This window comes from Novosphingobium jiangmenense (assembly GCF_015694345.1).
Taxonomy (GTDB): domain Bacteria; phylum Pseudomonadota; class Alphaproteobacteria; order Sphingomonadales; family Sphingomonadaceae; genus Novosphingobium; species Novosphingobium jiangmenense.
The window spans coordinates 169608-226596 of sequence record NZ_JADQDC010000006.1 but is presented as its reverse complement, the minus strand read 5'-3'; the positions used below and the strand labels follow the sequence as shown (position 1 = coordinate 226596).

At 62.9% G+C, this 56989-nt stretch carries 52 protein-coding genes (2 of these 52 only partly in view); 37 read left to right on the top strand and 15 right to left on the bottom strand.

Features of this window, described 5'->3' with window-relative positions; genetic code table 11:
- The 3 genes from glgB to I2488_RS11105 all read right to left on the bottom strand — a co-directional run.
- Window positions 1-665, bottom strand: the start of a protein-coding gene (glgB, locus tag I2488_RS11115) for a 1,4-alpha-glucan branching protein GlgB (protein WP_196275864.1). It extends 1501 nt beyond the left edge of the window; 665 of the gene's 2166 nt are visible here — the first part of the coding sequence; it begins with the start codon at window positions 663-665; its stop codon lies off the left edge, out of view.
- An 8-nt stretch (window positions 666-673) separates the two neighbouring features.
- Window positions 674-3085, bottom strand: a complete 2412-nt coding sequence (locus I2488_RS11110) for a glycogen/starch/alpha-glucan phosphorylase (RefSeq protein ID WP_196275863.1) — start codon at window positions 3083-3085, stop codon at window positions 674-676.
- 320 nt (window positions 3086-3405) lie between these two features.
- Window positions 3406-3945 (bottom strand): cytochrome b, encoded by a 540-nt coding sequence (locus I2488_RS11105; RefSeq protein WP_196275862.1) that lies wholly within the window; start codon window positions 3943-3945, stop codon window positions 3406-3408.
- 199 nt (window positions 3946-4144) lie between these two features.
- Here I2488_RS11105 and I2488_RS11100 point away from each other — a divergent pair, with 199 nt between their 5' ends.
- The 3 genes from I2488_RS11100 to I2488_RS11090 all read left to right on the top strand — a co-directional run bounded on the left by I2488_RS11100 (window position 4145) and on the right by I2488_RS11090 (window position 6884).
- Window positions 4145-4348 (top strand): hypothetical protein, encoded by a 204-nt coding sequence (locus I2488_RS11100; protein ID WP_196275861.1) that lies wholly within the window; start codon window positions 4145-4147, stop codon window positions 4346-4348.
- Window positions 4349-4579: 231 nt separating this feature from the next.
- Complete coding sequence (locus I2488_RS11095; protein WP_246465615.1) at window positions 4580-5980, top strand: ATP-binding response regulator; 1401 nt, start codon at window positions 4580-4582, stop codon at window positions 5978-5980.
- Complete coding sequence (locus I2488_RS11090; RefSeq protein ID WP_196275859.1) at window positions 5967-6884, top strand: response regulator transcription factor; 918 nt, start codon at window positions 5967-5969, stop codon at window positions 6882-6884. Before I2488_RS11095 ends, I2488_RS11090 begins: the two co-directional genes overlap by 14 nt.
- An 83-nt stretch (window positions 6885-6967) precedes the next feature.
- Here I2488_RS11090 and I2488_RS11085 read toward each other — a convergent pair whose 3' ends face one another.
- The gene (locus I2488_RS11085; RefSeq protein WP_196275858.1) at window positions 6968-7282 is read right to left on the bottom strand and encodes a UrcA family protein; all 315 of its coding nucleotides are present in this window, start codon (window positions 7280-7282) and stop codon (window positions 6968-6970) included.
- 462 nt (window positions 7283-7744) lie between these two features.
- On the opposite strand from I2488_RS11085, the gene I2488_RS11080 reads away from it, so the two are divergent.
- The 4 genes from I2488_RS11080 (at window position 7745) to I2488_RS11065 (ending at window position 12911) form a co-directional block, all read left to right on the top strand.
- Window positions 7745-8728 (top strand): NADPH:quinone oxidoreductase family protein, encoded by a 984-nt coding sequence (locus I2488_RS11080; protein WP_214652348.1) that lies wholly within the window; start codon window positions 7745-7747, stop codon window positions 8726-8728.
- A gap of 371 nt (window positions 8729-9099) precedes the next feature.
- Entirely contained in the window at window positions 9100-10500 is a 1401-nt protein-coding gene (locus I2488_RS11075) for an aldehyde dehydrogenase (RefSeq protein WP_196275856.1), read from the top strand.
- A 27-nt stretch (window positions 10501-10527) separates the two neighbouring features.
- Window positions 10528-11382: a p-hydroxycinnamoyl CoA hydratase/lyase gene (locus I2488_RS11070; protein ID WP_196275855.1), complete on the top strand. Its 855-nt coding sequence runs from the start codon at window positions 10528-10530 to the stop codon at window positions 11380-11382.
- Window positions 11383-11513: 131 nt separating this feature from the next.
- Window positions 11514-12911: a M20/M25/M40 family metallo-hydrolase gene (locus tag I2488_RS11065; protein WP_196275854.1), complete on the top strand. Its 1398-nt coding sequence runs from the start codon at window positions 11514-11516 to the stop codon at window positions 12909-12911.
- Here the strand turns inward: I2488_RS11065 and I2488_RS11060 are convergent.
- On the bottom strand, window positions 12892-13506 hold the full coding sequence (locus I2488_RS11060) for a TetR family transcriptional regulator C-terminal domain-containing protein (protein WP_196275853.1): 615 nt from the start codon (window positions 13504-13506) through the stop codon (window positions 12892-12894). The two genes, I2488_RS11065 and I2488_RS11060, sit on opposite strands and share 20 nt — an antisense overlap.
- Before the next feature lie 61 nt (window positions 13507-13567).
- On the opposite strand from I2488_RS11060, the gene I2488_RS11055 reads away from it, so the two are divergent.
- Together I2488_RS11055 and I2488_RS11050 are read left to right on the top strand one after the other, a co-directional pair.
- On the top strand, window positions 13568-14749 hold the full coding sequence (locus I2488_RS11055; protein WP_196275852.1) for an aromatic ring-hydroxylating oxygenase subunit alpha: 1182 nt from the start codon (window positions 13568-13570) through the stop codon (window positions 14747-14749).
- Between the two features lie 25 nt (window positions 14750-14774).
- The gene (locus I2488_RS11050; RefSeq protein ID WP_196275851.1) at window positions 14775-16376 is read left to right on the top strand and encodes a phytoene desaturase family protein; all 1602 of its coding nucleotides are present in this window, start codon (window positions 14775-14777) and stop codon (window positions 16374-16376) included.
- Here I2488_RS11050 and I2488_RS11045 read toward each other — a convergent pair.
- Window positions 16330-17631, bottom strand: coding sequence for an amino acid permease (locus I2488_RS11045; RefSeq protein ID WP_246465614.1), 1302 nt, complete (start codon window positions 17629-17631; stop codon window positions 16330-16332). The genes I2488_RS11050 and I2488_RS11045 overlap by 47 nt on opposite strands.
- Before the next feature lie 82 nt (window positions 17632-17713).
- Here I2488_RS11045 and I2488_RS11040 point away from each other — a divergent pair, with 82 nt between their 5' ends.
- Window positions 17714-19324: a tetratricopeptide repeat-containing sulfotransferase family protein gene (locus I2488_RS11040; protein WP_246465613.1), complete on the top strand. Its 1611-nt coding sequence runs from the start codon at window positions 17714-17716 to the stop codon at window positions 19322-19324.
- 128 nt (window positions 19325-19452) lie between these two features.
- The gene (locus I2488_RS11035) at window positions 19453-22011 is read left to right on the top strand and encodes a TonB-dependent receptor (RefSeq protein WP_196275849.1); all 2559 of its coding nucleotides are present in this window, start codon (window positions 19453-19455) and stop codon (window positions 22009-22011) included.
- A gap of 21 nt (window positions 22012-22032) precedes the next feature.
- Here the strand turns inward: I2488_RS11035 and I2488_RS11030 are convergent, their stop codons facing one another.
- Both I2488_RS11030 and I2488_RS11025 read right to left on the bottom strand, forming a co-directional pair.
- The gene (locus I2488_RS11030) at window positions 22033-22950 is read right to left on the bottom strand and encodes a ketopantoate reductase family protein (protein ID WP_343071050.1); all 918 of its coding nucleotides are present in this window, start codon (window positions 22948-22950) and stop codon (window positions 22033-22035) included.
- A 59-nt stretch (window positions 22951-23009) separates the two neighbouring features.
- Window positions 23010-23909: a LysR family transcriptional regulator gene (locus I2488_RS11025; RefSeq protein ID WP_196275848.1), complete on the bottom strand. Its 900-nt coding sequence runs from the start codon at window positions 23907-23909 to the stop codon at window positions 23010-23012.
- Window positions 23910-23998: 89 nt separating this feature from the next.
- Between I2488_RS11025 and mdlC the strand changes: the two genes are divergently transcribed.
- The 3 genes from mdlC to I2488_RS11010 are packed head-to-tail and all read left to right on the top strand — an operon-like array spanning window position 23999 to window position 27386.
- A complete protein-coding gene (mdlC, locus tag I2488_RS11020; protein ID WP_196275847.1) occupies window positions 23999-25555 on the top strand; it encodes a benzoylformate decarboxylase in 1557 nt (518 codons plus the stop codon).
- Window positions 25552-26889, top strand: a complete 1338-nt coding sequence (locus tag I2488_RS11015; protein WP_196275846.1) for an SRPBCC family protein — start codon at window positions 25552-25554, stop codon at window positions 26887-26889. The genes mdlC and I2488_RS11015 overlap by 4 nt, the downstream gene beginning before the upstream one ends.
- Window positions 26886-27386, top strand: coding sequence for an aromatic-ring-hydroxylating dioxygenase subunit beta (locus tag I2488_RS11010; protein WP_196275845.1), 501 nt, complete (start codon window positions 26886-26888; stop codon window positions 27384-27386). Before I2488_RS11015 ends, I2488_RS11010 begins: the two co-directional genes overlap by 4 nt.
- Here I2488_RS11010 and ald read toward each other — a convergent pair whose 3' ends face one another.
- On the bottom strand, window positions 27387-28502 hold the full coding sequence (gene ald / locus I2488_RS11005; RefSeq protein ID WP_196275844.1) for an alanine dehydrogenase: 1116 nt from the start codon (window positions 28500-28502) through the stop codon (window positions 27387-27389).
- 144 nt (window positions 28503-28646) lie between these two features.
- Here ald and I2488_RS11000 point away from each other — a divergent pair, with 144 nt between their 5' ends.
- Entirely contained in the window at window positions 28647-29117 is a 471-nt protein-coding gene (locus I2488_RS11000; protein WP_196275843.1) for an Lrp/AsnC ligand binding domain-containing protein, read from the top strand.
- Here the strand turns inward: I2488_RS11000 and I2488_RS10995 are convergent.
- Window positions 29095-29778 (bottom strand): TetR/AcrR family transcriptional regulator, encoded by a 684-nt coding sequence (locus I2488_RS10995; protein WP_196275842.1) that lies wholly within the window; start codon window positions 29776-29778, stop codon window positions 29095-29097. The genes I2488_RS11000 and I2488_RS10995 overlap by 23 nt on opposite strands.
- Before the next feature lie 162 nt (window positions 29779-29940).
- Between I2488_RS10995 and I2488_RS10990 the strand changes: the two genes are divergently transcribed.
- From I2488_RS10990 to I2488_RS10900, 19 genes are all read left to right on the top strand, one after another.
- Entirely contained in the window at window positions 29941-31125 is a 1185-nt protein-coding gene (locus tag I2488_RS10990; RefSeq protein ID WP_196275841.1) for an amine dehydrogenase large subunit, read from the top strand.
- Window position 31126: 1 nt separating this feature from the next.
- Window positions 31127-31612, top strand: coding sequence for a MauE/DoxX family redox-associated membrane protein (locus tag I2488_RS10985; RefSeq protein WP_196275840.1), 486 nt, complete (start codon window positions 31127-31129; stop codon window positions 31610-31612).
- Window positions 31612-32199 carry a thioredoxin fold domain-containing protein gene (locus I2488_RS10980; protein WP_196275839.1) on the top strand — a complete coding sequence of 196 codons (588 nt, stop codon included), beginning with the start codon at window positions 31612-31614 and terminating at the stop codon, window positions 32197-32199. The genes I2488_RS10985 and I2488_RS10980 overlap by 1 nt, the downstream gene beginning before the upstream one ends.
- Window positions 32200-32202: 3 nt before the next feature.
- Window positions 32203-32760, top strand: a complete 558-nt coding sequence (locus tag I2488_RS10975; protein WP_196275838.1) for a methylamine dehydrogenase light chain — start codon at window positions 32203-32205, stop codon at window positions 32758-32760.
- Entirely contained in the window at window positions 32757-33215 is a 459-nt protein-coding gene (locus I2488_RS10970; RefSeq protein WP_196275837.1) for a c-type cytochrome, read from the top strand. Before I2488_RS10975 ends, I2488_RS10970 begins: the two co-directional genes overlap by 4 nt.
- A complete protein-coding gene (locus tag I2488_RS10965; RefSeq protein WP_196275836.1) occupies window positions 33212-33685 on the top strand; it encodes a cytochrome c family protein in 474 nt (157 codons plus the stop codon). The genes I2488_RS10970 and I2488_RS10965 overlap by 4 nt, the downstream gene beginning before the upstream one ends.
- A gap of 16 nt (window positions 33686-33701) precedes the next feature.
- Window positions 33702-35909, top strand: a complete 2208-nt coding sequence (locus I2488_RS10960) for a TonB-dependent receptor (protein ID WP_196275835.1) — start codon at window positions 33702-33704, stop codon at window positions 35907-35909.
- Window positions 35910-35952: 43 nt separating this feature from the next.
- Complete coding sequence (locus I2488_RS10955) at window positions 35953-37356, top strand: aldehyde dehydrogenase family protein (RefSeq protein WP_196275834.1); 1404 nt, start codon at window positions 35953-35955, stop codon at window positions 37354-37356.
- Window positions 37353-38984 (top strand): AMP-binding protein, encoded by a 1632-nt coding sequence (locus I2488_RS10950; protein WP_196275833.1) that lies wholly within the window; start codon window positions 37353-37355, stop codon window positions 38982-38984. The genes I2488_RS10955 and I2488_RS10950 overlap by 4 nt, the downstream gene beginning before the upstream one ends.
- 588 nt (window positions 38985-39572) lie before the next feature.
- The gene (locus I2488_RS10945) at window positions 39573-40130 is read left to right on the top strand and encodes a hypothetical protein (protein WP_196275832.1); all 558 of its coding nucleotides are present in this window, start codon (window positions 39573-39575) and stop codon (window positions 40128-40130) included.
- Window positions 40131-40204: 74 nt separating this feature from the next.
- On the top strand, window positions 40205-40822 hold the full coding sequence (locus tag I2488_RS10940; protein ID WP_196275831.1) for a hypothetical protein: 618 nt from the start codon (window positions 40205-40207) through the stop codon (window positions 40820-40822).
- A gap of 28 nt (window positions 40823-40850) precedes the next feature.
- On the top strand, window positions 40851-41372 hold the full coding sequence (locus tag I2488_RS10935) for a hypothetical protein (protein ID WP_196275830.1): 522 nt from the start codon (window positions 40851-40853) through the stop codon (window positions 41370-41372).
- 39 nt (window positions 41373-41411) lie between these two features.
- The gene (locus tag I2488_RS10930) at window positions 41412-42002 is read left to right on the top strand and encodes a hypothetical protein (protein WP_196275829.1); all 591 of its coding nucleotides are present in this window, start codon (window positions 41412-41414) and stop codon (window positions 42000-42002) included.
- 3 nt (window positions 42003-42005) lie between these two features.
- A complete protein-coding gene (locus I2488_RS10925) occupies window positions 42006-42569 on the top strand; it encodes a hypothetical protein (RefSeq protein ID WP_196275828.1) in 564 nt (187 codons plus the stop codon).
- A 3-nt stretch (window positions 42570-42572) separates the two neighbouring features.
- Complete coding sequence (locus I2488_RS10920; RefSeq protein ID WP_214652334.1) at window positions 42573-43181, top strand: hypothetical protein; 609 nt, start codon at window positions 42573-42575, stop codon at window positions 43179-43181.
- On the top strand, window positions 43181-43750 hold the full coding sequence (locus I2488_RS10915; RefSeq protein ID WP_196275826.1) for a hypothetical protein: 570 nt from the start codon (window positions 43181-43183) through the stop codon (window positions 43748-43750). Before I2488_RS10920 ends, I2488_RS10915 begins: the two co-directional genes overlap by 1 nt.
- A gap of 30 nt (window positions 43751-43780) precedes the next feature.
- Window positions 43781-44530, top strand: a complete 750-nt coding sequence (locus I2488_RS10910; protein WP_343071048.1) for a fimbria/pilus periplasmic chaperone — start codon at window positions 43781-43783, stop codon at window positions 44528-44530.
- A gap of 25 nt (window positions 44531-44555) precedes the next feature.
- Window positions 44556-47099, top strand: coding sequence for a fimbria/pilus outer membrane usher protein (locus tag I2488_RS10905; RefSeq protein ID WP_196275825.1), 2544 nt, complete (start codon window positions 44556-44558; stop codon window positions 47097-47099).
- On the top strand, window positions 47096-48169 hold the full coding sequence (locus I2488_RS10900) for a hypothetical protein (RefSeq protein ID WP_196275824.1): 1074 nt from the start codon (window positions 47096-47098) through the stop codon (window positions 48167-48169). The genes I2488_RS10905 and I2488_RS10900 overlap by 4 nt, the downstream gene beginning before the upstream one ends.
- A gap of 3 nt (window positions 48170-48172) precedes the next feature.
- Here I2488_RS10900 and I2488_RS10895 read toward each other — a convergent pair whose 3' ends face one another.
- The gene (locus I2488_RS10895; RefSeq protein WP_196275823.1) at window positions 48173-48586 is read right to left on the bottom strand and encodes a hypothetical protein; all 414 of its coding nucleotides are present in this window, start codon (window positions 48584-48586) and stop codon (window positions 48173-48175) included.
- Between the two features lie 273 nt (window positions 48587-48859).
- On the opposite strand from I2488_RS10895, the gene ku reads away from it, so the two are divergent.
- Both ku and ligD read left to right on the top strand, forming a co-directional pair.
- Window positions 48860-49714, top strand: a complete 855-nt coding sequence (gene ku, locus I2488_RS10890; protein WP_196275822.1) for a non-homologous end joining protein Ku — start codon at window positions 48860-48862, stop codon at window positions 49712-49714.
- A 3-nt stretch (window positions 49715-49717) separates the two neighbouring features.
- Entirely contained in the window at window positions 49718-52255 is a 2538-nt protein-coding gene (ligD, locus tag I2488_RS10885) for a DNA ligase D (protein WP_196275821.1), read from the top strand.
- 71 nt (window positions 52256-52326) lie between these two features.
- Here the strand turns inward: ligD and fumC are convergent, their stop codons facing one another.
- Genes fumC through I2488_RS10870 form a run of 3 tightly spaced genes read right to left on the bottom strand, consistent with a single transcriptional unit; the run spans window position 52327 to window position 54320 of the window.
- Window positions 52327-53703 carry a class II fumarate hydratase gene (gene fumC / locus I2488_RS10880; RefSeq protein ID WP_196275820.1) on the bottom strand — a complete coding sequence of 459 codons (1377 nt, stop codon included), beginning with the start codon at window positions 53701-53703 and terminating at the stop codon, window positions 52327-52329.
- 12 nt (window positions 53704-53715) lie between these two features.
- Entirely contained in the window at window positions 53716-54126 is a 411-nt protein-coding gene (locus I2488_RS10875; RefSeq protein ID WP_196275819.1) for a low affinity iron permease family protein, read from the bottom strand.
- A 5-nt stretch (window positions 54127-54131) separates the two neighbouring features.
- Window positions 54132-54320 carry a DUF3008 family protein gene (locus I2488_RS10870; protein WP_196275818.1) on the bottom strand — a complete coding sequence of 63 codons (189 nt, stop codon included), beginning with the start codon at window positions 54318-54320 and terminating at the stop codon, window positions 54132-54134.
- A gap of 123 nt (window positions 54321-54443) precedes the next feature.
- Between I2488_RS10870 and I2488_RS10865 the strand changes: the two genes are divergently transcribed.
- Entirely contained in the window at window positions 54444-56006 is a 1563-nt protein-coding gene (locus tag I2488_RS10865; protein ID WP_196275817.1) for a tetratricopeptide repeat-containing sulfotransferase family protein, read from the top strand.
- Window positions 56007-56181: 175 nt separating this feature from the next.
- Here the strand turns inward: I2488_RS10865 and I2488_RS10860 are convergent, their stop codons facing one another.
- On the bottom strand, window positions 56182-56989 hold the end of the coding sequence (locus I2488_RS10860; protein ID WP_196275816.1) for a TonB-dependent receptor. Its footprint extends 1646 nt past the window's final position; only the last 808 of its 2454 coding nucleotides appear in the window; its start codon lies off the right edge, out of view; its stop codon occupies window positions 56182-56184.

The following is a 56989-nucleotide window of genomic DNA, read 5'->3' as shown; positions in this document are numbered from 1 at the left end:
ATCTTGACCGGGTGAGCGGTGATCGAGGCCGTGCTGGGGCGGAATTCCGCCGCTTGCGCGAAGGGATCTGCCTTGAGCGGCAAGACGGTGCCATCGGCGCTGACTACGCGGTACTTGTAGGTGCGGTGTTCGCCGATGTCGGGGATGAAGACCTCCCACACGCCGATGTCCGCGCGGCGGCGCATCGGGTGGCGGCGATGGTCCCAATCGTTGAAATCGCCGACCACGCTCACGACTTGCGCGTTGGGCGCCCAGACCGCGAAGTGGACGCCGGAAACGCCCTCGTGCTCGATCAGGTGCGCGCCCAGCTTGTCGAACAGGCGGTGGTGGGTGCCCTCGGCAATCAAGAAATCGTCAAGCGGGCCGAGCACCGGGCCGAACGAGTAAGGATCGGTCACCAGCCATTCGTGAGTGCCTGCCTTGCAGGCATAGCGCACCGGTTGGCGCGGCCCCTTGACCTTGCCTTCGAACAGGCCGCGTCCGTCAACCCGGGTAAGTTTGCCGAGCTTCTTGCCCGAAAGCGACCAAGCCACCGCTTCCTCGGCACCGGGAAGGACTGCGCGCGCGAAAGCGCCTTCGGGTCCTTCGTGGATGCCGAGAAGCGAGAAGGGGTCGGCGTGCGTCCCGTCAAGCAGGGCATCGATGGCGCTCGCCGGTGGCTTCATGCTGGCTTTCAGACCCCCCAGATATCGCGGGCATATTCGCCGATCGTGCGATCGGACGAGAACCAGCCTACGTTGGCTATGTTGCGGATTGCCGAAGCGCGCCAGGCTGCCTGCTGTTCCCAGCGGCGATCGATGTTGCGCTGGGCGGCGTGGTAGCTGTCGAAGTCGGCGGCGACCATGAACCAGTCGTGGTCGTAGATGCCGCCCATCAGGCCGGCATAACGCTGCGGATCATCGGGCGAGAACACGCCGGTGGCAATGGCGGCGATGGCCTGCTGCAACTCGCGCGAGGCCTCGATGACTTCGCGCGGGTTGTAGCCCTGCGCGCGCATGTCCTCGACTTCCTGCGCGGTCAGGCCGAAGATCTCGATGTTGGGATCGCCAACGCGGTCCTTGATCTCGATATTCGCACCATCGAGCGTGCCGATGGTCAGCGCACCGTTGAGGGCGAACTTCATGTTGCCGGTGCCCGAGGCTTCCATGCCTGCGGTCGAAATCTGTTCGGACAGGTCTGCCGCCGGGATGATCTTCTCGGCCAGGCTGACGTTGTAGTTCGGGACGAACACGACCTTCAGCAGACCGCCGACCGAAGGATCGGAATTGACGCGGCGGGCGATGTCGTTGGCCAGTTTGATGATCAGCTTGGCATTGTGGTAGCTCGAAGCTGCCTTGCCGCCGAAGATCTTCACGCGCGGCACCCAGTCACGTTCAGGATGGCTGCGGATCTGATCGTAGAGCGCGACCGTCTCGATCAGGTTGAGCAATTGGCGCTTGTATTCGTGGATGCGCTTGATCTGGACGTCGAACAAGGCGTCGGGATCGAGGCGGATGCCCATCAGTTCCTTGATGTGCTTGGCCAGCGCGATCTTGTTGCTGCGCTTGACCTCGGCAATGCGTTCGCCGAGCGCGGCATCGTTGGCCAGGGCGTTGAGGTCCGAGAGTTTTTCGGCGTTATCGAGGAAAGCCGGGCCGATCGCGTCCTTCAGAACCGAGGTCAGGCCGGGATTGCACTGCTGCAGCCAGCGGCGCGGGGTGACGCCGTTGGTCTTGTTGTTGATGCGGGTGGGATAGAGCTTGTGCAGATCGGAGAAGACGGTGGTCTTCATCAGGTCGGTGTGCAGCGCCGCCACGCCGTTGACACTGTGCGCGCCGGTGAAGGCGAGGTTGGCCATGCGCACGCGGCGCTCGCCACCCTCATCGATGAGGCTGATCGCGGCGATGGCGGCGTCGTCCATCCCGGCCTTGCGGGCCTCGCGCAGGACGCGGCTGTTGATCGCGTAGACGATCTGCATGTGGCGCGGGAGCAGGCGTTCGAACAGCGGCAGCGGCCAGGATTCGAGCGCTTCGGGCAGGAGCGTGTGGTTGGTGTAGGCGACAGTGGCCTTGGTCACTTCCCAGGCTTCACTGAATTCCAGGCCGTGAACGTCGACCATCAGGCGCATCAGTTCCGCAACGGCGACGGCAGGGTGCGTGTCGTTGAGCTGGATCGCGGCTTTTTCCGGAAGCGTGCGGATGTCGCCGTGGAACTGGACGTGGCGGCGGACGATGTCCTGAATCGAGGCCGAGGTGAAGAAGTACTCCTGCCGCAGGCGCAGTTCCTGCCCGGCGGGGGTGGAGTCAGCCGGATAGAGCACGCGGACGAGGCTGTCGGCGCGGACCTGTTCGGCCAGCGCGCCGAAGTGGTCGCCGGCGTTGAAGGCATCGAGCCGCAGCGGGTCGAAGGCGTGGGCGGTCCACAGGCGCAGGGTGTTGACGCGCTTGCCGCGCCAGCCCACGACGGGCGTGTCGACCGCGCTGGCTTCCACCTTTTCGGCCGGGCGCCATTCCACCGCATCGCCATTGGCGACGACCTCGCCACCGAAGCCGATGATGTAGGCGCTCTCGCGACGATCGAATTCCCAAGGGTTGCCGTGGCTCAGCCAGGTTTCGGGCAGTTCGACCTGCCAGCCATCGTCGATCCGCTGGCGGAACATGCCGTTCACGTAGCGGATGCCGTAGCCGTAGGCGGGGATGTCGAGGCTGGCGAGGCTTTCCATGAAGCAGGCGGCGAGACGGCCGAGGCCGCCGTTGCCAAGAGCCGCGTCAGGCTCGAGATTTTCGAGCGCGGCGAGGTCGAAGCCATGCTCGCGCAAGGCCTTTTCCATTTCGCGGGTCAGGCCCATGTTGGAGAGGGCATCGCGCAGGAGGCGGCCGATCAGGAATTCGAGGCTGAGGTAATAGACCCGCTTGCCACCCTGTTCGTAGGTCTTGCGGGTGGAATCCATCCACTGATCGATGATCGCATCGCGCAGGGTAAGGACGGTGGCGGTATACCAGTCATGCGGCTTGGCCGCGCGTTCGTCCTTGCCGACGCGGTGGCGCAGCACGTCGATGATCTTTTCGTCGATCTCGCTGGCACCGGAATTCTTGTCATTGCTCATCGCGCAAGTCCCACCCTGCTTGGGGCCGGAAGCAGGCTGACGTTCAAGCCCGCTGCCCGGCGCCTGTTGCACCGACCTTTCGAGGTGGTGTGCCGAACTCTCCCGCGATGCTGCGGGTGAAGCAGGCAAGACCTTGCATCGTACTCCCGCAGGGGAAGGTAGGCGACGTCAGCCGAAATGAGCAAGCGGCGATTGCAACCTGTCCGGTCTGCTGGTGAACAGAACGCGCCGATCGTGGCAATCTGCATTGGCCCCCCAATCCCTTGTAGGGGGCACTTACGGGTTTTGCTGATGCTTGTCGGGCAGAATACGTCTGCGCATTACAGCATGCGGCGCAAGATGTTGTCCTTGATGACAAAATGATGGTGCAGCGCTGCAGCAACATGCAGCACGACCAAGCCAGCCATCAGAAAGCCCAGCACTTCGTGGCCTTCGTGGGCGGCTTCGGCCAGGGCAGAGCCCTTGGTCACGGCAAGTTTCGGCCAGTCGAACAGGCCGTAGATCGAAAGCGGATACTTGCCAGCCGAGGAGAAGATCCAGCCGGTGAGCGGCACGATCAGCATCAGCGCGTAGAGCAGGCCGTGGGTGAGGCGGGCAACCTTGCGCTGCAGGCTGCCCATGGTCGAGGGCCAATCGGGCATGGTCCAGGTAAAGCGCCAGGCAAGACGTCCGAGTGACAGCAGCAGGATCAGAATTCCGGTAGCCTTGTGCGCGGGGAAGGGCTGCCAGATATCCTCGATTGCATCGCCGAAGATTCCGGTGAGCAGGTTGAAGATGACCATCGCCGCGATTACGGCGTGAAATGCCCGCGCAACAGTGTTGTAACGGACCAGTTGTTCGCTGCCTGCGATCGTCGCCATTGCTTGTCCCCTCGACCTTGAATGCCATTCATCTAGGCCATCCGATGTGGTTCGTCACGTATCGGATTGTCGCGGGAATTCCGACATCGGCCCGTCAAATTATGACAGCCGTCAAGTAATGCGATGCGGCAAATGACGTATGCCCCTTGGGCGGTGCAAAAAATATGGTGTCGACAGAAACCATAGGTCGTGAGGGATCATGTCAACGCCACGTCTTACACAGGTAGAGCCCGCCGTCGTTCACAAGATGGCATCGATCCTCAAATGCCAGAAACCCGAGGTGATCCAGAATCACTTCGGAATCGGCCTGAACACGTGGGTGAAGCTTCGCGAGGGCAAGGCAATCCGCCATTCCGTCGCCGAGCGTCTGATGCAGCGCCTGCAGCGCGACCAGCTGATCTGATAGTAGTGCCCCATGTCCGGACAGGGCCGGTGTAGGGGTTGAGTTTGCCTTCGTTGCAGTGCACAAACCGCGTGTGCCGGAAACAACAGGACGGCGCGCGGGGTCGTTTCTATGGTGACTTTCCGTCAGGACGGAAACAGGCTGGATGGTTTGCTTCGGCAGGATGCCGGGCCCGTGTCAGCGGCAACCGCTTCCTGTCAGCCTGACCGAAGCGACCAAGGCGACGAGGAAATGCTCGAACTGCGCCGTCGGGTTGCAGTGGCGGAAGCGGCGAACGAGGCGAAAAGCCGGTTTCTGGCAAACCTGAGCCATGAGATCCGATCGCCGCTGAACGCCATCTACGGTTACGCACAGCTGGTCGAGCGCGGTGCCGAGGTCAATCCTCGCGATGCGGCGCGCGTGATCCGCCGCAGCGCCGAACATCTCACCAATCTGGTCGAAGGCCTGCTCGACATCGCCTCGGTGGAGCAGGGCATCGTCCGGGTGGACAACGGCGTGGTCCGCTTGGGTGCGGTGGTCGAACAGGTCGCCGAAATGTTTGCGCCGCTTGCCGCCGAGAAGGGCCTCGGCTTTGCCTGCGAGCTGCCCGCGCGCTTGCCCGAGTTCGTTCGGATGGACGAGCGCCGCGTTCGCCAGGCGCTGATAAATCTGGTGTCCAATGCGGTAAAGTTTACCCAATCCGGGGAAGTCCGCATCGTTTTGCGCTGGTCCGGGCAGGTGGCGACCATCGATGTGCAAGATACCGGCCCCGGCATTTCGAAAGAGCGGCAGGAGAGGATCTTCGTGCCCTATGAGCGGGCAGCCGGACCCGATGCAGATCGCGCCGGTGCAGGGCTTGGGCTTGCCATCACCAGCGCAATCGCACGAATGCTCGGCGGCGAATTGAGGCTGGACAGCGAACCCGGCAGGGGCAGCTGCTTCACGCTGAGATTCATGGCTTCGCAGGTTTCGGGTTTTGTCGAGTCCGGATCCGAGGCAGCAAGGCCAACCGGTTACGAAGGCACGCGCCGGACGATACTTCTCGTCGACGACGACGCGGACCATCTCGCCGTCCTGCGTACCGCGCTCGGCGAACTGGGCTTCATAATCCTGCAGGCCAGCAATGGGCAGGGAGCATTGTCGCTCGCTACCGAAAACAGGATCGATGCGGTAATCTGCGATGTCAGCATGCCGGGCATGTCAGGTTGGGATGTCGCTGCCCGCCTGAGCCGGAATGCAGGTGAGAGGTTTCCGGTGCTGATGCTCTCGGCAAATGCTTTCGAGCGTCATGGACTGGCTGGGCAAGAGGCCGATCACGATGCGTTTCTGCTCAAGCCTGTGGACCTCGGCGCATTGGTCGATGCACTCGGCAGGCAGCTGAAACTGGTCTGGATAAAGCCGGTGGCAGAGAGCATGAATCGTGCCGCTGCATCGGACCATTCGATTTCCGCAGGCGCGCGCGAACGGGTGGAGCGGATCAGGTCTCTCATCCGTATCGGGCACGTTCGCGGGCTTGAGGAAGAGATCAAGGGCCTCGAACAGGCGGACGCTGCGGGCGCAGACCTCGCCGCGCGGCTGTTCGGATGCCTTGATCGCTTCGACCTGGCCGCAATGGCGCGAATTCTGGAGGAGCTTCCCGATGAGTGGCGCTAATGTGCGGCGCGATACGGTTCTGGTGGTTGACGACGAGCCGGACTCGCTCCGTTTCCTGACCGATACTCTCGAGGGTGCGGGTATCACCGTGCTCGTCGCGATTTCGGGATCGGCCGCTCTCGATCTGCTGGAGCATGTCGTGCCGGATCTTATCCTGATGGATGCGGTCATGCCCGGGATCGACGGCTTCGAGACTACGTCGCGGATCAAGGCCCGGCCTGAGCTTGCGCAAGTGCCGGTCGTGTTCATGACCGGCCTTACCGAAAGCGAGCACGTGATCGAGGGGTTCGAGGTCGGCGGCGTGGATTACTTGCGCAAGCCGGTCAATGTGCACGAACTGCTGGTAAGGGTGCGAGTCCACCTGGGCAACGCACGCGCGATGCACGCAAGTGCAGCGGGTCTTGATGCGACTGGGCGTCTGATGATGTCGGTCGACCCCCAAGGTGCGCTGCTTTGGTGTACGCCGCTGGCCGAACGTGCGATCAAGCGGGTCAATCCTGAATGGAGCAAAGGCGAGACGGCTCTTCCGGGGGAAATCAGAGCGCCGCTCCTGCGCCTGCTGGCACGCGATGCTCCCGGAGCATCGGTGCGGATCGAGCAGGGGGACAGTGCGCTCGAACTGGTAATGATCGCACGGTATCGCGAAAGCGAGGTGCTGATCCGCCTGAACGAACTGAACCCGAAGGCCGACGTTGCCAGCCTGCAGCAGAAACTCGCACTAACCGATCGCGAAGCCGAGGTGCTGCTGTGGATCAGCTACGGCAAGTCGAACGGGATGATTTCCGAGGTTCTCGCAATCAGTCCACGCACCGTGCAGAAGCATCTCGAACGAATTTACGAGAAGCTGGGCGTTGAAACACGGGCTGCGGCAGCGGCGGTGGCGATCAAGGTTCTTGGCACCTGAATGCGACCCTGAATGCGACAACGCCGCGAGACTGGCGGAATGCCCGTCTCACGGCGTTGTTGGCTGGGTAACACCTGCCTGGCTCAGCGGCGCGCCATCCTGCCGCTGCGAGCGGCCTGGGCGAGCTCCTGGACCATCGGTTCGACGCTGGCGACGGCCGCGCGGCGGCACTGGTAATCAGGCATCGGCGTGACGATCATGCGGTCCGAGGGATCGCAGGCTTCGGCAGCGGCGTCAGCAATGCGGTTGCGCAGGCGGCGCATGTCGGATGCGCGGGCCAGGTCAAGTCCATCAGCGTTGACGACGATGTTGACGGTCTGCGGGGCGGGAGCGGCGAATGCGATCTGCGATGCAGACAGCAAGCCGACCGCCAGCGCGGTGGCGATAAAGGTCTTCATTGGGCATTCTCCTGCGTACTGTCTTTTTTGCAGGTGCCGTTCTCCGGCCCTGCTTATGACGGACCGTGCAGTTTGCCTGCCTCGTGATCCACGCATAAATTAGGCGCCTCACGCGGCATGAACAAGACGTTTTTGCGCCGAAACCCATGGTTTCCCGGGGTTTTGGCTGCTGCCACGCAACATGAAAGGTCGCTGATCGAATTCGAAATTCATGCATAAGTTGTTGCTGTCGGAATGAGACTTAGGACAACCGTTCAAGATTTTTGGCGGAAGTCAGGGGCTTGTGCTGTGGGTGGTCGGCAGCCCGCGTGCCGGTCTTGTTGGCTTATCCAGCAGTGTCAGCTTGGTTGTGCAGTGCAGCATCGGCGGCAAAAATATTTTTTTGTAGAATCGGTCATGAGGCCGATCTTGGTCGGGAGCGCGTAATGCGTCAGGTTGTCCGGGGAGAAACAGATGACGATGATGCGCGCGGTTCAGGTTCAGGAACTGTCGGATGATCTGTCCGGAGTCCGGCTTGTCGAATTGCCGATTCCCGAACCGCGCGAAGCAGAGGTCCTTGTGCGGATCGAGGCGGCGGCACTCGGTTTCCCCGATCTGCTGATGACGCGTGGGCGCTACCAGGCAAAGCCCGCGTTGCCGTTCATTCCTGGAATGGAGTGTGCGGGGACGATCGTGAAGGCGCCTACCGGCAGCGGATGGCGAGAGGGAGACGCCGTAATTGCCGGAGGATTGACCGGAAGCGTCGCGCAATACGGTTGTTTCGCGGAAACCGGCTTGATGCGCTTGCCGAGCCGCTTGTCCTTTGCTCAAGGCGCCTCGCTGAGGGCCGCCTATCTGACGGCGTGGGTTGCGCTGGTCCGCAGAGGCGGCGCCCAAGCAGGCGAAACCCTGCTAGTTCATGGTGCTGCGGGGGGTGTAGGCCTTGCCGCAGTTGACCTTGGCATTGCCCTTGGGCTCGATGTAATCGCCGCGGCCTCGACCGAAGCCAAGCGTGAGGCGATCCGCGCGCTCTATGGCTCGGCCCGGGTGATCGACGGTGCACCGGGATTCCGCGAGGAAGTCCTCGCCCTGACAGGTGGGAAAGGGGCGGACCTTGTCTTCGATCCGGTCGGCGGCGACGTGTTCGACGAATCCACCCGCTGTATCGCGTTCGATGGGCGCCTGCTGGTGATCGGTTTTGCCGGCGGGCGCATTCCCCAGGTCGGTGCGAACATCGCCCTTATCAAGGGATTCTCGGTCGTTGGCGTGCGCGCAGGAGAGTATGGCCGCCGCTTTCCGGAACGTGGTGTCGAGAACAACTCTGCCATTCTTGCCTTGGCTGCAGAGGGGCGCATCTCTCCGAGCGTTCATGCAACGTACGCGCTGGCCGACTGGGAACAGGCCTTTAGCGCGATGGAGTTGCGCACCGTGGTCGGGCGGAGCGTGATCCTTCCACACGCAGAGTGAAGGGCGCATCACGCGGGCAAAAAAAGGGGCCGCACCGTTGCCGGGCGGCCCTGGAAAGTTTGGGAGAGGATGCCTGAAAGGCCCGTCCGAGATGGGCCTCGGTCGGTGTTTGTGCAAGTGCGAAACATACGTACACAGTTGCATAGGTTGCAACTTAGACTTGGCGTCTCACATCCGGGCTGGAGTCTCCTTCCCTCAAAAGTGCAGCAAAACAAGGGTTTATCGAAAGTCGTGGGGGCCGCTTCGTGCTGTGGAGCGATCGGAGTTCGTGCATTTCCTGCACAAAAGGTCAGGTCGTTCCTTGTCTGAATTGTCCTGTTGCGGCGATTTCGTTTGATTGCTATAAATCATAACAGAATGGGAGAGCGCAGATGAAGTTTGAACGCTTGAATCCGATGACCGGCGCCGTCGCTTCGACCGCTGAGGCGATGCAGGCAGTCGATATCCCGGCCATTGCCGCGCGCGCGGCAGGCGCCTTTCCGGCATGGGCAGCGATGGGACCCAACGCTCGACGCGCGGTGCTGATGAAGGCCGCCGCTGCACTCGAAGCGCGCGCGGACGCATTCGTCGAAGCGATGATGGGAGAGATCGGCGCGACCAAGGGATGGGCCCTGTTCAATCTCGGTCTTGCCGCCAGCATGGTGCGCGAGGCTGCGGCGCTGACGACGCAGATCTCCGGCGAAGTGATTCCTTCGGACAAGCCGGGTTGCGTGGCCATGGCGCTGCGTGAGCCCGTCGGGGTAATTCTGGGAATTGCGCCGTGGAACGCGCCGATCATTCTGGGTGTTCGCGCGATTGCCGTGCCGCTGGCCTGTGGCAATGCCGTGATCCTCAAGGCTTCGGAGCAGTGTCCGCGCACCCATGCCCTGATTATCGACGCTTTCGCCGAGGCCGGCTTCCCCGAGGGCGTCGTCAATGTCGTCACCAATGCGCCGAAGGATGCGGCGGATGTTGTCGGTGCGCTGATCGATGCACCCGAAGTGAAGCGCATCAACTTCACCGGTTCCACCGCAGTCGGTCGCATTATCGCGACGCGCGCAGCGCAGCACCTGAAGCCCTGCCTGCTCGAACTCGGCGGCAAGGCGCCGTTGATCGTGCTCGAGGACGCCGATCTGGATGAAGCGGTCAAGGCGGCGGCCTTCGGTGCGTTCATGAATCAGGGCCAGATCTGCATGTCGACCGAGCGGATCATCGTTGTCGACGCAGTGGCCGATGCCTTCGCGGAGAAGTTCAAGGCGAAGGTTTCTTCGATGGCCGTTGGCGATCCGCGTGAAGGCACCACCCCGCTTGGTGCTGTTGTGGATGCCAAGACCGTCGCCCACTGCCAGAGCTTGATCGATGATGCCCTGGCCAAGGGCGCGCAACTGCTGACCGGCGGCGAGACGACGCACAACGTGCTGATGCCCGCCCATGTCGTTGCCGGCGTGACGCAGGACATGAAGCTGTTTCGCGACGAGAGCTTCGGGCCGGTCGTCGGCGTCATCCGTGCTCGTGACGAGGCTCATGCGATCGAACTTGCCAACGACACCGAGTACGGTCTGTCTGCCGCGGTGTTTACCCGCGACACCGCGCGCGGCCTGCGCGTTGCCCGCCAGATCAAGTCGGGCATCTGCCATGTCAACGGCCCGACGGTGCACGATGAGGCGCAGATGCCTTTCGGCGGCGTCGGCGCATCGGGCTACGGCCGCTTCGGCGGCAAGGCGGGGATCGACAGCTTCACGGAGCTGCGCTGGATCACGATGGAAACCCAGCCCGGCCATTATCCGATCTGATTCTTAGATTACCCTAGAGGAACGACCATGACCGAACAGCAGAAGATCGAGCGCGCGGAAGAAGATACCGTCGCTTACACCGTCGAGGACGGCATTGCCTGGGTGAAGTTCAACCGCCCCGAGAAGCGCAACTGCATGAGCCCCAAGCTCAACCGGCAGATGGGCCGGGTCATTGCGGATCTCGAATTTCGCGAAGACGTCAAGGTATTGGTCCTGACCGGCGAAGGTGACGCATGGTCGGCCGGCATGGATCTCAAGGAATACTTCCGCGAGACCGAGGCTGAAGGACTCTGGTCCATCCGCAAGGCACAGCGCGAAGCCTATTCCTGGTGGGAGCGCCTGCGCTGGTACGAAAAGCCGACCATCGCCATGATCAACGGCTGGTGCTTTGGCGGCGGTTATGGCCCGCTGTTTGCCTGCGACATTGCCGTTGCATCGGAAGATGCGCAGTTCGGCCTGTCGGAAATCAACTGGGGCATTCTGCCGGGCGGCGGGGCGTCGAAGGTTGCGGCAGACCTCATGCCGTTGCGCAAGGCGATGTACCACGCGATGATGGGCGAGAACCTGACCGGCAAGCAGGCGGAAGAACAGGGCCTCGTCACCGAAGCCGTGCCCGCTGATCAGCTCCACGCTCGTGTACTCGAGATCGCGCAGGCGCTGTGCAAGAAGGACGGACATGCCCTGCGCGCGACCAAGTGGGCCGTGCGTCGCATGACGGAGATGACCTACGACAATGCCGAGGATTATCTGATCCGCGCGCAGGAAGCGTTGCACAACTTCGGTGGCGTGGAAGCGCGCAAGGAAGCGACGCGTCAGTTCCTTGACGAGAAAAGCTTCAAGCCCGGTCTTGGCACATTCGATACGAGCAAGATCAAGCGCTGATCGCGGCTTTGTCGTTTGCGAGGGGCCTCGGACGCATCTGCGTCCGGGGCCCTTCTGATTTGAAATGCCTTCTAAAAGCAGTTGCTTGCCACGGTGCTTCTGGCCAGTTTCACGGCAAAGGAGTCGTGTTCATGGTCGCAAAGTTCCGTATCGCTCTTGCCGCTTCGGTGGCGCTCTCGATGCCCGCCGCCGCGAAAGAGCCGTCCTACCCGAAGGCCGAGGCACAGGTGCTCGACCTGTCGCAGAAGGCCATCGCGATCCGTTCGGTCAGGGGAGAGGGTAACAAGACCGTCGACGTGGCCAAGCTCTTCGGCGATGCGCTGGTCGCTGGCGGGTGGAGCGCTTCGGACATCGAGATCACTCCGGTTGACGATACGGCCTATTTCATCGCCACCTGGAAGGGCAGCAATCCCGCGCTCAAGCCGCTGGTGATCTCCGGCCACATGGACGTGGTCGAGGCCAAGCGCGAGGATTGGGAGCGCGATCCCTTCGTGCCGGTGGTGGAGAACGGGATTCTCTACGGGCGCGGTGCCAGCGACATGAAGTTCGACGGAGCGCTCGCACTGTCCACGCTGATCGAACTGCGCCGCCAGGGTTACAAGCCCAAGCGCACCATCGTCATCGAGTTTTCCGGGGACGAGGAAACCACGATGAAGACCAGCGCCATCATCGCCGAAAAGCTCAAGAACGCAGAACTGGTCATCAATGTCGACGGTGGTGGCGGGACGCTCGACGAGACCACCGGCAAGCCGTTGTACTGGACCTGGCAGGGGGCGGAAAAGACCTATGCCGACTACCGGCTGGAGGTGACCAACCCCGGCGGTCACAGCTCTGCGCCCCGACCGGACAATGCCATCGTCCAGCTGTCGCAAGCGCTGGCGAAGGTGGGCGCGTACAAGTTCAAGGCCGAGCAGAACGAGATCACCAAGGGGTATTTCGAGAAGGCTGCAGCCTTTACCGACAGGCCCGAGACTGCCGCCGCCATGCGTGCGTTCGCGGCCAACCCGGCCGACGAAAAGGCGCTGGCTACCTTGCGCGCAGACCCCTCGATGGTGGGCAAGGTCGGAACGACTTGCGTGCCGACCATGCTTGGCGGTGGCCATGCGGAGAACGCCCTGCCGCAGCGCGCTTTCGCCAACATCAATTGCCGCATATTCCCGGGCCATTCAAAGGAAGCGATCATGGCCGAACTGGCCAAGGTGATCGATGACCCGGCGGTAAAGATCAGCGATGTGACGGCGGGTTCGGTCGCCACGCCGGCGTCGCCGGCGCGGGCCGATGTGCTGGCCGCAGTTTCGAAGGCCATGGGCAAGGCCTATCCTGGCGTCCCGCTCATTCCTTCGCAGGCTTCCGGTGCGTCGGATTCGATGTGGTTCCGCGCGCTCGGTATCCCGAGCTATGGCCTGAGCCCTTCGTTTTCGAAGGACAGCGAGGACTTCTCGCACGGTCTGAACGAACGGACGCGGCTATCCAACATCCGCCCCGGTATCACCTATTACCTGAGCCTGATCACCGATCTGACGAAGTGATCAAGGCGAGGAAGTCGCGGGCAATGTCCCGCGCTTCCTGCGCCGTGAAGCAGCCCGGCGAGAGGCAGAGTTCGAGCCACAAGCCGTCGACCAGTGCAGTTACCGCGATGGCGTGGCGACGCCTTGCTGTTGTGGCGACGCCGCAATCGCCCAGCAAGCCCTCAAGCCTTGCCCGGTAGCCGGCGTACTGCTCGTCATGCTGGCGGGCGATGTCCTTGCGTGCAGTGACAAGGCTCCAGAACGCGATCCACGTGGCAAGCAGGGCCGGATCCGCGATTGGCGGGGCGAAGCTCGCGGTGACGAAGGCTTCGAGTCTTGCGCGCGGATCATCGCCCGCAGTGGCGACCGCCTTATCGAGCGCTTGCGCCACCTGCCTGTCGACATGGTCATAGGTTGCCGAGACGAGCGCATCCACTCCGCCGAAATAGTGTCCGACAAGACCAACTGAAGCGCCCGCTTCCTGCGCGATTGCCCGGACGCTGGCGCCGGCCGCGCCGCTTCGTGCCAGCACGCGGGCGCAAGCTTCGATCAGGCTGAGTCGGCGAGCGTCGGGTTCTTCGCGTCGGAACGCGGGCGAGGGGGCCGTCTGGTTCATGGCTTGAACAATCTGCCCGTTGTTGTACGATTGTTCAACAAGCAAATCTGGATTCGGGCACATGGGCGATCTTTCCGGCGCATTCCGCCACATTTCATCGGACGAGGTTGATCCGGATGCGGACTGGAGCCTGCCGGGCTGGCTCTACACCGATCCCGAATACTTCGCGGTGGAGATGGAGCGGGTGATCAGGCCCTCGTGGCAGATCGTCTGCCATGAAAGCGATATTGTGACCGCTGGCGAGTACCGCACGCTCGATTACCTGAACGAAAGCGTCATCGCGATCCGGGGCGATGACGGCGTGATCCGCTCCTTCACCAACGTTTGCCGCCACCGTGCGATGCGTCTGGTCGAGGGGCCGGTTGGTTGCGCGAAAAAGCTGGTCTGCCCTTACCATGCCTGGACTTTCGAGCCGGATGGACGGCTTTCCGGCGTGCCGATGAAATCCGATTATCCGGCGCTGAAGTTGGAAGAGAACGGCCTCGCGGCTGTCGATCTCGAGATCTGGCGGGGCTTCGTGTTCGTGCGTCTGGTCGATGGCGGCTTCCCCAGCGTTGCGGAAATGATGGCGCCCTTTGAGGAGGAGGTCGCCCCCTATCGCTTCGAGGACATGCGCCGCATTGGCGACGTGCGCCTGCGCGAGCGGCAGGTGAACTGGAAGAACGTTGGCGACAACTACTCCGACAATCTGCACATCCCGGTCGCGCATGATGGCCTGACGCGCATTTTTGGAAAGTCCTACGAGATATCGGACCACGGCTGGGCGGACCGCATGAAAGGCGATCTTGTCGACAAGCCTTCCGCCAATTTCTGGGAGCGCTTTTACCAGGCGCATCTGCCGGAGGTGCCGCACCTGTCGCAGGAATCGCAGCGCCGCTGGCTCTATTACAAGCTCTGGCCGAACATCGCGTTCGATATCTATGCCGACCAGATCGACTTCATGCAGTGGATTCCGCTGACGCCGACGACGTCGGTCCTGCGCGAGATGTGCTACGCGCTGCCGGATGGGCGTCGGGAGATGAAACTGGCCCGATACGCCAACTGGCGCATCAACCGTGTCGTCAACAAGGAAGACACCTGGCTGATTGAGCGCATCCAGCAAGGCATGGCCTCGCAGACCTATGGCGCCGGGCCAATCGGCAAGAGCGAGGTTTGCCTACGCAGCTTCGCCCGCAAGATCCGCGCGATCACGCCCGAAGCACGCCTGCACAAGGCGCCGCCGGCCGGTTGGTCTAAGAAGTAATCAAGAAATTCCGGGGAGTTACCACATGTCCAACCGTTATGACGCTCTGATCATCGGCGGCGGCCACAATGGCCTCGTCTGCGCCTTCTATCTCGCCAAGGCAGGCATGAAGGTGCGCGTGCTTGAACGCCGCGACATCGTTGGCGGTGCTGCGGTGACCGAGGAGTTTCACCCCGGCTTCCGCAATTCGACCGCGAGCTACACCGTCAGCCTGCTGCGCCCCAAGGTGATCGCGGACATGAAGCTGCACGATTACGGCTATCGCGTGATCGAGCGGACGATCAGCAACTTCTTCCCGTTCCCCGACACCTATCTCAAGCTGGGCGGCGGTGAGGGGCGCACCGAGACCGAGTTCGCCCGGTTCTCGAAGAAGGACGCCGAGGCCTATCCCAAGTACGACGCGGCCCTCGAGAAGGTCGCCAACGTGCTGCGCGACATCTCGCTGCAGACGCCGCCCAATGTCGGCGGCGGATTGGCGGCGCTGAAATCGGCGGCGATGCAGGGTTGGCCCATCGCCAAGCTCGATGTCGCCACGCAGCGTGACCTGCTCGACATTTTCACCAAGTCAGCCCGCGATTTCCTCGACGGCTGGTTCGAGGACGATCACGTGAAGTCGGCCTTCGCCTTCGACGCGGTGGTGGGCAACTATGCCGGCGTTTCGACGCCGGGCTCGGCCTACGTACTGCTGCACCACGTGTTCGGCGAGGTGAACGGCAAGCTTGGCGCGTGGGGCCATTCCGTTGGTGGCATGGGCGCGATCACGCAGGCGATGGCCAGGGCCTGCGCCGACGCGGGCGTGGAAATCAGCCTTGAGGCGCCGGTTTCAAAGGTGCTTGTGAACAACGGCAAGGCGGCGGGCGTCAAGCTTGAGGGTGGCGAGGAACTGTACGCGCCGATCATTGCTGCGAACGTGGGGCCGGCATTGCTTTACCGTCAACTCGTGGACTCGTCCGACCTCGACGAGGACTTCAACCGGCGGATGAAGAGCTACAAGACCGGTTCAGGCACCTTCCGCATGAACGTGGCGCTCTCCGAGCTGCCGGACTTCACGGTGCTGCCGGGCAAGGAGCAGGCCGAGCACCATACCGCCGGGATCATCATCGCGCCGGGTATGGACTACATGGACCAGGCCTTCATCGACGCGCAGCAGCACGGCTGGTCGAAGAAGCCGATCGTCGAGATCAAGATCCCGAGCACGGTGGACGACAGCCTTGCCCCTCCGGGCCAGCACGTCGCGAGCCTGTTCTGCCAGCAGTTCGATCCGAAAATCGATTGGGACGCACACCGCGAGGAGGTGGCGGACCTGATCATCGACACCGTCACCGAGCACGCACCCAACTTCAAGGGTGCTGTAATTGCGCGACAGATCCACTCGCCGCTCGATCTCGAGCGCAAGTTCGGCCTGATCGGGGGGGACATCTTCCACGGCACGATGGGGCTGGACCAGCTCTGGGCAGCGCGTCCTGTGCTCGGCCATGGCGACTATCGTTCGCCGATCAAAGGCCTCTACATGTGCGGTTCGGGCACCCACCCAGGCGGCGGTGTGACCGGCGCTCCCGGCCACAACGCTGCGCATGAGATCATTCGCGATCGTTCGGTCCTGTGGAAACTGCTGCATCGCGCCTGATCCACAGGTAGACCGGCAGGCCAAGCGCGATGAAGCCCGCGCCATAGGCAAGGGCCTCGACCCCGAGGCCCCACGCCGCCCAGCCGATGAAGCCCGCACCGACGAGTGCCGCCACGACAAGCAGGCGCTCGGTCGGCAGCAGGCGCACGGCGGCGAGCATCGCGAGGAAGTAGGACAGCATCCCGGCGGCGAGGCTGACCGAGGCGATGAACGCGAACAGATCGCCCATGCCGCGTCCGAAGTTCAGCAGCGTCACGATGCTGAGCAGGATGCTCGAGACAATGTGCGAGCGCACGGGGGTTCCGCGCGGACCTTCTGCGGCGAACCAGCGCGGGAAGACGCCGCCTTTGGCCATCGCCCACGGCACTTCGCCTTGCAGCAGGATGAAGCCGTTGAGCGTGCCGAACGCGCTGATCGCCGCGAATACCGCGACGACCTGACCAACGCCGGAGCCGAAGAACCGCGCTAGGAAATCGGCCACTGGCGCAGGTGAGGCGGCGGCGGTCTGCATCGGCATATAGAGCGCAAAAGCGGTTGAAATGCCGATGTAGACGAACCCAGTGAGGGCGACGCCGATCAGCGTGGCGCGCGGCACGATTGTCGCTGCGTTGTCCACCTTGTCGGCAGGGACAGTTGCGGACTCGAGGCCGAGGAAGCCCCAGAAGGTGAGGCCCGCCGCTGTTGCCACAACCGAGCCGGATAACGGCACCGCAGGTTGTACGGCGTGGGGTGCCCCGGTCATTAACAGCCACAGCGTCAGGCCGATGAGACCCACCAGAGGGACCAGCTTGAGAGCGGTGGTCACGACCGAAACGTCCCCCGCCGCGCGGACGCCACGGATGTTTACTGCGGTCAGCAGCCACACGCAGCCGACCGAGAGCACTGCGGGCAATCCGGGAATGCGGCCCATCAACGGGAAGATCAGGCTGAGATTGGAGACGACCGCGACGGCAACAGCGCCATTGCCCGCCCAGACCATCGTCCAGTACGACCAGGCCGTGATGAAGCCTCCCACCGGTCCGAACGCCGCCTGCGCATAGGCATAGGGGCCGCCCGCGAGCGGTAGCCGCGCACCGAGGCGGGCGAAAGTGAATGCCAGGCATAGTGCCCCGCCCAGCGTCACGGCCCAGCCGATCAACTGGTTGTATCCCAGCGGCGCGAGCGTGGCGGGGAGGATGTAAATCCCCGAGCCGATCATGTTGCCGACGACCAGGGCGAGGGTCATCCAGAAGCCCAGCTTGCGCGCTCCGGTCATTTGCAGTGTGGTCCCCTGGATTTTGGTCTCGGCGGAGACTAACGCTTGATCGCGAGGCGTCACCATGTTTGTGATGCCGACGATGACCAACGTAACCACGTCCGTTCCTCCGGTTGCTCTCCCGGCCTATGATCCACGCCTGGTGCGCGCGGCTCTGGCGATGAACGAGAATGACCTGCCGACGGCGGAACCGCTGCTGCGCTCGCTGCTGAAAGAAGACCCGTTCGACGTGCGCGTGATTCGCCTCTTCGCCGAACTGGCGGGGCGTATCGGACGCTATCAGGATGCCGAGAACCTGCTCCGCCGGGCCATCGAACTCGCTCCGCAGTTCACGGCAGCGCGGGCCAATCTCGCGCTCGTACTCTATCGCACAAACCGCGCGCCTGAAGCTCTCGAGGAGCTGGCGAGAGTCACCGCGGACGATCCCGACAATGCCGGGCACGCCAACCTTCAGGCCGCTGCCTATGGCCGCATCGGCGAGTTCGACGAGGCTCTGGCGCTGTACGAGCAGGTGCTGCGACAAGCGCCGAACCAGCCGCGCGTGTGGATGAGCTATGGACACATGCTCAAGACCGTAGGGCGCCAGTCGGAAGGCGTGGCGGCCTACCGCAAGGCTATCGAATTGCTGCCGGTGCTGGGCGAGGCGTGGTGGAGTCTGGCAAATCTCAAGACGGTGAAGTTCTCCGACGAAGACATCGCCGCCATGCAAGCTGCGCTGGCAGGCGACGACCTGACTCCGGAAGATCGCTGGCATCTCGACTTCTCGCTCGGCAAGGCGTTCGAGGACCGGGGCGAGGCGGAGGCGTCGTTCGGGCACTATGCGGCTGGCAACGAACTGCGCCGCCGCCGAATGCCCTATCAGGCACAGGATACTACCGAGAGCGTGGACGCGGCGATCGCCACGTTCACTCCTGCGCTGATGGCCAGGCTGGCGGGGCAGGGGTGCGAGGCACCGGATCCGATCTTCGTACTCGGCATGCCCCGCGCCGGATCGACGCTGGTCGAGCAGATCCTCGCCAGCCATTCGCAAGTCGAAGGGACCAGCGAACTTTCCGATATCGGCTTTCTGGCACGGCAGGTGGAAGGCTATCCTGCTGGGCTGGGCGATCTGCCCAATGGCGAACTGCGCAAATTGGGCGAAGCTTATCTCGCGCGCACCCGCGTGCAGCGCCACACTTCGCGACCCTTGTTCATCGACAAGATGCCGAACAACTGGCTCCACGTGCCCTTCATCCGGCTGATCCTGCCGAACGCAAAGATCGTTGACGCACGGCGCCATCCGCTTGCCTGCTGCTTTTCCAATTTCAAGCAGCACTTCGCGCGGGGGCAGGGATTCAGCTATTCGCTCGACGACATGGGGCGGTATTACCGGGACTACGTGAGGGCCATGGCGCATTATGACCGGGTCATGCCCGGGCTGGTCCACCGCGTGATCTACGAGCGCATGGTGGATGACACCGAAGCCGAAGTCCGCGCGCTGCTGGCGCATTGCGGTCTGCCTTTCGAGCCTGCCTGCCTGGCCTTTCACGAAACCGAGCGCGCGGTGCGTACGGCGAGTTCCGAGCAGGTCCGCCGCCCGATCTTCCGCGAAGGGACCGAGGCATGGAAGCCGTTCGAGCCTTGGCTCGATCCGCTCAAGGCCGCGCTGGGCGAGGTGCTGGAATCGTATCCAGAACCGCCGTCCAGATTCTGAACCAACATCGTTGTAAATTAGCCACGGTCCAGACTTAACAAACGTTTCCCGCACCCTCATGCTTGACGATAGGGCATGCCGCAGAGCAGCATTCGTACGCAAAACAGAAACATGAGGGTACATTCTGTATGCGCGGGAATTTGAAGACCAATCGTCGCACGCAACTGGCACGGCTTCTGATGCTGGCAGGAACGGCGATCAGCATGCCGGCTCTGGCGCAGCAAGCGCAGACAGAGGCCGAGAATTCCGATCCCAACGTGATCATCGTGACCGCGCAGAAGCGTAGCGAGAATCTCCAGAACGTGCCGATCTCGATCCAGGCACTCGGCACGCAGAAGCTCGAGCAGCTCGGCGTTGCGAATTTTACCGATTATGCGCAGCAGCTGCCCTCGGTGACGTTCCAGGCACTGGGCGGCACGCCGGGCACGAATGTGGTCTACATGCGCGGCGTGGCTTCGGGCGGTGACGGCAACCACTCCGGCTCGCTGCCTTCGGTCGGCGTCTATCTTGACGAACAGCCGGTCACGACGATCGGCGGCAACCTTGACGTCCACGTCTACGACATTGCCCGCATCGAGAGTCTTTCCGGTCCGCAGGGCACGCTCTACGGCGCTTCGTCCGAAGCCGGCACGATCCGCATCATCACCAACAAGCCGGATACCAACGGCTTCTATGGCAGCGTCGATGGCGAGGTGAACACCGTCAGCAAGGGCGGGCAGGGCTACAAGCTGGAAGGCATGATCAATGCTCCGCTATCGTCCAATGCCGCGCTGCGCGTTGTCGGATGGTATCAGCGCGACGCAGGTTTCATCGACAACGTCGCCGGCACGCGCACCTTCTGCGGCACGCCGACTTTTGACAGCGCGGGCGATATCAACGGCTGCATCAAGGACGGCATCAGCGTCAACAACGCTGCCTTCGTCAAGAAGGACTACAACTACACTGACATCTACGGCGGCCGAGCAGCGCTGAAGGTCGACCTGGACGAGAACTGGACGGTCACGCCCCAGTTTATGTTCCAGGAAACCAAAAGCCGTGGTTCCTACGGCTACGATCCGTCGGTTGGCGACCTGCAGGTCCAGCACTTCTTCCCGGAATCGCGCAACGACAAGTTCTGGCAGGCCGCGCTGACCATCGAGGGCAAGCTGGGCAGCTGGGACGCGACTTATGCCGGTGCGTACCTCGATCGCAAGACCTACCAGTCGAGCGATTACACCGACTACTCCGAGGCCTACGATTCGCTCTATGAGTCGGTTGGTGGGCTCGCCAACTACTTCTATTATCAGGATTCCTTGGGCAACACGATCGATCCGCGCCAGAACGTGATCGGCACGGACCACTTCAAGAAGCTGAGCCAAGAGTTCCGCGTTGCTTCGCCTTCGACAGAAGCCTTCCGCTTCGTCGGCGGCGTGTTCTACCAGTATCAGTCGAACCTGATCCATCAGGACTACAAGATCAAAAACCTGGGGCCGCTGGTTTCAGTCAATGGCTTCCCCGGCACCCTGTGGCTGACGCAGCAGAAGCGGGTCGACAAGGACTACGCCATGTTCGGCGAGTTCAGCCTTGACGTTTCGCCGACGGTGACGCTGACAGCCGGTGGCCGTGCGTTCATCTATGACAACTCGCTGGTCGGTTTCTTCGGTTTCGGCCGCAACCCCGGAAACGACTTCACGGACTCGCCGTACAACGGTGCAGGGAGCTTCGGTACCGGCGTCGGCAGTTGCTTCACGACCAACGGTCAACGCCTCTATACCAAGGACGACAATGGCGATTGGCAACGGACTGGTTCCGGCACGCTGCTTCCCCCCGTCGTCGCCGGGAGCCCCTGCAACAACCTCGGCCGAGTGATCAACGGTCAGGTGAAGCCGGTGAAGGCGAACGGTTCCGGCGGGACTTATCGCTTCAACGCCACCTGGAAGCCGAACAGCGATTTGCTGGCTTATGCGACTGTGTCCCGCGGTTTCCGTCCGGGCGGCATCAATCGTCGTGGTGACTTCGGTGCCTATCAGCCCGATTACCTAACCAACTACGAGATCGGCTTCAAATCGACCTGGGCCAATGGTCTGCTGCGCCTTAACGGCGCAATCTACCAGCAGGACTGGAAGAACTTCCAGTTCTCCTACCTCGGCCCGAACAGCTTCACGATCATTACCAACGGGCCGAATGCGCGCATCCGTGGCTTCGACCTCGATGCCGCAATCTCGCTTGACCGCCTGAGCATCAACCTGTCTGGCGCCTACACCGACGCGAAGATCCGCAACAACCTCTGCTCAGCGATCGATCCGACGTTCGCCTGCACAGGGCCGGACAACTCGCTTCAGGCTCCGGCGGGCACGCGCCTGCCGATCACGCCGCAGTGGAAGATGAGCGGCACGGCGCGCTACACGGTTCCGATGGGCGAGGGCAAGGTCTATGGCCAGGTCAACGCGACCTACCAGAGCTCGGCAAGCTCGGACCTGCGCGTCGACTTTGCCGCCGCACAGGGACGTCTTGAGGGCTTCGGGCAGGTCAATCTCGCCATCGGTGGCGAGTGGTCGACCTATTCGATCGAAGCCTTCGTGCGCAACCTGACCGACGAGCGCGGCCAGCTTTCCCGCTTCGTCCAGTGCGGTGCCTGCACCCAGCGTCCCTACATCGTGCCGACCACGCCGCGGACGTTTGGCCTGCGCGCGGGCGCGAAGTTCTGATGCCGGAGAGCCCGGTGCGGATCAGTTCCGCCCGGGCTCGCCCATCCTGACAAGTGCTGCGAGTGTTTCTGTCACAGGAGCAGCGATCCCTGCCTCGCGCGCGGCGAGGACGATCTGGCCATTGATCGCTTCGATTTCGGTTGCTCGTCCGGCGAGCCTGTCCTGCAGCATCGATGGCTTGTGCGCCTTGTGATTGGCTAGAGCGAAATCCATCTTGGCCAGGAGCCGTTCGCGGTTCATCGCGATGTTGCGAGTCAAGGCGACTGCGATTGTCTCGTCGATAACCGCAGTCGCGATCCGGCGCCCGTCGGGCGTGTCCAGTCCGCCAACGGGCGTGTTCAAGATCGTCGAAAGCGCGTTTAAGGCCGCATTGAACGCAGCCTTTTCCCATATTGCCTCAAGCACCTGGGTATCATGCTGCGCTGACATCCGTGCAGCATCGAGCAATTCGACGACGGCATTGGCTGCGGGTGCGCTAGCCGGATTCAAGGCGCCGAGCCAGACGTGACCTGTCCCATGCGCCGAAACGCCATTGGGTGGTGCAAGGTCTGCCGGCCAATCGGTGACGCCGAGCAGAACTTTCTCCGGCGCAAAGACTTCCGCTAACGCCTCGGCGTTACCCAGCCCGTTCTGGAGCGTCAGCGCGCAGGCATTACCATCGGCCAGATGTGCGACCGAGGCGATAGCGGAACGGCTGTGGACAGCTTTGGTGAAAAGCAGCACCAGATCTGCCGACGGAGCCGCTTGTGCAGTGCTGGCCGCGACGCGGATGGTGCGCTCGCCGAACTCGTCGTGCAGGCGGATTCCCTCGGCAGAAATGTGATCGAGCCTCGCTTGGTCAACATCGACTACGGTTACCATGCTGCCAGCGTGGGCAAGCCGCGCTGCAAAGAGGCATCCCATCGCACCGGCACCAACAACAACAACGCGTTCGATCACGGGGTCCTCCACACATGTGCACGTACGTGCGCGAGTATCCCGGTCCGGTCTCGGTCAGGTCAAGTGCCGCTTCCCTGCATTGGCAAGTGCTTCGTGAATTGCCGCGCAGCGTCGGGCAAGAGCCCCGCCTTGCGTCGGTAGACGCGGAATTGCCTGGTTATCTCGAGTTCGGGGATGGCGAGCTTGCGCATGCTGCCGTTGGCGAGATGGGGCTGCAGCAATGGCTCAGGCAGCCAGCACAGCAACTCGCTCCGAGCAGAGATTGCGATCATGAGTTCCACCGAACTGCACTCGACCGAGACTTGCGGCGCGAGTTGGCCGTGAGAGGCGGTGATCTCTTCAAAGAGCAAGCGGGGCGTAAATGCGCTGCTGGGCATGACCCAGCCATGGCGCATCGCTTCGGCGAATGTCGGCATTTTGCCGATGGGATGGCTGCTTGCGCAGAAGGCCGCGAACGCATCGTCATAGGCGCAGGTTCCGATTTCCTGGACATCTCGGTGCTTCAGCGGCTGCGCGGTAATGGCGATGTCGATGCGCCGGGTTAGCAGTGCCTCAAGCAGCTCGCCATCGACCGCCTCGATCAGATCGAAGGACAGGAGCGGGGTTTCGGCGAGGACTTTGCCCACAGTCTCGGCAACCAGTGTGCGAAGGACTGCAGCTGCGGCACCGAGCCTGACTGCGCCGCGTTTGAGACCCACCAGTGCGGCGAGTTCGTGACGCGTGGCTTCCATTTCGCCGACGAGATGGCGGGCATGGGGAAGCAGGGTTGAGCCTGCCTGGGTCAGCATCATGCCTTTGCTGCCGCGGTCAAACAGGCGGTGCCCGAGGCGTTGTTCCATCGACTGGATTTGTCGACTGAGCGAGGGCTGGGTGAGGTTCACCATTCGGGAGGCGCGTCCAAGACTTCCGGTGTCGGCAATAGCCAGGAAGGCGCGGAGTTGGCGTTCGTCAAAATCCATGCACAATGCGTATGACTTTGAGCAGAGATTGCAATTGTATCTAAGGGTCGTGATCGGCATCCTGTCTTCAAATACCTTTGGAGAGTACGATGCCGACGGTGCGGGAAGTGACAATTGAGCTGCTGCGCGAGCTCGGGATGACGACTGTATTTGGCAATCCCGGGTCGACAGAACTGCCCATGTTCCGTGATTTTCCGGCAGACTTCCGGTATGTCATGGGGCTGCAGGAAAGTGTTGTCCTGGGTATGGCCGATGGTTTCGCGCAGGGCACTGGCCAAGCTGCAATCGTCAATCTGCACAGTTCTGCGGGTGTCGGGCATGCGCTCGGCAACCTGTTTACCGCCTACAAGAACCAGACTCCGCTGGTAGTCACTGCCGGTCAGCAGGCACGTTCGATCCTTCCTTATGAGCCCTTCCTGTTTGCCGAGCGGGCCAGCGAGTTTCCGCGTCCCTTCGTGAAATGGTCCTGCGAACCGGCGCGGGCCGAGGACGTGCCAGCCGCTATCCATCGCGCGTGGCTGGTGGCGATGGAGCCGCCCTGCGGTCCGACATTCGTGTCCATTCCGATCGACGACTGGGACCGCGAGTGCGAGCCGTTCGAGCCGCGCAAGGTCTTCCCTTCACGTCAGCCCGACGGCACCGCGATTGCGCGGTGCGCAGATGCGCTTGCCGCATCGCGCAGTCCCGCAATCGTTGTCGGGGCAGGGGTGGCTCGGGACCGCGCTTGGGACGAAGTGGTGGCGCTGGCCGAGAAGCACAATGCTCCGGTCTGGGTGGCGCCGATGTCGGCAAGGTGCAGTTTCCCTGAGGATCATCCGTTGTTTGCCGGGTTCCTGACAGCTGGCCGGGAAGCCATCGTCGCGGCGCTCGAACCCTATGATTTCGTGCTGGCCTTGGGTGGACCAATGAGCCTCTATCATGTCGAAGGCCATGGGCCGCACGTGCCCTCGGAATGTGACGTCTGGTTGATCGGCGACAATCACGTCCACGCGGCTTGGGCTCCGGCAGGCACAGCCATGGTGGCCAATTGCAAGGCAGCATTGGCATCGCTGCTTGCGATGGCGAACGATGTGGACCGCCCGGCGCCTCCGCTTCGCATTCCAGCGCCCCGGCTCGACGGGGCGGCCATGACCGATGCCTTCGTGCTGCAATGCTTGGCCGATCTGCGCGGGCCAGAGATGGTCATCGTCGAGGAAGCGCCGTCAAGCCGCGGTCCCATGCATGATTACCTGCCGATCCTGCGCAAGGACACGTTCTACACCACGGCCAGTGGCGGACTGGGGCATGGTCTTCCTGCAGCAGTTGGCATGGCCATGGCGCGCCCCGCGGACAAGGTGATCGCGGTGCTGGGTGATGGCTCTGCGATGTACGCGATCCAAGGGCTGCACGCCGCGGTGCAGCATGGCCTCTCTGTCAGCTTCGTGGTGATCAAGAACAATCGCTATGAGGCGCTGCATCATTTCGGACGGCACTTCGGCATGCAAACGCTGGTTGGCACGCAGTTTCCGGAGCTGGATTTCTGCAAGCTGGCCGAGGGTCACGGCGTAGCGGCACGGCGCGCCGAGGACGCTGCATCGCTTGAAGCGGCGCTGCGCTGGTCGCTGTCGGCCGATGGGCCGACGCTGGTCGAGGCGGTGGTGCTGTGAGGCTGACGGATCTGATCGACGACCGGCCCGACGAGGGCATTTTCCGCGTCTCGCGGCGCATCTTTACCGATCAGGCGGTGTTCGATGCGGAGATGCGGCACTTGTTCGAGGGCGGCTGGGTCTTCCTCGGGCTGGAAAGCCAGGCAGCCGGAGCGCACGACTTTTTCACGACCTTCGCCGGACGGGTGCCTGTGCTGGTGCAGCGCGATGGCGAGGGCGTTTTGCGGGCTTTCGTCAACTCGTGCCCGCACAAGGGCGCGAGGCTGGCGCAAGTGCGGCAGGGCAATGCGCGCCTGCACGTGTGCCCTTATCACAGCTGGTCGTTCGACAGCGCGGGTCGCAACAAGGCGGTGAAGTGGAAGGCGGCGGGCTGCTACTCCGAAGCCTTCGATCGCGACGACCACGGCCTTGCCGTCCTGCCCCGCTTCGCCAACCATCGGGGTTTCCTGTTTGGCAGCCTCAACGCCGACGTGCCTGATCTCGCCGATTATCTCGGCGAAGCGGCCAAGCTGCTCGATCTGGTGGCGGATCAGAGCGAGGAGGGCCTCGAGCTTGTCCCCGGCCAGGTTACCTTCACCTACGAGGCGAACTGGAAGCTGCAGCTCGAGAACTGCTCGGACGCCTACCACTTCACCTCGCCGCATCCTTCCTACATTCGCGTGCTCGAACGGCGGCAGAAAGAGATGAGCGAGGACGTCGTGGCCTCGGTTTGGGAGAACAGCGACTACTGGAAGGAGGAGACGCAAGGCGTCGGGGGCGGCAGCTTCAGCTTTGCAAATGGGCACGTGCTCAACTGGGGCGTGTTCGGCGTCACCCCCGCGATCCCGCTCTACGAGCGCGCGGGGGCACTGGCAGAGCGGCATGGCGAGGCGAGGCGCGACTGGATGTTCAACATGCGCAACCTCACGATCTTCCCCAACCTGCAGGTCGCGGAGAATGCTTCGAGCCAGTTGCGCGTGATCCGTCCGCTCGGGCCCGGCCTGACCGAGATGCGCACCTGGTGCATCGCGCCGAAGGGAGAGAGTGCTGCGGCGCGTCGGCAGCGCATCCGCCAGTACGAAGACTTCTTCAACCCCACCGGCATGGCTACTCCGGACGACACTGTGTCATACGAGAACTGCCAGATCGGCTTTGCCGCTGCCACGGAACCATGGCTGCAGGGCTATGCGCGCGGCATGACAGCGAGCGTAGCGGGCGGAAACCGCTTCGCCGACCGCATCGACCTGTTCCCCGAGCGCAGCGTGCTTGCGGACTCGCAGCTGTGCGATGAAACGCTTTACCACAGCTACTACCGCGCCTGGGCACAGCGCATGGCCGGGGAGTTCGGAGCATGACCACGGCTGCACTCACTAGCGAGGCGAAGGACCTGCTCTATCGCGAGGCCTTGCTGATCGACAGCGGACGCTTCGACGAATGGCTCGCACTCTATGCCGAGGATGCCGAGTTCTGGATGCCCGCCTGGCGCGATGAAACCACGCCGACGCAGGATCCGGATCGCGAGCTTTCGCTGATCTACTACAAGGGGCGGCGCAATCTTGAAGATCGGCTAATGCGGCTGACTTCGGGACTTTCGACCGCATCGTCGCCTTTGCCGCGCGTCGTGCATCAGGTGACCAACGTGCTGGTCATGAGCGCAGCGGAACGGGTCATGGACGTTTCCGCAGCATTTACCTGCCACCGTTTCGACGTGCGGATGAACCGGGCGGACTGCTTCTTCGGCCGCTACGAATACAATCTCGTGCAGTCAGCCGACGGGTGGCGGATCGCGCGCAAGAAGATCATTCTGCTCAACGACACGATCCCCACCGTGGTCGACATCAACGCGATCTGATCAGCCAAGTACGTCCGAAACAGGCACGTAGTCGTAGCCAAGCTCCGCTGCGACAGCCTGATAGGTCACTTTGCCTTCGTTTACGTTGAGACCGGCAGCAAGGTTCGGATCGGCCTTGAGCGCGGCCCTCCACCCCTTATCGGCAATGCGCAGTGCGTGCGGCAGGGTGACGTTGTTGAGGGCATAGGTGCTGGTGCGGGCAACTGCGCCGGGCATGTTGGCGACACAATAATGGACGACGCCGTCGACGACATACGTCGGCTCGGCATGGGTTGTGGCGTGCGAGGTCTCGAAGCAGCCGCCCTGATCAATGGCGACGTCCACCAGCACCGCGCCGGGCTTCATCGTCGAGAGCATGTCGCGCGTCACCAGCTTCGGGGCCGCCGCGCCCGGAATGAGCACCGCGCCGATCACCAGATCAGCCTGTGCCACCAGCGATGCCAGCGCCGCCTTGCCGGAGTAAAGCGTGCGGGCGCGACCTTCGAAATGGTTGTCGAGCCGCTCCAGCACGTCGGGGTCGCGATCGAGGATCGTGACATCCGCACCAAGGCCGACCGCCATCTGCGCGGCGTTGAAGCCGACCACGCCGCCGCCGATGACCACGACCTTGCCGGGAAGAACCCCCGGAACGCCGCCGAGCAGCACGCCGCGTCCGCCATGCGCTTTCTCCAAGGCGGTCGCACCAGCCTGGATGGCCATGCGCCCGGCCACCTGGCTCATCGGTTTCAGCAGGGGCAGGGTGTTTCCGGCGCCGGTCACCGTCTCGTAGGCTATGGCGGTTACGCCCGACTTCACCAGTTCGGCTGTCTGTTCGGGATCAGGCGCCAGGTGCAGGTACGTGTAGAGGATCTGGCCCTTGCGCAGCATCGCGCGTTCGCTCGCCTGTGGCTCCTTGACCTTGACGATCATCTCGCAACCATCGAACACGGTGCGCGCGTCGGGCGTGATCGTGGCGCCGGCGGCAACATAGTCCGCATCACTGGCGCCGATGCCGTTTCCGGCACCGCTCTGCACCCAGACTTCATGCCCGTGGACGGCCAATTCCCGCACGCTCTCAGGCGTGAGGCCGACGCGATACTCGTGGTTCTTGATTTCCGTGACGGTGCCGACGCGCATGTTGTGCTCCTTGAACCCTGATCCCCAAGCTGTGAGCGCAAGATTATCGCGATGGTTCCGGCAGTTCTTGCCTAATTTGGGCGTTACAGCGGAGCGGAATGGTGATAAATTCGCAAAACTGGCAGAGTAGTGGGAAAAAATGTCGTGGATCGCGCAGGCATAGCATTGCTTGAAGCGCTTCAGGACGACTCGTCGTTGTCCATCTCCGAGCTGGCGGAGATAGTCGCATTGTCCTCCTCAGCCTGCCACCGCCGGATCAAGGCGCTGGAACAGGCGGGGGTCATTGCCGGCTATGGCGCAAGGCTTGAACCGCGGTTGCTTGGCCTGTCCGTTGAAGTATTTGTCGAGATCACGCTGACCAGCCAGAGCCGTGAGGCGATGGACCGGTTCGAGCGGTCGGTCCTCGATTTTGATGACATCTTGGAATGCCATCTCATGTCCGGTAGCGCCGACTATCTGATGCGCGTCGCCGCGCGCGATCTGGAACAGTACGACCGCGTCCATCGCGATTGTCTCGCGCGCCTTCCCGGCGTGTCCTCGATGCGTTCGAGCTTTTCGCTTCGCAGGATCAAGCAGATGCGGGGCTATCCGGTCAGGAGCGGACCAAGCCTTTGATCTCCTCGGCGGTTATGGACTTCACCAGCGCCAGGAACGAATGGACGGCGATCCGCTCGATTTGCGGCATGCGCTTTTCGAACGGCTTTGCGTGACCGGCGAAGATCGTCATTCCTTCCATCGAACCCGATATGAACAGGGCGATCGTCTCCCGGGACACCCCGTCGAGATCAGGGCGCATCTCGGCAATGATCTCGACCAGAGGCGCCCGTGCGCGGACATAAAGTTCCTGGATCCGTTCCAGCACGAACGGGTCATGGTTCGACAGAGCCCACAGTTCAGGAAAGAAATGGGTGGTCTTCTTTGAGCGGATATCGTCGAGGATTAGCATGCACACCCTGCGCAACCGCTCTTCGGCGGGCACGCCGGGCATGTGGACGATCTCGACAAATTCGAGTTCGTAGGACCGGATGACCGCTTCCATCAATTCGCGGACAAGGTCTTCGCGGCTACGATAGTGGTAGGTGAGGTTGCCGAACTTCATGCCGCACGCGCTTGCGACTCGGCGCATCGACATGGCGCGATAACCCTCTTCGATCATGATCGACAGCGCTGTGCGCAGGATCAGTTCGCGGGTCTCGTGCCCCTTCAGATAGCCGCCTTCACGCTCCGGCATTACCATGTCGGTGACGAATTTTGGCACATCATCAGACTGATTCATCGACAGAATTCCTCAATCCCATCCTTGTTCTAGCAGGCCTTCGAAAACCTGTCACAAGACAAAATTAGGTCACTTGACAGATTTGTTGCCTCTTTGAGACTATATCCCTGCGGTCGGGGTGTGATCCGGCCATCAGTATACGGCATTCAGGGGAGTGCTCGCATGAGGTTGTTTGCGTTGGTCATGGCTCTGTCCATGGCAGGTACCGCGCTATCGTCTGCCGCTGCCGCTGCGCCGGGCAAGCCGGCTTTCCCGAAGGCACTGCCGGAGGAACCCATTCCCGCTGTAGCCGCCCTGCCGGCGCAATGGCCCGCCTCATGGGTGCTCATCCACGACTTCCACTTCAACGCCATTCTCGATGGGCGGGTGTATGTTGTCGATACGGCGGCGACGGACCGTCCGATCAAGGGCATCGTGCGCGCGGCACAGTTTGCGAACATGCTCGTCTCTCCCCGGCGCGGCGAAGTTCTCACATCGGAAACCTTCTACTCGCGCCTGACTCGTGGCGAACGGACCGATGCAGTTACCATCTGGGATATGGCGACACTGCAGCCGAAAGGTGAAATCGTATTGCCCGGCGGAAAGCGCCAGCAGTCGGTGACTTACCCGCAACTGTTTCAGTTCACCAATGCGGAAAAGTGGGCACTTGTCGCGAATTTCACGCCTGCTCAATCGGTTAGTGTTCTCGACCTCGATTCGCGCAAGGTCATCTCGGAGATCGACCTGCCCGGCTGTGCGCAGATCTACCCGACCGGCGCACGCGGCTTTACCAGCCTTTGTGCTGATGGCTCCCTGTTCAGCGTGAAGCTCGGACCCGACGGTCAGGCGATCTCGTCGAAGACGATCGAGAAAGTGCAGGATATCGACAACCAGCCCTTGTTCAGCACCCCGGCGTGGGTTGGAACGACGGCCTGGTTCGTCAGCTTCCGCGGCCAGATCCAGGCAATCGACTTTTCCGGCGATGTCGCGCGCCCGCTTCCGGGCAGCTTCAATGTCGGCACCGCCGATGGCGCTGCGCCGGAATGGCGGCCCGGTGGCTGGCAGGTCATCGCGACTGACGGAGCCGACAAGCTCTACGTGCTGATGAGCCCCAATGGTCGTGAAGGCAGCCACAAGGATGGCGGAACCGAAGTTTGGGTCATTGACACCAAGACCAAGGCCCGCGTCGCCCGCATCCCCTTGCGCAGTGTCGCCACCGCGATTTCGCTGACCAAGGAAGCTGCGCCGCGCCTCATCGTCGCCCGCGGTGACGGCGAAGTCGATGTCCATGATGCGGCGACCGGGGCTTTCGTCCGTTCACTCGGCAACGCCGGCGGGGCAAATCCCATCCTGATCACGGCGCCTTGAGATGGCGTCCATCGTCCTTTTCCTTGCCCTGCTGCTGGTCGGCTCTGCCGTTCACAAGGCGATGGCGCACGAACGGCTTGCAGTTGCTGCGAGCAGGCTCACCGGCCTTCGCGCCCAGGGCATGACCTCGCTGATCCTGGCCGGGACGCTGGAACTCGTGGCGGCGTTCTGCCTCGTGGTACCGGTCCTGCGCCCGACAGGTGCGCTGCTCGCGATGCTTGTGTGGGGCAGCTACGCCACAGCACTGCTGTTGCGCCGTGGCCAGACGCTCGACTGTGGCTGCGATCTGGTGGCGCGGGAAAAGCCGGTAGACTGGGCAGTCATCGCCCGCCCCGCCGTGCTCGCACTGGTCGCAGCGATCGTTTCCACCCTGCCGGCGGCACCGCTTGCGCTTGATGCGCCATTCGCTGCCGCCGGCCTTTTGGCGCTCTACCTTGCGGCGTCCGAGCTGCTTGCCATACCCCATCCCCGCTGGAGGAAGCACTGATGCTGACATCCCAGATCCTGTTATGGACCGCCGTCATCGTGCAGGGGCTGCTGATCGCAGCACTCGCCCGGCAGGTCGGTATCCTGCATGAACGCGTCGCCCCGGCAGGCGCACTCACCCTGCACGAGAAGGTCGAAGTGGGCGAAGTCGCGAGTCCCATGACGGTGACCACCATCGAGGGGGCGCCCATCGAGATCGGCGGAAAGCGGGCAGGGCGCAGTCAGCTGCTGTTCTTCGCCTCGCCCGATTGCCCGGTATGCAAGTCGCTCCTTCCGGTCGTGCGTTCGGCAGCAGGTGCTGAAAGCGATTGGCTGGACATTGTCGTGGCAGGTGACGGTTCGAAGGCCGAGTACCAGCGCCTGCGTGAAGCGAGCGGACTGGAACGCGTGCCCATGGTCCTGTCGGAAGCGCTCGGCCGTGCCTTTGGCGTATCGAAGCTGCCCTATGCCGTGCTGCTCGACGAACAGGGACGCGTCGCCTCGCTGGGCCTCGTCAACAGCCGCGAACATCTCGAAAGCCTGTTCGAAGCCAAGGAGCGGGGCGTCGCCTCGATCCAGGATTTTCTCGCCCGCCGGAACGGAGCCTGACCCATGGCCAATTTCGACAAATGGACTGAACGCCTGACGCGCGGCATCGCTCGCGGAACCTCGCGCCGCAGCACGCTCGCATGGCTTGGCGCAACGATCACCGGGGCAGCGGTCTTCCCGGTGCTCCCGGTGGCACGAGCCGCCAGCGGATCCCCGCATGGGGGAGGCGGCGGCCATGCTCCGATCTCTTCCGGCAACCCTCAGGATCCCGGCGACCAGGCATCGTGCGACTACTGGCGCTACTGCGCGATCGACGGCTTCCTGTGCTCGTGCTGCGGCGGTTCGGTCAGCACTTGCCCGCCAGGGACAGAGATGTCGCCGATCACCTGGATCGGTACTTGCACCAATCCGGCTGACAACCGCGCCTATGTCATCAGCTACAACGATTGCTGCGGCGTCTCCTCCTGCGGGCAGTGCCTGTGCAACCGCAACGAAGGCGATCGGCCGCAGGTGCGCCCGCAATCGAACAACGACTACAACTGGTGCCTCGGCACCGAAAGCAGCATCTACAACTGCTCGACTGCGGTTATCGTAGGCGTTGCCCTGGACGCACCGAAATGAAGGTGGCGTTCGGTCTTGTCGGTGCGATGGGCATAGCAGCGCTGGCGCTTCCAGCTGTCGCTGCTCCCGATGGCGCAGCGTTGTTCGCACGTTGCGCAGCCTGTCACACCAAGACCGGCGCCGGAGTGCCGGGCGCTTATCCGCCTTTGGGAGCGGATTTCCGCGCCCTCGCGGCTAAACCGGCGGGCCGACGCTACATCGCTCTTGCCGTGCTTCGGGGACTTTCCGGACCGTTGACCGTCGAGGGCAAACCCTATCGCGGGGTAATGCCAGCGCAGGTCCTCGACGATGCCTCTGCGGCAGCGGTTCTGAACCATGTCGGCACGCAGATCGCCAAGACCGGGCCTGCTTTCAAAGCTTTCACCGACAAGGAGGTTGCAGGCTACCGGGCTTCGGGCGCGGCGCTCTCGTCCGCCGACGTCGCCAAGCTTCACGAGGGAGCAGGCGGCAAATGAAGCGGACCGCGCTCGGACTTGCTGCAGGCCTTGCCGTTCTGGCGGCGGCAGTGGGCGTCCGGGCGTCGGTGCCGACGATGCGCGGGGTGAGCAATCCGCAGCAGGCGCGCATCGACTACATGCTCAAGTGTCAGGGGTGCCATCGTCCGGACGGGACCGGCGATGACCACTCCAATCCGCCGATGAAGAACATCGTCGCACGGTTCCTTGGCGTACCGGGCGGGCGCGAGTTTCTCGGGCGGGTGCCGGGCGTCTCGACTGTCGATCTCGATGACGTGCGCCTCGCCAATCTGCTGAACTGGACACTCTACACTTACGACCCGGCGCACATGCCGACCGACTTCCGGCCCTACACGGCTAAGGAAATCGGCGAATTGCGGCGTCATCCCCTGCGTCTTGAACGTGCCGACATGAGAGCACGGCTGGTGGCGGGGTTCGTGCAGGAAAGAACAGAAACGCAATCACCCTGATTTGGGAGCAAAGACTATGAGGGAACGTCTTTTTCGCGGGATCGCGCTGGCTGGGGTAGCCGCAACGTCCATCTTCATCGCCACACCGGCCTTTGCGCAGGAATCGCAGGCCGAGACCGCAGTGCCCGAGGGCGAGATTGTGGTCACCGCCACCAAGCGCGCGGAAAGCCTGCAGTCGATTCCGATCTCGGTCTCCGCCATCGGTGGTGATACGCTTTCGAAGTCGCGCGTGGTCAATGTCGACAGCCTGGTGACAAAGGTCGCCAACCTGCAGCTGACTTCCATCGTGGGCGACAACACGCCGATCTTTTCGCTGCGTGGCGTCTCGATGTCGGACTACAGCCTCAACCAGGCGAGCCCGGTCGCAACCTATTACGACGAAGTCTACAAGGGCAACTTCGCTTTCCTCGGGGTTGCCATGTACGACCTTGAGCGCGTGGAAGTGCTGCGCGGACCGCAGGGCACGCTCTACGGCAAGAACACCACCGGCGGCGCAGTCAATATCATCGCCAACAATGCCAAACTCGGCGAGACCAGCGGCTACTTCAACGCGGGCTATGGCAACTACAATCGGGTTGATCTGAACGGCGCGGTCAACGTGCCGCTGGGCGACAAGGCAGCGCTGCGCGTCGCCGGGACTTATGCCAAGGCCGATGGCTGGTTCAAGAACGTGGTTCCCGGCAAGCCCGATCTTGCCTCGACCGACGAATACGCAATCCGCGCGACCCTGAACGTCGAGGCGACCGAAGGCGTACGGTTTGTCCTGCGAGCTTCGACCAGCTTTCAGAACCCGCAGAACTACGGGATCTATGCGCAGCCGGAGGCAGCAAACCGGCCTGGCCTCGGCAAGCGCGAGATCGCCTCGAACATCGACACCAAGCGCCGCGCGCGAACCTATTCGGTGGCTCTGACCAGCACTTTCGACGTTTCCGATGCGCTGACCGTCACCAGCATCACCGCATGGGACAAGGGCAGCCTGTTCTTCTACGAGGACACCGACGGCACCGCGAGCCAGCTGCTCGAAATCCCCTATAACGACCGCGCCACCCAGTTCGCACAGGACCTGCGCCTGACCAGCGACTTCGGCGGGCCGTTCGACTTTATCCTCGGCGGCTACTTCCACCGCGAGAAGGTGTTCAACGAAACCGCGTTCGAGATCGGCAAGGACATCGATTCCGATGGCGTGCCGGGCATCACTGCCAACGACTGCGCCGTGGGCCTGCCGTTCGCCTGCCTGTTCCGCAACCGGTTTGACCAGCTCAAGAAGAGCTACGCGATCTATTCGGACGTGAAGTACGAGCTGTCCGACGCGGTGACCATGCGCGGCGGCTTGCGCTACACGCACGATACCGGCCTGCAGAGCGGGTTCCGGTCGGACGCGCTGGGCGTTGACAACTCGCTGATCGTCAACCTGATCCCGCTGTCGTCGCTGCGCTATTCGCAGGACAACGTCTCGGGCAAGATCGGCTTCGATTACAAGCTGGCCGATGGCAACCTGCTCTACGCCAGCGTCAGCCGCGGCTATCGTGCGCCGAGCTTCAATGCGCAGGCCTTCTTCGATCCATCCGAGCTGTCGATCGCGAAGCCCGAGCAGGTGACGTCCTATGAAGTGGGCGCCAAGACGCAGTTCGCCGATCGAAAGGTGACGCTCAACGTTGCCGGCTTCTATTACGACTATCGCAACCAGCAGTTCATCAACGTCGATCCGACAACGGCGGCGCAGACCCTGCTGAACATTCCGAAGTCGCGCATTTACGGTGGCGAGGCCGAGCTGACCATCCGTGCCAGCGACCGCCTGACCATCCACAGCGGCATGGGCGTCCTGGCCACCAAGATCCAGCGCGGCAGCGTCAGCGGCGTGAACGTGGCGGGCAATCGCCTCTCGAACGCGCCCACCTTCACCTTCAACGCAACCGTAGACCTCACTCTGGTCGATGGCGACATGGGCAAGATCTCGTTGCACCCGGACATTGCCTACCAGTCGAGCCAGTTCTTCGAAGTGCTCAACGTGCCCCGGCTGCGCCAGTCTTCCTATGCTCTGGTGGGCGGGCACATCGACTGGGAAAGCGCGGACGGTCGCTTCAATGCCTCGATCTGGGGCAAGAACCTGACCGACAAGTTCTACTTCACCTCGCGCGTGGATCTGCTGGCGGGCTTCGGCTTCGATTACAACCACATCGGCAATCCGCGCATGTACGGCGTGACAGTGGGCGCGAAGTTCTGACACAACTTGCACAAGGCCGCAGCAAAGCGGCCGGGAGAGGACCATGGCTGAATACAAGCTGCTGATCGGCGGCAACCTCGTCGCTGGCGACATGACGAAGGATGTGATCAACCCGGCAACCGGGGAGCCGTTCTGCACGGTTCCCCGCGCCTCCGCCGCGCAGGCCGATGCCGCCATCGCCGCGGCAAAGGCAGCCGTGCCGGGCTGGTCCGCCGTTTCCTGGCCCGAAAGGCAGGCCAAGCTGATCGCGCTTGCCGATGCCATCGCCGCGCGAAAGGACGATCTCGCCCGCGCGCTGACGATGGAGCAGGGCAAGCCCTTGGCCGAGGCCATGGGCGAACTCGGCATGACCGACGCCTATCTGCGCCACTACGCCACGCTCGAACTGCCCGATCGCGTGATTCAGGACGACGCGAGCGGCTACATCGCGGTCAAGCACCGTCCCTTGGGCGTGGTCGTGGGCATCATCGCGTGGAACTTCCCGCTGCTGGTGGCGTGCTGGAAGATCGGCCCGGCGGTCCTCGCCGGCAACGCCATCGTGCTGAAGCCCGCGCCGACGACGCCGGTCTGCGCGCTGATCCTCGGCGAAATCTGCCGCGAGGTTTTCCCGGCAGGCGTGGTCAACATCATCACCGACGCCAACGACCTCGGGCCGCACCTTACGGCGCACCCGGATGTCGCCAAGGTCGGTTTCACCGGTTCGACCGCTACGGGCAAGCGCATTGCCGCCAGCGGTGCAGACACGCTCAAGCGCGTCACGCTGGAACTCGGCGGCAATGATCCGGCTATCGTGCTGGAGGATGTCGATGTGCGCGAAACCGCACAGGCCATTTTCGGCAATGCCTTCTTCAACAACGGGCAGGTCTGCCTCGCGGTGAAGCGCGCTTACGTCCACGCCGACATCTATGACGCAATGTGCGGCGAACTGGCGCGCCTCGCCGAGGCGGCGGTGGTCGATGATGGCCTGCAGCAGGGCACGCAGATCGGCCCGATCCAGAACGCGATGCAGTTCGAGAAGGTCAAGGGCTTCCTTGAGGCAGCCCGGGCCGACGGCACGATTGTTGCCGGTGGCGAGGTGATGGAGCGCGCGGGATACTTCATCCGCCCGACCATCGTTCGCGACGTGACCGACGGCGACAAGATCGTCGACGAGGAGCAGTTCGGCCCGATCCTGCCGATCATCAAGTTCGAAGATGTCGAGGACGTGATCGCGCGCGCCAACTCCAGCGATTATGGCTTGGGCGGTTCGGTCTGGTCGAAGGACGTCGGCCGTGCGGCTGACATCGCCTCGCGCATCGAGAGCGGGCAGGTCTGGGTCAACCAGCACATCGCCATCGGCCCGCACATTCCGATGGCCGGCTTCAAGTCCAGTGGCCTCGGCGTGGAGCAATCGGTTGAAGGCCTCGCCGAATACACGCAGACCCAGGTGGTGAACATCAAGCGATGACGCAGCTTTCCTATGCCAAGGGCGCGACTGACGAGCCGCTTCTGGAAAAGACCATCGGGCAGGCATTGCACGATGCCGCCCGTGAATGGGGTGGGGACCTTGCTCTGGTCTCCCGCCACCAGGGCATCCGCTGGACATGGGCCGAACTCGATCACGAGGTTGACCGCGTTGCCACCGGCCTGCTTGATCGAGGGGTGGCAAAGGGTGACCGGGTCGGCATATGGGCGCCCAACTGCGCCGAATGGACAGTGCTGCAGTTCGCCACCGCGCGGATCGGTGCGATCCTCGTCACCATCAATCCTGCTTACCGGACCAGCGAGGTCGAGTATGCGCTCAACAAGGTCGGCTGCACTTTCCTAGTCAGCGCAGCAAGCTTCAAGTCGAGCGACTACGTGGCCATGCTGCGCGAGCTGGGGCAGGAGAAGCTGCCCATGCTGCGCGGAATCGTTGTTCTCGGTGCGAAGCAGCACGACGGTTTCGAGCCGTGGGAGTCCCTGCGTGCGGATCCGGACATGGAGCGGATCGAGGCTGTTGCGGCAACGCTGCATCAGAACGATGCCATCAACATCCAGTTCACCAGTGGCACGACGGGTTTCCCCAAGGGGGCGACGCTTACCCATCGCAACATTCTCAATAACGGCCATTTCACGGCGCGCACGATCAAGCTCGGGCATAGGGATCGCATCTGCATTCCGGTGCCGCTCTATCACTGCTTCGGCATGGTCCTGGGCAACCTCGCATCGCTCACCAGCGGTGCCGCGATGGTCTATCCGGGAGAAGCCTATGATCCGAAGCTGGCACTTGAGGCGGTTCAGGCCGAAGGATGCACAGCGCTCTACGGCGTGCCGACGATGTTCATCACGATCCTCGCGCAGCCGGACCTTGACGATTACGACGTCAGCACTCTGCGTACCGGCATCATGGCCGGATCGCCGTGCCCGGTGACGACGATGCGGCAGGTCATGGACCGCCTCAACATGGGCGAGGTGACGATCGGCTACGGCATGACCGAGACGAGTCCTCTGACGACACAGACCGCCACTGACGACCCCATTGAGGAGCGTGTCGGGACGGTAGGCCGGGTGCACCCGCACGCCGAGGCCAAGATCGTGGGCCTGGATGGCGAGCCGCTGCCGATCGGCCAGCAAGGCGAATACTGCTCGCGCGGCTATGCCGTCATGCTGGGGTACTGGGACGATACGGCCAAGACCGCCGAGGCCATAGATGCGGATGGCTGGATGCATTCCGGCGATCTCGCGACGATGGATGAAAACGGCTATGTCCGCATCACCGGTCGCATCAAGGACATGATCATCCGCGGCGGCGAGAACATCTATCCGCGCGAGATCGAGGAGTTCCTGCTGACTCATCCGGCCATTCAGGACGCACAAGTCTTCGGGGTTTCGGACGAGAAGTTCGGCGAGGAAGTCTGCGCCTGGGTAATCGCGCGGGGAGGTGAGGCGCTCGGCCCAGAAGATGTTCTCGCCCACTGCAAGGGGCGCATCGCGCACTACAAGGTGCCGCGCCATGTACGCATCGTCGAGGCCTTCGCCATGACCGTGACCGGTAAGGCGCAGAAATTCGAGATGCGCAAGATGATGGAAGCGGAGCTGGCAAGTTCGGGGTGATCGTCTCGCGAATCACCTCGTATTGCCTCAGTAACGAACTGCCCTGACCGTATAGGGACGACCGTAATCGACTGCACGCCGTTAACTATAACCGGCAGTCGGGCAATGCGCTGCCAAGTCAGCTCGATCCCGCTGGAGGCAAATCTGCGGCAGCTGACCAGGTTGAAACGCCCATAGATTCCACGGACATGGATGGTTAAATGCCAAGGTCGTTGCCGGCCACGTCTTGCGCAATTTCAAGCATTTACCATAACCGTAAATCCTCCAGATGCGATGCACTTGGGGGAAGTTTGCTCGGATTTGCACCCATCGTGAGTCACGCATGTAAGCAGTGATGCGTAAAAGGTTACGCAGAAGTTAACCAATTCAGACGCTTCACTGCTGACGTTCATTCACTGAAGCTCGGCTTCGATGATCCGCATTGCGCTTCTCGCAATTCCGGAGCCGAACAACTGTGCCCTGCCAATGGGTGTGAAAGAGCGGAAGCCGCGCCTGCGTCGTCGTTGTCGGATGGCAACTAGGGGTAGTGGCATGGTCTCGAGCGTGACAAAATTGGGAGTGACGGCGCTGCTGGGGTTATACCCCGCGGTGGCCCACGCCCAATCCACCATCGCCGGGCCAACGGCCTATGTGGGCGGGAGTCCGGTCTCGCTGACATTGCCGGTCACTGCATCGGTTGGTGGACGGTGCGGCTTTGCCACCGGTGGCGCGCCCAGCGGGGCGTTCGATGCCGGACAGATTGACCAGGCGGGCTGGTCGAACCAGTTTCCCTTCGTGCTTAACTGCAACGGTGCAGCACGCGTTGCCGTAGTTTCGACCAATGGCGGCCTGCGATCAGCGGTGCAGCCGGGCGAGACCGGTTACGTCGGAATCGCGCCCTACACGGTAAGCCTCAATCTGGTCGGAGCGGGTGGTGCGAACGCCTCGGCGCAATGTTCGGTGGCTACCCTTGTCGCTACGGCTTCATCGCCGTGTACCTTTCTTGGGCCGGCCACGCAGAGCCGCGGCCTGCGCATCGCGCCGAGCTCCCAGAATCTTGCCGGTGCCTATCTGCAAGTCAGCGCTCCTGCCTATCCCGGGCCAGGAGTCCTCGTCCAGGGCAGCTATTCCGACACGCTGACCGTCACCGTGTCGGCTGCGCTGTGATCTGTCCTGCGTTCCCACCTGCCGGGAGCAACCGCTCCTGCCCTCTCCAATCACATATCGAAAGGCCGATTGCCATGAAGTCCAGACTTCCGATCATCGCCGGGGCCGCGCTTTTCGCGATCGCGCTTGCGTCCGCATCCGCACCGGCGCTCGCCCAGACAGTGACTGGCACGGTCAACCTGACGGGCAACGTGCAAGGCCGTTGCTCGGTGGTGTCAGCGGGCGGGGCGGCATCCTCCAGCTTTACCGGGACTATCGCACTCGGGACGCTGGATGAAGCGGACGGTACTCTGGCTCCGGGTTTTGAAACGAGTGCGAGCGCCTCGCCGAACGGCACGTCGGTCACTTCGCGCGTGGTCTGCACGTCGGCGAGCGTGGCTTTGGCCATAGCGGCTGACAGTCTCGCCAACGGAACGCGCGGTACGGCGCCGGCCAGCGGCTACTCTAACGAGATCGATTATACCGCAGAGATGCAGGTCGCGCTGGCTTCCGGTGGAAACAGCGCGGTGACATTCAGCACTGCCACCGGCGCTACCTCCAGCAGTTCCGCAAACGTCGGACGTCTTGCCGCATCGGGCAACAACGTCACCGTCAAGGCTTACGGCTTCGCCACCAAAGGCAGCTCGAGCAACCTCCTCGTTGCCGGAAGCTATGCATCAACCATCACCGTCAACATTCAGCCGGCCGCTTGATTGGCGCCCGAATTCCAGGAGAAATGACATGCGTACCCTTCTCGTTCTCGCATCTGCTGCAGTGGTCGCAGCAGCATCGCCAGCGTTCGCGCAAAGCGTTACCGGCACTGTCAATGTCACCGGTTCGGTGGCGGCAAAGTGCAAGTTCGTCACCGCGTCGGCCGATCTGCCGCTCGGCGAACTGGCAAACAGCGATGGCGGTCTCGATACCGCCAAGGTGAACAGCCAGAGCGCGACGCTCAACGGCTGGTGCAACAACTCCGCTGCGACGCTTTCGGTCAAAGCAACTGCGCTCACCGGCAGCCAGGCCGTAACCGGCGGGGCTGAAACCGCCTTCACCAACCGCGTCGACTACACCGCTTCGGTGTCGGCCAACTCGGCATCGTTCAGCGATGCAAGCACGGACGATCTCGCCAGCGCCGATGCGACGGTCAACATGTTCTCGGGCGATGTCGTGGTCACGCTGGGCTCGTCGAGCGCTGCCAGCAAGAAGCTCGTCGCTGGCGATTACACCGGCAAGGTCGAGGTGATCCTCACGCCTGCGGTCTGATCTTTCCGCAAACACCATAGTTCACCCAGGAGCACGATGATGAAATCCGGTCTGCTCAAGTCCATGCTCACCTCCCTCCCGCTCGTCGGCATGGCAAGCCCGGCATTGGCCCAAGGAGCGGTTTCCGATACCGCAACCGGCCAGGTCGCGGTTTCCGGATCGGTTGCGCGTCTGTGCATCCTGGGTGAACCGTCGCGCGCAGTGATCGATCTCGGCCAGATGGTGCAGACCTCCGGGCCAAACGTCGGGCGTATCGCCGCCTTGGCGACCGAGACGTTGTCCCTGCCCGGCAGCTTCTGTAATTTCGCGGGCTCGGCTGTCGGGGTCACTGCCAGTGCGCTGGTCGGCAATTCCACTGCCACGCCGCCGCCGGGCTTCGCACGCGCGGTCAACTACGTCGCCACCGCGAGCGGCTGGGGAAGCAGCGGAACAGTCGTTTCCACTGATGCCTCCAGCGACGGTTCTTCACCCGATGCTTCTGCCATCGGCTCGGCCCAGGCTGCGCCCAAGCTGGGCGATATCGACCTCTCGCTCTCCGCTTTCTCGACTCCCGGCAACGGGTTGCTGGTCGCCGGAAACTACAGCGGTCTGGTCACCGTCACCCTCGGTCCCGTGCCGGTTTCGGAGTAAGCGATGATGACCAAGTCCGTTCTGGCAGCCATCGGCGCTGCTCTGTTACTTTCGCTTCCGGGTATCGCCCAAGCGCAATCTGAATCGGATTCGAAGTCCTTCGCGGTCATCGGCACCGTGCCCGCCATCTGTGTCGGCGGCACTGTATCCGAGGCGGGGGGCGTGTTCGATCTTGGAGTGCTGGTCGATACCGCCACCGGCTTTCTCCGTACCGACCTGTCTGCACCGGCGCAGGTGCTGTCAGGCAGCTTCTGCTCGTCTCGCAGCGCAATCGCCATTTCGGCGACGCCGATCACCGCGCAGACCTTTACCTCAACCCCTCCCACGGGCTTCTCCCGCAGCGTCGATTTTTCCGCTTCTGCCTCCGGTTGGACCGAGTCTCCCGCTCGGTTCGGCACGGCCGCTGCCTCCAACCCGGCGGCAGTGCAGCAACGCGCCACGCCTTTCACGGGGCCAATCACGATCGGCATCGACAGCTTCGCGACCAACGGGGGTGGGGCTCTTCGCCTCGTCGCGGACACATCCTATCGCGGCACCGTTACCGTAACGCTGACGCCGGAGAGCTGAGCCATGTCAGGCCGCTCACTCCGCGCAAGCTCCCGGCTCGCGATTTCGACCATGCTTTGCCTCTGGGCTGGGCACGCCGCAGCGCAGCAGGCACCGGCAGTGCGTGCGTTGGCGGTAACCGGGGTGACGCCGCAAGTCTGCACCTTGGCAGCAGGAGACCTGCAGGCTGGGCAGCTGGTCAATTTCAACGGAGTTTCCGGCGATACCCTGCAGGTCACGCAGTTGCTTGACCAGCAGACCTTGGCGGCGAGGCCAGCCAGTGCAACGATCTCCTTCTCGGCGGTGTGCAATTATCCCCACCAGATCCGATTGGAGTCCGAGAACAATGGCCTCTGGCCTACCGATGGACGGCAGGCAAGCGACGCTCCGGATTTTGCGACTGCCCTTCCTTACGGTGCCAGCCTTAGCTGGGGTAACGCATCGGGCCAGCTTCAAACCGACGCGCGGGTTCGTGGCACGCGCGCGCAGCGCATCGACGTGAACGAGGCAACTGCCGGAACCGTCACGCTGCGTCTGGCCATTCTAGCCGGAGCTTCAAACAACGGTGTGAACGCACCGGTGCTTGCTGGCGTCTATGGCGACACGCTGCGCATCACGCTGGAGCCACGCTGATGCGCAAGTGTGCAATCATCGCGCTGTTGTCCCTTGCGGCCACCGCCCAGGCACAAGAATTTGACCGTGCAACCCGTCGCCTCGAACTCAATGCAACGGCGCAATCGGCCTGCGTTCTCCGCGCACCCCGCGCACGGGCGGTCGCCAATGCGACCTTCCAGACCTCTGGCGACGGCAATGTGCGCGTGGGTCTCACCCGGTTGGTGGATCCTGACACGGCGGTGCCGCGGGCAACGAGCTTCGAGCTGGCTATCCCTGCAACATGCAATGCAAGCCATCGTGTAACCGTCACCTCCGGCAAAGGTGGCTTGGGCCGGATCGGCGCTGCCACGGGGCAGGGGGGCGCGCAGACCCAAGGCTTCGCAGAGTTTCTGCCCTACGCAGTGCGGCTTGATTGGGCGGGCGCCGGGATCGAGCAAGCCAGCAATGCGGGCACCTTGGGCCTGTCCATACCGAACGGCGCCATGGGCGATCTTGCGCTTGCCATCACCACACCAGGCGGGGGGACGCCCCTCGTCGCGGGTGACTACGACGACACCATCGTCATCCAGCTGCAGCCGACTGACTGATCACGCGCCTTCGGGCAGGGAGAATGCTTCGTGAAATACACAGGTAGCTTGGTCACTGCGGCGGTCGCTTTGGCACTCATGCCGGTTGCGCCGGTTCGCGCCATGACGGTGCAGCCTGTCGTGATCGACCTCAAGACTTCGGGCCGCGAAATGTCGCAGGTCGTGACCGTCGAGAACACCTTCGCCAACCCCCTGCCGGTGGAACTTACCGTACAAGAACTGCGGCTGACGGAGACGGGCGTTGCGCCGACAGGGCAGGATCCCGGAGACCTTCTGGTATTCCCGCCACAGGCCCTGATCGAGCCCGGCCAGACCCAGTCCTTCCGCGTGCAGTATGTCGGCGATCCGGCCCTTGCTGGCAGCAAGCACTACTACATCACCGTGGCGCAACTTCCGGTGAAGCTGCCGGAAGGCCAGTCGGCGATACAGATTCTTTACAACTTCCAGGTCCTTGCAAGCGTTGCCCCGGCTGGCGCCAAGCCGAAGCTGGAAATCCAAGGCGCCGAGATCGGCAAGGATGCAGCTGGCAAGCCCGTTGCGGTGCTTACCGTCGGCAACGCTGCTGCAGTCCATGGCTATCTCAGTGCCAGCAAGCTGCGTCTCGTTGAAAAGGACCGCAGCGGCAAGGAGCAGTTCCGCCGCACGCTTTCGGGGCCGGAAATCCAGCAAACCATCGGCTTTGGTCTGGTCGGCGGCAACCAGACGCGCAAGGTGACTGTCCCGGTCGAGCTGCCTTTGGCTGATGGCATGATCGAAGCCACGATCGGCCCGGAGGGTTGAGGCGATGCACGGCCGATCACGTTGCATGCTGGCCATCGGGGCCACCCTGTTCTTCGCAGGCCGGGCTCCCACGGCTCAGGCCGAAGCAATCGATGTTCCTCAAGGTGGCAATGACAAAGGCAGTGCGCCCATACCGGCGGCAAACCTTGCCTCTGCCAGCTTGAGCGCCAGTGCCGACCGGCAGCTTCCCGCGCCGGCATTCCGGGCACAGAAGCTTAATCCCACCGGGCGTGCCGTCGTGCTTACGGTTCCGGCCAAGGATGGCGGCAGCTACCTTGGCGATTTGCCGGTGCAGATCGATGTGGATGACCGGCTGACGTTCCCGGCCGCTCGGGTGATCCAGATCCTTTCGGAGCTGCTCGCGCCGGACGTTCTGGAAAGCCTGCGAACCAGCTTCGGCGCCAAGGTGCAGGTCAGTGCCGAGGACCTTGCTCCTGTCGGCATCGGCGTCGACTACGATCCGCGCACTCTGGAGCTTCGCTTCAGCATCCCGACGGAACGCAGGGCCTCGCGCGCAGTCTCTGTCTCGGCACTGGATCGATCGCGCCTTGGCGAACTGATGAAGCCCGCAAACTTCAGTGCCTACGTCAATCTGCGCGGGTCGATGGATCTGGTGGAGGACGGATTCGATCAGGGCCTGCGTCAGCCGGTCATGTTGCTTGATGGGGCAGTGAGGCTTGGACCGGTCGTCGCGGAAAGTGATGCGATCTGGCAGCCCGGCGCGCTGGGCGGTGACTTTCAGCGCCTTGGCAGCCGGCTGGTCTTTGACGAGACGAAGCACCTGTTGCGCGTTTCTGCCGGTGATCTTGAAACGCAGGCGCGTGGTTTCCAGTCCGCTCCGGACATCGCCGGTATCTCTATCTTCCGCTCCTACAGCGTGTTGAATCCGCAGCAGGTGGTGCGTCCCCGGGGGGATCGCGCCTTCCGGCTGGATCGTGCCTCGACGGTCGAAGTGGTCGTCAACGGTCAGCAGGTCCGCCGGCTTCAGCTTGCGCCCGGCAACTACAACCTGAGGGACTTCCCGTTCACCCAAGGTGGCAACGACATCCGCCTGAACATTCTTGACGATACCGGCCGGACCGAGGTGGTCCAGTTCAATCTGTTCGTGGACCAGACTCAGCTTGCCAAGGGGCTGAGCGAGTTCGGACTCTATGCCGGGGTCAAGGCGCCGCTTGGTCTGCGCGGTCCACGCTACAGTGATGACTGGATTGCCTCCGGTTACTATCGCCGGGGGATCAGCGATGCGATCACGCTCGGCGTCAATTTCCAGGCCGATGCCGACAGCCGCATGGGCGGAGTCGAAGCGGTAATCGGCACGCCCATCGGTACGATCGGCACCAATGTCTCGTTCAGCAAGGTCGACGGTCTTGGGTCCGGTCATGCGTTCAACGCGACTTTCCAGCGACTGATCCAGCGCCCGAATGGCTTGGGCGATACTTTCAATCTCTTCCTTGAGCGGCGCAGCCGGCGCTTTGCTCCGGTATCGTTCTTCCTCGCCGACAATCCCTATAAGTACGAACTTGGCGGGGGCTACACCCATGCATTCAGTGCCAGCCTGTTCGGCGGCTTTGATGCGCGTTTCTCCAAGGGGCGCGGTGGGCGGCCGGACGTTCATAACTATCGCATGAGCGCGGGCTGGCGCTTCTCCGACCGCGCCACGCTCAATGCCGAAGCCCGGTATCAGGAAGATTCCCTCGGCAGGGAGTTCAGCGGCTTCCTTTCGCTGATCGTCCGGCTTGGGCGCTATTCAACCGTGCGTTCCGAGTTCGATACGCGCGACAATCGCTTCCGCTCATCGTACCAGACCCTCAGCGGCAGCGGCGTTGGCAGCTACAATGTCACTGCCGACGTCGAGCGGTCAGACAATGGCGCTGGCGTCTCGGTCAACGCAAACTACTTCGCCAACCGGGCCGAGCTCGGTTTCAGTCACTTCGGCACTTACACCCGCGGTTTCGGCGACAGCCAGAACCAGCGCAGCACGTTCCGGCTCGGCACCTCGCTCGCGCTTGCAGATGGTGCCGTTTCGGTCGGCCGCCCGATCTTTGACAGCTTCGCCATTGTCCGGCCGCACCGCAGCCTCGGCAAGGCGGATGTCATGGTCGATGCAACAACCTTTGGCCGGGCAGCCAATACCGGCGCCCTCCGCAGTGCTACAATGCCGAGCCTGCCCTCCTATTCGGAGCGCACGGTCGCGCTTGACGTGAAGAACGCCGCACCGGGCACGGACATCGGCCAGGGCACCTTCCGCGTGTTCCCGGCCTATCGCAGCGGATACGTTGTAACCGTCGGGTCCGATTATAACGTGACAGCATTGGGTGTGATGATCGACGTCGATGGCCAGCCGGTATCGCTCGTCAGCGGCACCGCCACGGAAGTGGCCCACCCGGATCGCCCGGCACGGACGGTCTTCACCAACCGCCAGGGTCGCTTTGGTGCCACCGGCCTCGCACCCGGAAAATGGCGGATCGAGATGCTGGACGCCGCCCGCTCGACGTTCGAGATCGAGATACCACGCGATGCGACAGGCGTGGTCCAGCTTGGCAACATCAAGTCGAAGGAAAGCAGATGAGCCTCCTGCCAACGGTCTTGTCCCGCGCGCTTTTCGCGCTCGCCGCTGGCGCCAGCCTCTCGCTTGCAACCGGCGCGCAGGCAGCAACGTGCGGAATTGTGGGGTCGGCGACGGCAACTTCGGTGACCTACGATCCTTTCGAGACGACCGGCTTCACCACCAACGTCACGTTGTCACTTGCTCGCGTAAACGGTGCCGGGGGGCAGAAGACCGATATCGTCAACTTCTACCTGAAAGGCCGGGATGCGGACTCGGTGGGAACGACAGTTACGCCGACCTCCGCCGTTGTCGCCGGAAGTGTCGAAGGGATCGGCCTCGATATCTTCTACGATTACAACGAGGCTACGCCTGCGGTATCACCGACGTCGGTCTCGCCATCGTCGGCCGCGCGTTTCCTCAAGGTCAACTTCACCGGCAACAATCGCGATTCCGATACGGTTGTCGTCAACTTCACGGTCACGTTGCCGCGAAATCTCAATGCCACCGCCGCAAGCGAGCTGCCCTTCGACGCCTGGTTCGGCTGCAGCACCACCGGGGGCGGATCGCCGACGCAACAGACGGGGACGCTGGCCAACGCCATCCGCATGCCGATCAACATCGTCAGCGCCCTTCGTGCCAGCTTCGTCGGCACCTCGCTCGACTTCGGCGAGCTGGCGCAAGTCGCCAACGCTCAGGCATCGACCGTGAAGACCTCGGCCTCGAACTATGTCCGGGTGCAGAGCTCCGGACCCTATCAGGTGTCTCTGGGCGTGATGGCGGGTGACGGTCAGCCCTACACGCTCACGCCGAATGGAGCTTCCACGACGGACAGCACGCAGCAGATCCGCTATTCGGTCCGTTTCCTCGGTCAGACCCGCTCTCCCACGGCAACGACGGCGATAACGCAGACATGTGCAAGAGCGGGCGTGGGCGACGCAGTCGAGGATCGGCTGCCAGTGCAAGGTACCTTGATCGACGGCGGGTCGACCAAGGCCATTTCCCCGAACTACATCGAGAACCTCGTCGTCACCATCTCGCCCCTCGTTGCAGGCACGGCTGCGCCCACAGACTGCGGCAGCATCCCGCTTTGACCGTTATCGCGGTTCGATGCGGAAGCGGATGGAGCCGGCGACCTTGTCGCTTCCGGAAACCGCGATGGTGCGGGCAGTCGATGCGGCGTGGGACACGTCGCTGATCACCACTTCGCCCGAACCGTCCAGAGCGATCGGTTGTCCATCAACCACCAATTGCCCCGCCGAGAGCTGCTTCGAGTAGCTGGCAACAACGCGATATCCGGCGCCGTTGTTGCAGAACTCGCGCAGCACGCTTCGGTTGCCATTTGCGCTCATCATTGCGCTTGCGCTGTCGTCTACCGACACCCGACAGACCAGCGGGACCTGACCGGTAATCGTGATCGACGCCGTGCCCTGCGAAGCTTGGACCGAGCCCGCTGCACCAAGGAACCCGATTACCATCAACGCGGCGAGGGTTGTTCTGCCAGAAACCATCTTGCAACCTCCATTAAGATGAAAGGAGATTGCACCGGACCTGCCGAAGTTGGCGTTCCTCTTCCTGGTTAACGAATTGCGCCCAAAGCTTAGGAATGGGCCGATTTCGGCGTTTTATCTCCGTGCAAGCCCTTAGGTTGATTGCGGATCCTGTCGCAAAAGAGTGAATCCTGCCCTTTGACCTCTTCGGGAACCGCAGTCGCGCTTCGCGCATAGATTGGGCGAAGCTGCCGCACTTGCGCTGGCCAGCACCCGTCTGAAAGGCAAGCCGCCATGGCCGCCCGCGCATTCTGGCAGGGGCAGTTGCGCCTCGCTCTCGTTTCGATTCCGGTGGAGGTTTACCCGGCCACGCGCAGCGGTGCCGCGATCAGCTTTCACCAGATCCATGAACCCAGCGGCAAGCGCATCCGCTACGAGAAGGTCGCGCCCGGCGTCGGTCCGGTAGACCGCGAAGAGATCGTCAAAGGCTATGAGGTCTCACGCGGAAACTACGTTCTGCTCGATGACGAGGAGATCGAATCCGTCCGGATCGAGAGCCGCAAGACGCTCGAACTGGTACAGTTCGTCGGCAACGACGAAATCGATGTGCTCTACTACGAGAAGCCGTATTTCGTGGTGCCTGCCGACGATCTGGCGGAGGACGCCTACATTGTCTTGCGCGAAGCCCTGCGGAAGACCCGCACGGTAGGGCTGGGCCAACTCTCGGTGCGCGGGCGCGAGCAACTGGTCTCGCTCAAACCCTGCGGCCGTGGCCTGATCATGGAAGTCCTGCGCTACGCCGACGAGGTGCAGCGCGCGCAGAACTGGTTTCGCGATATCCCTGCGCGCGATGCCGATCCGGAACTCCTGGACCTCGCCGCCAGCCTGATCGAGAAGAAGACGGCGAAGTTCACGCCTGACAAGTTCCACGACCGTTATGTCGATGCGCTCCACGCGCTGATCGACAAGAAGGTCAAGGCCAAGGGCGAGCGCATCATCGAAGACCCGGATGCAGACGTGGCGCCCAAGGGGGGCAACGTCATCGATCTCATGGCCGCGCTCAAACAATCGCTTGGTACTGACGAGGACGATGAGGAAGGTCGCCCGCGCAAGCGCGCGGCGTCATCGTCGCGGCGGAAGAGAGCCTGACCCATGGCTGCCCGCGACCCACTCGAGGCTTACAACGCCAAGCGCGACTTCGCACGCACCGCCGAACCTGCCGGCAAGCGTGCTTCGAGCAAGGGCGGCAACCTGTTCATCGTGCAGAAGCACGATGCCACGCGGCTCCATTGGGATTTCCGCATCGAAGTGGACGGCGTGATGAAAAGCTGGGCAGTCACGCGCGGGCCAAGCCCCGATCCCGAAGACAAGCGCCTCGCCGTGCAGACTGAGGACCACCCGCTCAGTTACGCCGAGTTCGAAGGCACCATTCCTGAAGGCGAATACGGCGGCGGCACGGTCATGCTTTGGGATCGCGGCACATGGGCTCCGGTGGAAGGCAAGAGCGCTAAGGACCTCGAGGAAGGCCACCTCCATTTCCGCCTTGATGGCGAGCGGATGAAGGGTGAGTGGCTGCTGATCCGCCTCAAGCGTCGAGGCAACGAGAAGCGCGACAACTGGTTGCTGCGCAAGATCGACGATGCCTTTGCCGACGAGGGCGATGTCCTGGTGGAACGCGCGCTGACCAGCGTGCTCACCGGCCGTACCATGGCCGAGATCGCCGCCGACAAGCGGGGCAGCCATTCGCTGAAGGGCAAGAAAGGGGCTGATTTTGCGGAGGAAATGAAGGCCGCAAGCAGTCACAACGCCAGGGTCAGCAAGGCCAAGGTGGCAAAGACCGGGGCAAAGCGGAAGAAGAGCAATGCGGCGCTCCCCACCTTCCAGCCGGTGCAACTCGCCACCTTGGTCGACAGCGTGCCGGAAGGCCGCCAATGGCTCCACGAAATCAAGTTCGATGGCTACCGCGCGCTCGTTGCGGCCAAGGGCAATGAGGTGCGGGTGTTCACGCGCAGCGGGCTCGATTGGTCGGAAAAGTTCGAGCCGCTGATCCGCCACTTCGCCGCACTCGATCTCCCGGCGTGCATGATCGACGGAGAGATCACCGCCTCGGACGACAAAGGCAATCCCGATTTCTCGCGCCTGCAAGCCGTGCTGAAGCGCGGCCACGGCGAACAAGGCGAAGGCGACGCGCTGTCATTCCACGCCTTCGACCTGCTCGAGCTTGATGGCGAGGACCTGAAGTCGCTGCCCAATGTCGAGCGCAAGCAACGCCTTGCGGGGCTGCTCGCCGATGCGCAGCCACCGATCCACGTGGCCGATCACATCATAGGCGGCGGTGAAAAGCTGCTCGCGGCCATGTGCAGCGCGGGGCAGGAGGGCATCATCGCCAAGCGCGCCGATGCCGCCTATCTGCCCAAGCGCACGCAGAACTGGCTCAAGGTCAAATGCATCCTCCGGCAGGAGTTCGTGATCGTCGGCATGACGAAGTCGAGCACCCGCCGTCGCCCCTTTGCTTCGCTGCTGCTGGCCCAGCGCGAGGGCGACGAACTGGTCTACAAGGGCAAGGTCGGCACGGGTTTTGATGAGGATCTGCTCGAAGATCTTGCGGCCCGGTTCGCGCCGTTGAAGCGCAAGGAGCGTGCGCTCGAAGTGCCGAGAACGGAGGCGCGCGGCGCAACCTGGCTGGAGCCCGAACTCGTCGCCGAAATCGCCTTTGCCGAATTCACCGGCGAGGGCAGGGTGCGCCATGCCAGCTTCGTCGGCTTGCGCGAGGACAAGGAGGCCAGCGATGTGACACCGGAAAAGCCTGTCCATCTCGAACCACCCGAAGAGGTCGTCCCGATCAGCAACCGAACCCGGGTGATCTTTCCGGAAAGCGGGCAGACCAAGGGCAATTTGGCCGATTATTACACCGCGCTTGCCCCGGCGATGCTGCCATTCCTCGCCAACCGTCCGGTCAGCCTCGTGCGCTGTCCGCAGGGGCGCGCCAAGCACTGCTTCTTCCAGAAGCACGACAGTGGCTCATTCGGAGACCATGTCCACCACGTGCCGATCCGCGAGAAGGACGGCAATGCGGAGGACTATCTCTATGTCGCCGACGCAGCCGGAATCCTCACGTGCGTGCAGATGGGCACGATCGAGTTCCACGGCTGGTGCGCCAAGGCGGACGATGTCGAAGCGCCCGATCGCATGGTCATCGATCTCGATCCGGACGAGGGCCTCGACTTTGCCGACGTGAAACGCGCCGCGAAGGACATCCGCTCGCGCCTGTCCGATCTCGGGCTGGTCAGCTTCGCCATGCTCTCGGGCGGGAAGGGCGTCCACATCGTACTGCCCTTGCGTCGAGATCACTCCTGGGAAGCCCATGCAAGCTTTGCGGAGCGCTTTGCGAAGGCGCTCGGAATGGCCGACCCCGAGCACTACGTGGCCAACATGAGCAAGGCCAAGCGCAAAGGGCGCATCTTCATCGACTGGCTCCGCAACCAGCGCGGCAGCACGGCAGTAATGCCCTACTCGGCGCGAGCGAGAGCCAATGCGCCAGTCGCCGCGCCGATTGATTGGGACGAACTCGACGACTTCGAAAATGCTCATCCGTTCACGATTGGCGATGCAGCGGCATTGCTAAAACGCAGCGAAAGCAAGCTTCTGAGGGGCTGGGGCATGGCGGAGCAATCTTTGCCCGATGTCTAGGAGCCTAACGCCCGCCGAAAATCACCGTCACCCCGGACTTGATCCGGGGTCCCGCTTCATTGTCGCCGACCTCAAACCATCTCCTCCGGCCTGATCAGCCGATCAAACGTCGCTTCATCCACCAACCCCAGCGCCAATGCGGCCTGCCGCAAGGTCAGTTCATGCTCGTGCGCATGCTTGGCGATCCTGGCGGCGTTGTCGTAGCCGATCTCGGGCGCGAGCGCGGTCACCAGCATCAGCGAGCGCTCGACCAGTTCGGCAATTCGGCGACGGTTTGGCTCGATCCCTTCGACGCAACGCTTTGCGAAACTCTCCATGCCGACCGCGAGCAAGTGCATTGAGCGCAAGACGGCAGCGCCGATCATCGGCTTGAAAACATTGAGCTCCAGATGCCCCTGCATTCCGCCGACAATCACCGCCTGATGATTGCCGATGACCTGCGCGCAGACCATCGTCAGCATCTCGGCTTGGGTCGGGTTGACCTTGCCCGGCATGATCGAACTGCCCGGCTCGTTGGCCGGAAGCTCGAGTTCGCCAAGGCCGGAGCGGGGGCCTGAGCCAAGCAGGCGCACGTCATTCGCAATCTTGGTCAGCGCCACCGCCAGCGTCGCAAGCGTCGCAGAGAGTTGCACCAGAGCGTCGTTCGAGCCGAGCGCCTCGAACTTGTTGGGGGCGGTGGTGAAGGGCCTGCCGGTGAGTTCTGCGATCTGCGCAGCCATGTCCTCGGCAAAACCTTCGGGAGCGTTGAGGCCAGTGCCGACCGCAGTGCCACCTTGGGCGAGGCGCAGAACATGAAGTTCGGCATGGCGCAGGTGGTCGTATGCACTGCGAAGCTGCTGGGCATAACCGGAAAACTCTTGCCCGAGCGTCAGCGGCGTGGCGTCCTGCAGGTGAGTGCGGCCGATCTTTACCACGTCTTTCCAGGCAATTGCACAGCCCGACAGCGCGCCGGACAGCTTGTCGAGAGCTGGGATCACCTCGCGGTTCAGGGCCTCTACCGCCGCTACATGCAGCGCGGTCGGGAAGGTGTCGTTGGAGGACTGGCCCATGTTGACGTGGTCATTGGGATGAACCGGGCTCTTGCCCCCGCGCTGGCCGGTCAGCATCTCGTTGGCGCGGCCGGCAATCACCTCGTTGGCGTTCATGTTGGTCTGCGTGCCGCTGCCGGTCTGCCAGATGACCAGTGGGAATTGGTCGTCGAGTTTGCCCGAGGCAACTTCGGCGGCGGCCTTCTCGATAATGTCGGCCAGTTCCGGATCTAGGCCGTGCCTGCGGTTCACCAGTGCGGCGGCCTGCTTGATCACGCCGAGCCCGCGAATGATGCCGATGGGCATCCTCTCCGTTGAATCAAAAGGAAAGTTCTCGATGCTCCGCTGCGTCTGCGCGCCCCAGTAGGCCTCGGCAGGCACGCGCACTTCGCCCAGGCTGTCGCTTTCGATCCGCTGCATTGGCCACTCCGCTCAGGTGCGGTCGAGCAGGTGCTCCACCGTTTCGTCGGTTGTAGCCTGCTTGTCGGCGCTTGCACCAACTTCGCGTTCGAGCGCGGCGCGCAGGCGGCAGATTTCGTCGTCGGTCAGGTGCTCGATCCCGACGAAGCCCTCGCGGGCCTTGTCGACCGCCCGGATCAGTTCGTCGAGCTTCGCCTGCATGGCAGCAGCATCGCGGTTCTGGCTGTTTTGTATGAGAAAAACCATCAGGAAGGTGATGATCGTGGTGCCGGTGTTGACCACCAGCTGCCAGGTGTCGCTCCACTGGAACAGCGGGCCGCTCAGGCCCCAGCCGATGATGATGGCCAGCGCGACGATGAAGGTGGCGGGGCGTCCGGCCAGCCCCGAGACCTTGTTGGCGATGGCGGTGAAGGTCTGCTCCACCAGCGTCAGTCCTTGCTGACGTGTTCGGGCTTGCCCTTGCGGCTGGTCGCAGCGAGTTCCTCCAACTCCTTCTCGCTCATGGATTTTTCCATGGAGCGCGAGGCACCCTTGAGCTTCTTCCTGGGCGTTTCGCCCCGCTTTGCCGAGAGCGCCGCTCCGGCGGCTTTCTGTTGGGCGGCTGATTTCGCTGGCATTCTCGGTCTCCGGAATTGTTCCCGACCTGAACGTTCGGGCAGTTCCGCCGTTCCGGACCTATTCCGCGGCCCTGCGTCAATTTGCGTAGCGCGTGGCTTGGTGGGGGCCGCTAGGCTGGCACAATGACGGTGGGCGGAGACTTGCGCGAACTCCTTGTTTCGGGGAGATTTTCCGAAGCACTGGCAGCGGCCGGAGCGGCCCTTTCGGCGAATCCGTCGGACGTCGAGGCCGGGTTCGTGGCCGCAGTTGCCCTTGCCGAGAGCGGACGGGTGGGCGATGCTGCGAAGGCAATCGGCGCCGTCCTCAGAGCTGATCCGACCAATGCGGAGTATCTTGCTCAACAAGCAAGGATTTTGCTGCTCGGTCGGCGTGATGAGGAGGCGCTGGCGGCGGCGCGAGCGGCCTCTGCTGCCGGAAGCGAAGACCCGCTGGTGCTTGATACCATCGGCTGCGTCTTTGCCCGCCTCGGCGCGCATGAGGAAGCGCTCCCGCTGTTTGAACGGGCAGTCGATGGTGCGCCGGAAGCCATTGAATTCAGGTTCAATCTTGCCAGCACTCTGGGCTTCTTCGGTCGTGTCGATGAAGCCGCCGCCGCTTACGAGGCCATCCTTGTGCGCGAGCCTGCGCATGGACGGGCGCACCTCGGGCTGGCCGGATTGCGGCGCAAGCCTGCACCGGGTGACATTGCGCGCCTGGAAACAGCTCTTTCAGGGGAAATCGAGCCTGTTGAAGAGGTTAGGCTGCGCTATGCCCTTTTCCAACTCTACGAGGCAGAAGGGCAACTCTCCGAGGCCGCGGGGCAACTCTCCCTAGGCAACGCGAGGCACAGGGCCAACTTGGGCTACCAGTTAGAGAGCGACGAGGCGGTCTTCGAATCCATCCGTCGGACTTTCGCCCGGGATCTGCCATTGGTCTCCGACAGCCGCATCGAGGACGCTCCGATCTTCGTTGTCGGACTTCCGCGAACCGGGACCACGCTGGTCGACCGCATCCTGTCATCGCATGCCGAAGTTACGTCGGCCGGCGAGTTGCAGGCGATGCCGCTGGCGGTGAAGCAACTGGCGGGTACCTCGTCGCGGCTTGTGCTCGATCCGGCGACGGTTGAGGCGAGCAGGGGCGTTTCGGCGCAGAAGCTGGGCGAGCTCTATCTTGCGCGGGCGCGGCAGAATGCCGGGGCGCAGCATGGGCGTTTTACCGACAAGTTCCCGCTCAACTTCCTCTACATCGGCTGGATCCTGCAGGCCTTCCCCCACGCCAGCGTGGTATGCCTGCGGCGCGGGGCGATGGACAGCGTGTGGAGCAACTACAAGCACCTGTTCGCGACCGGATCGCCCTATTACCGATGGTCTTACGATCTGATGGACACGGCGCGTTACGTCCTGCTGTTTCAGCGCCTCATGGCCTTCTGGCGCCAGCGCTTTCCAGGGCGAATCCATGAGGTTACCTATGAGTGGCTGGTGGCCGATCAGGAGACCGAGACGCGCAAGCTGCTGAGCCATTGCGGGCTGGCATGGGACCCGGCCTGCCTGGACTTCCACAGGAACGAGGCTGCAGTATCGACGCCGAGCGCGCAGCAGGTGCGCCAGCCGATCAACGCGCGTTCCGTCGGGCGGTGGCGCGACCATGAGCAGCACCTTGGCGAGGTTATGGAATTTTTCGCTGCGAATGGGATTCCGTTGGACTGATCTTCCATTGCGTTAGAAGCCCGCCCCACTGCGGCTAATTCGCCTGCGTTTCAGCAAGTCTCGCTCCCCTCCCGCTTGCGGGAGGGGCGAAAAAAAGGCCGCCAGTCTTGCGACGGGCGGCCCAGTCTTCGCAGGAAGGGGTGTGCCGGTCCGACTGCGCGGACCGGCGAAATCTTCAGAAGTGCAGGAAGTACTCGATACCAACCTTGCGCGGGGCGATGACCGCGTTGCTGTAGTAGCGCGAGACGATCCCGTCGTTGATGATGCGGCGGGACAGGTCTTCGCCGACCGAGGACACCGCGAACTTGTTGAAGAGGTTGTCGGCGTAGATCCGCACCTCGTACTTGTCGCGGCGGTAGCCGATCGAGGCGCGGGCGAGCAGGTAGTCCGGAATAACCTCGCCACCGGCGCGCGCACCGATCTTCGAGAGCACTTCGCCCTGATAGGTCGCGGTGAAGTTGGTCGAGATAACCGCATCCGATCCGACGTTGGCATCGTAGGTCACGCCGAGACTGCCGGTGTGGCGTGCGGTGCCGGGAAGGCGATCCCCCGCAAGCACGTTGACCCGGATGTTCTTGGGACGTGCGCTCAGGTTCTGGTTGCGGATCGTCAGCAGACCGATGACGTCCTGGGTCAGCTTCGCATCGTTGTAGGAGTAGCTGCCGGTAACGGTCAGGCCGTCGATCGGCCTTGCCGTGAAGGTCGCCTCCAGCCCCTTCGAGACTGCCGAGCCGCCATTGGCGGTGATGCCGGCAATGCCGTACTGGGTCTGCGAGGCGAGCTGGATGCCGTTCCACTTGATGTGGTAGCCCGAGATGGTGGTCTGGAGCTTGCCGCCGAACAGCGTGGCGCGGACGCCGATTTCCTTGTTCTGCGTCTTGTCCGGCCCGTAGAACTGTTCGTTGGGCAGAGCGCAGGCGTTCTGGATGTCCTTAAGATCTGCTGGGCAGGGTGGCACGCTGTTCGGGCCGCCGATGCGATAG

Coding starts and splice junctions, on each gene's coding strand:
- I2488_RS11110 (WP_196275863.1), bottom strand. CDS start 3,085: ATGAGCAATGACAAGAATTCCGGTGCCAGCGAGATCGACGAAAAGATC.
- I2488_RS11105 (WP_196275862.1), bottom strand. CDS start 3,945: ATGGCGACGATCGCAGGCAGCGAACAACTGGTCCGTTACAACACTGTT.
- I2488_RS11100 (WP_196275861.1), top strand. CDS start 4,145: ATGTCAACGCCACGTCTTACACAGGTAGAGCCCGCCGTCGTTCACAAG.
- I2488_RS11095 (WP_246465615.1), top strand. CDS start 4,580: ATGCTCGAACTGCGCCGTCGGGTTGCAGTGGCGGAAGCGGCGAACGAG.
- I2488_RS11090 (WP_196275859.1), top strand. CDS start 5,967: ATGAGTGGCGCTAATGTGCGGCGCGATACGGTTCTGGTGGTTGACGAC.
- I2488_RS11085 (WP_196275858.1), bottom strand. CDS start 7,282: ATGAAGACCTTTATCGCCACCGCGCTGGCGGTCGGCTTGCTGTCTGCA.
- I2488_RS11080 (WP_214652348.1), top strand. CDS start 7,745: ATGCGCGCGGTTCAGGTTCAGGAACTGTCGGATGATCTGTCCGGAGTC.
- I2488_RS11075 (WP_196275856.1), top strand. CDS start 9,100: ATGAAGTTTGAACGCTTGAATCCGATGACCGGCGCCGTCGCTTCGACC.
- I2488_RS11070 (WP_196275855.1), top strand. CDS start 10,528: ATGACCGAACAGCAGAAGATCGAGCGCGCGGAAGAAGATACCGTCGCT.
- I2488_RS11065 (WP_196275854.1), top strand. CDS start 11,514: ATGGTCGCAAAGTTCCGTATCGCTCTTGCCGCTTCGGTGGCGCTCTCG.
- I2488_RS11060 (WP_196275853.1), bottom strand. CDS start 13,506: ATGAACCAGACGGCCCCCTCGCCCGCGTTCCGACGCGAAGAACCCGAC.
- I2488_RS11055 (WP_196275852.1), top strand. CDS start 13,568: ATGGGCGATCTTTCCGGCGCATTCCGCCACATTTCATCGGACGAGGTT.
- I2488_RS11050 (WP_196275851.1), top strand. CDS start 14,775: ATGTCCAACCGTTATGACGCTCTGATCATCGGCGGCGGCCACAATGGC.
- I2488_RS11045 (WP_246465614.1), bottom strand. CDS start 17,631: ATGACCGGAGCGCGCAAGCTGGGCTTCTGGATGACCCTCGCCCTGGTC.
- I2488_RS11040 (WP_246465613.1), top strand. CDS start 17,714: ATGACCAACGTAACCACGTCCGTTCCTCCGGTTGCTCTCCCGGCCTAT.
- I2488_RS11035 (WP_196275849.1), top strand. CDS start 19,453: ATGCGCGGGAATTTGAAGACCAATCGTCGCACGCAACTGGCACGGCTT.
- I2488_RS11025 (WP_196275848.1), bottom strand. CDS start 23,909: ATGGATTTTGACGAACGCCAACTCCGCGCCTTCCTGGCTATTGCCGAC.
- mdlC (WP_196275847.1), top strand. CDS start 23,999: ATGCCGACGGTGCGGGAAGTGACAATTGAGCTGCTGCGCGAGCTCGGG.
- I2488_RS11010 (WP_196275845.1), top strand. CDS start 26,886: ATGACCACGGCTGCACTCACTAGCGAGGCGAAGGACCTGCTCTATCGC.
- ald (WP_196275844.1), bottom strand. CDS start 28,502: ATGCGCGTCGGCACCGTCACGGAAATCAAGAACCACGAGTATCGCGTC.
- I2488_RS10995 (WP_196275842.1), bottom strand. CDS start 29,778: ATGAATCAGTCTGATGATGTGCCAAAATTCGTCACCGACATGGTAATG.
- I2488_RS10990 (WP_196275841.1), top strand. CDS start 29,941: ATGAGGTTGTTTGCGTTGGTCATGGCTCTGTCCATGGCAGGTACCGCG.
- I2488_RS10985 (WP_196275840.1), top strand. CDS start 31,127: ATGGCGTCCATCGTCCTTTTCCTTGCCCTGCTGCTGGTCGGCTCTGCC.
- I2488_RS10980 (WP_196275839.1), top strand. CDS start 31,612: ATGCTGACATCCCAGATCCTGTTATGGACCGCCGTCATCGTGCAGGGG.
- I2488_RS10975 (WP_196275838.1), top strand. CDS start 32,203: ATGGCCAATTTCGACAAATGGACTGAACGCCTGACGCGCGGCATCGCT.
- I2488_RS10970 (WP_196275837.1), top strand. CDS start 32,757: ATGAAGGTGGCGTTCGGTCTTGTCGGTGCGATGGGCATAGCAGCGCTG.
- I2488_RS10965 (WP_196275836.1), top strand. CDS start 33,212: ATGAAGCGGACCGCGCTCGGACTTGCTGCAGGCCTTGCCGTTCTGGCG.
- I2488_RS10960 (WP_196275835.1), top strand. CDS start 33,702: ATGAGGGAACGTCTTTTTCGCGGGATCGCGCTGGCTGGGGTAGCCGCA.
- I2488_RS10955 (WP_196275834.1), top strand. CDS start 35,953: ATGGCTGAATACAAGCTGCTGATCGGCGGCAACCTCGTCGCTGGCGAC.
- I2488_RS10950 (WP_196275833.1), top strand. CDS start 37,353: ATGACGCAGCTTTCCTATGCCAAGGGCGCGACTGACGAGCCGCTTCTG.
- I2488_RS10940 (WP_196275831.1), top strand. CDS start 40,205: ATGAAGTCCAGACTTCCGATCATCGCCGGGGCCGCGCTTTTCGCGATC.
- I2488_RS10935 (WP_196275830.1), top strand. CDS start 40,851: ATGCGTACCCTTCTCGTTCTCGCATCTGCTGCAGTGGTCGCAGCAGCA.
- I2488_RS10930 (WP_196275829.1), top strand. CDS start 41,412: ATGAAATCCGGTCTGCTCAAGTCCATGCTCACCTCCCTCCCGCTCGTC.
- I2488_RS10925 (WP_196275828.1), top strand. CDS start 42,006: ATGATGACCAAGTCCGTTCTGGCAGCCATCGGCGCTGCTCTGTTACTT.
- I2488_RS10920 (WP_214652334.1), top strand. CDS start 42,573: ATGTCAGGCCGCTCACTCCGCGCAAGCTCCCGGCTCGCGATTTCGACC.
- I2488_RS10915 (WP_196275826.1), top strand. CDS start 43,181: ATGCGCAAGTGTGCAATCATCGCGCTGTTGTCCCTTGCGGCCACCGCC.
- I2488_RS10905 (WP_196275825.1), top strand. CDS start 44,556: ATGCTGGCCATCGGGGCCACCCTGTTCTTCGCAGGCCGGGCTCCCACG.
- I2488_RS10900 (WP_196275824.1), top strand. CDS start 47,096: ATGAGCCTCCTGCCAACGGTCTTGTCCCGCGCGCTTTTCGCGCTCGCC.
- I2488_RS10895 (WP_196275823.1), bottom strand. CDS start 48,586: ATGGTTTCTGGCAGAACAACCCTCGCCGCGTTGATGGTAATCGGGTTC.
- ku (WP_196275822.1), top strand. CDS start 48,860: ATGGCCGCCCGCGCATTCTGGCAGGGGCAGTTGCGCCTCGCTCTCGTT.
- ligD (WP_196275821.1), top strand. CDS start 49,718: ATGGCTGCCCGCGACCCACTCGAGGCTTACAACGCCAAGCGCGACTTC.
- fumC (WP_196275820.1), bottom strand. CDS start 53,703: ATGCAGCGGATCGAAAGCGACAGCCTGGGCGAAGTGCGCGTGCCTGCC.
- I2488_RS10870 (WP_196275818.1), bottom strand. CDS start 54,320: ATGCCAGCGAAATCAGCCGCCCAACAGAAAGCCGCCGGAGCGGCGCTC.
- I2488_RS10865 (WP_196275817.1), top strand. CDS start 54,444: ATGACGGTGGGCGGAGACTTGCGCGAACTCCTTGTTTCGGGGAGATTT.